Here is a 50024-nt window from a genome sequence, read left to right on the forward strand (position 1 = left end):
GCCATCCCCGGCGGTCCGTCAGGCAGGCGAATGAAGTGAAGGAACCGCGCAGCGGCGCGAGGACCGCCAGCCCCTGCGCGGCACCAGACTGCGTTATCACCTGTCGCTTAACTGACTGGCATCAGAGCCGGGGCTCCGCTTTTTATCAGGCAGACTTAACGAGTCAGATCATCAAAGAATTTTTTCACGCCGTCGAAAAAACTCTTGGAGCGTGGGCTGTTATGCTCACCGCTCGGGCCGCCAAAACTCTCTTCCAGTTCACGCAACAGCGCTTTCTGTTTCTCATTCAGGCTGACCGGTGTTTCCACCACGACACGACACAGCAGATCGCCGACCGCGCCGCCACGCACAGATTTCACGCCACGTCCGCGCATGCGGAACAGCTTGCCGGTCTGAGTTTCTGACGGCACTTTCAGCTTCACGCGACCATCCAGGGTCGGTACTTCAATCTCACCGCCCAGCGCTGCCATCGCAAAGTTGATCGGCACTTCACAGTAAAGATTGTTCTCTTCACGCTCGAAGATCGGGTGTTTCTTCACCGAGACCTGAACGTAGAGATCGCCTGCAGGTGCGCCCTGCTCGCCCGCTTCGCCTTCGCCGCTCAGACGAATGCGATCGCCGGTGTCGACCCCTGCCGGGATTTTCACTGACAGCGTTTTCGACTTCTCAACGCGGCCATGACCATGACAGGCGTTGCACGGATCTTTAATCACCGAGCCGCGACCATGACAGGTCGGACAGGCCTGCTGAACGGTGAAGAAGCCCTGACGCATCTGCACCTGGCCTGCACCGTGACAGGTTGAACAGGTTTGTGGCTGCGTTCCCGCTTTCGCGCCGCTGCCGTGGCAGACGTCACACTCTTCCAGCGTTGGAATGCGGATCTCTTTGGTCACGCCGCGTACCGCTTCTTCCAGCGACAGCTCCATGTTGTAGCGTAAATCGGCGCCACGGGATGCGCGCTGACGGCGTCCACCACCAAAGATGTCACCGAACACGTCGCCAAAGATATCGCTGAAGTCTGCGCCGCCGCCACCAAAGCCGCTGCCGCCGTATCCACCGCCACCCATACCGCCCTGTTCAAAGGCTGCATGACCATATTGATCGTAGGCCGCACGCTTCTGCGCATCGGTCAGGATTTCGTACGCTTCCTTGACCTCTTTGAATTTGGCTTCGGCTTCTTTGTCACCGGGATTACGGTCCGGGTGAAATTTCATTGCCAGGCGTTTGTAAGCCTTTTTGATTTCACGCTCGTCCGCGGATTTGGCGACGCCTAAAATCTCGTAGTAATCACTCTTCGCCATGTTTATTTAGCCCTTAACATGATCGCACGGGCGTGGAGAGATCTCCTACGCCCGTGCTGGTTTCAACGGCTGTCAGGCCAACCGTCGCGCCCGGTCAGGGGCAATTATTTCTTGTTGTCTTTCACTTCTTCGAATTCAGCATCGACAACGTCGTCATCTTTCTTCGCTGACGCGTCACCGGCATCCGCTGCACCCGCCTGAGACTGCTGTGCTGCTTCCATCAGTTTGCCGGACACTTCCATCAGCGCCTGCATTTTGGCGTCGATTTCCGCTTTGTCTTCGCCTCTCAGCGCAGTTTCCAGCGCGGCCAGAGCGGCTTCGATTGGCGCTTTGTCATCAGCTGACAGTTTGTCGCCGGCTTCTTCCAGCTGCTTACGCGTGCTGTGGGCAATCTGATCGCCCTGGTTACGCGTCTGTACCAGCTCTTCGAACTTGCGGTCAGATTCAGCGTTCGCTTCCGCATCACGCACCATTTTCTGGATCTCTTCATCGCTCAGACCTGAAGAGGCTTTGATGGTGATTTTCTGCTCTTTACCGCTGTTCTTATCTTTCGCCGACACGTGCAGGATACCATCCGCATCGATGTCGAAGGTCACTTCGATCTGCGGCAGACCGCGTGGCGCGTTCTGGATACCGTCGAGGTTGAACTGGCCCAGTGACTTGTTGTCATTGGCGCGCTTACGCTCACCCTGCAGCACGTGAATGGTCACGGCTGACTGGTTATCTTCAGCAGTCGAGAAGACCTGGCTGTGCTTGGTTGGGATGGTGGTGTTTTTGCTGATCAGCGAAGTCATCACGCCACCCATGGTTTCGATACCCAGTGACAGCGGGGTAACGTCCAGCAGCAGCACGTCTTTCACGTCGCCACCCAGTACACCACCCTGAACCGCAGCACCGACCGCGACCGCTTCGTCCGGGTTCACGTCTTTACGTGGCTCTTTACCGAAGAACTCAGTCACTTTGGCCTGAACCAGTGGCATACGAGTCTGACCACCCACCAGGATAACGTCGTTGATGTCTGAAACAGACAGACCCGCATCCTGCAGCGCAACTTTCAGTGGCGCGATTGAGCGAGCAACCAGATCTTCAACCAGTGACTCCAGTTTAGAGCGGGTCACTTTGATGTTCAGGTGTTTAGGACCGGTCGCATCTGCCGTGATGTATGGCAGGTTAACGTCGGTCTGCTGTGCAGAAGAAAGTTCGATTTTCGCTTTCTCTGCCGCTTCTTTCAGACGCTGCATCGCCAGTGGATCGTTGTGCAGATCGATGCCCTGGTCTTTCTTGAATTCAGCAACCAGATAGTTAATCAGGCGGCTATCGAAGTCTTCACCACCCAGGTGGGTATCACCGTTGGTCGCCAGAACTTCAAAGGTTTTTTCGCCGTCAACTTCGTCAATCTCAATGATTGAGATATCGAAGGTACCGCCACCCAGGTCATAAACCGCGATGGTGCGGTTACCCTGGCCTTTATCCAGACCGTATGCCAGTGCAGCAGCAGTCGGTTCGTTAATGATACGTTTGACTTCCAGACCCGCGATACGGCCGGCGTCTTTGGTCGCCTGACGCTGCGCATCGTTGAAGTAAGCCGGTACGGTGATCACGGCTTCAGTCACTGGCTCACCGAGGTAATCTTCGGCGGTCTTTTTCATTTTCTTCAGCACTTCAGCAGAGATCTGCGGCGGTGCCATTCTCTGACCTTTCACTTCCAGCCATGCGTCGCCGTTGTCAGCGCCAGTGATTTTGTACGGCATGATTTTAATATCACGCTGTACTTCTTCGTCCTGGAAGCGACGACCGATCAGACGCTTAATTGCGAACAGGGTATTCTGCGGGTTGGTCACTGCCTGACGTTTAGCCGGTTGACCGACCAGAATTTCGCCATCCTGTGTATACGCAATAATTGAAGGCGTGGTGCGATCGCCCTCGGCATTTTCCAGCACGCGTGCTTTAGTGCCATCCATGATCGCAACACAAGAGTTGGTTGTACCCAGGTCAATACCAATAATCTTACCCATCTAAACATCTCCCACTTAAATTCGTTGCCAATTTGGGTTGTGAACCTTTTATGTGGGCGGGTTGTTTGCATTCAACTGCCAGCACATGCTTTTTTTCCAACGTTCACAACGCTCGATGACAAGTAAATGGGGCCGCTTCGATGCGCATCAAGGGCTAAACCAAAAAAAAATTTTTACCTTTGGCCCTGTCGGGATCAAAGAACGCTGCCACAACGCTGAATATGATGCGTCGCCTTGTTCCCCTCAGGGAGCAGGACGGAATCCGTTTATTACATCAACGATCATTTTACTGCCGAGGAACTATGGCAAATTCAACGCTGGCTAACCCTGCCCCGCTGGGATTAATGGGATTTGGCATGACGACCATTTTGCTGAACCTGCACAACACGGGCCTGTTTGCCATGGACGTGGCGATTTTAGCCATGGGCATTTTTTATGGCGGGATTGCACAGGTGCTGGCCGGTCTGCTGGAGTTTAAAAAGAACAACACTTTCGGGCTGACCGCCTTTACCTCTTACGGCATGTTCTGGTTAAGCTTTGTGGCGATTCTGCTGTTACCTGAAATGGGTCTGGCAAAAGCGCCAGACGAACGTTTCCTGGGAGCCTGGCTGGCACTGTGGGGCATTTTCACGCTGTTTATGTTCGTCGGTACGCTGAGAGGTGCGCGGATGCTGCAGTTTGTTTTCGGCTCGCTCTCGCTGCTGTTTCTGCTGCTGGCCGTGGCCCATCTTATGCACCTGCCGGCGCTGGTGGTCTCCGCGGGCTGGGTCGGGATACTCTGTGGAGCCAGCGCCTGCTATCTGGCGATGGGTGAAGTGCTGAACGAAACCTTTGGCCGCCCCATTCTGCCGATTGGCGCGAAATCACTCTAAGCCTGCCTTTACGCATAAAAAAAGACGCGGAGCCTGGCTCCGCGTCCCCGCATTACAAAGAGTTAATCCCCTGCTGCAGGCCAGGCTCGTGGCTGACATCACGCCGCAGCCAGATCCCCGTCAGCAATCCTACCAGCGCCAGCGCCATCACATACCAGCAGGGTGCCATCACTGAGACGTTCATCAGCAGCGACACAAAGATCGGTGTCAGCCCGCCGAAGATCGCATAGGAGAGATTGTAGGAAAATGAGAGTCCGGTAAAACGCACTTCTGCCGGAAAGGCGCGCACCATCACAAAGGGCACCACGCCGACGATACCGACGCTGAGACCCGCCACGCCATAAAGCAGGAAGAGCTGCTGTGGATAGAGGGCGGTCAGGTGATAAAACTGCCAGCTACAGATCGCCAGCAGCAGGCTGCCGACACACAGCGTACGACTGGCACCAAAGCGATCGGCCGCGAGTCCGGCAATAATGCAGCCAATGCAGAGCATCACGGTGGCGATGCTGTTGGCCTGCAGGGTCAGCGCGGGAGCGATGCCCTGCTGTTTTTGCAGCCAGACCGGCGACATCAGGATCACCACCACGATGCAGGCGGAGAGCAGCCAGGTCAGCAGCATAGAGATGACAATCGACTTTTTATGCTCTGCCAGCACGGTCTTCAGCGGCAGGGTTTCAGCCAGCGCTTTACGCTGCTGCATCTCGATAAACACCGGCGTCTCATGCAGCCAGCGACGCAGGTACATCGCGACCAGCCCGAACACGCCGCCGAGGAAGAACGGGATGCGCCAGCCGCCATCATGGATCGCCTGCTGCGACATTGAGGTATTGATCAGCGTGGCCACCAGCGAACCCAGTAAAATGCCGATAGTCAGCCCGGCCGTCAGCGTGCCGCAGGCGATGCCGATACGTTTATAGGGCACGTGTTCCGCGACAAATACCCAGGCGCCCGGCACTTCACCGCCAATCGCCGCGCCCTGTAACATCCGCATCAGCAGCATCAGCAGTGGCGCAGCAATGCCAATCGTCTGCCAGGTGGGTAAAGCGCCCATCATCAGGGTCGGCAGCGCCATCAGCAGAATGCTCAGGCTGAACATCTTTTTGCGCCCGAGCTTATCGCCAAAATGCGCCATCACGATGCCGCCCAGCGGACGAGCCAGATAGCCTGCGGCAAAAATGGCAAACGTCTGCAGCTGACGCAGCCATTCTGGGATATCCGAGGGGAAAAAGAGTTCGCCAATCACGGTGGCGAAGAAGACGAAGATAATGAAGTCGTAGAATTCCAGCGCGCCGCCCAGCGCGGCCAGCGCCAGGGTCTTGTAATCCTTACCGGTCAGACGCTGAGTGTGAGTCGGATTCATAATATTCCAGAGGCAAAAGAGATAAAGTTGTAAAGATCTTATTACTATACCGTCAATCTTTTGCCACACCAGCAAGGATATAGCTTATGCCTGAAATGGGGAATATTTAGTTATTTATCTCACGTATAGCGCTTTTAGGCCGAAATGCTGCTACTACGCTGGAATGCGTTTCGACGTAAGGCCCTTCCAGCAACTGTAAACAATAAGGTACAGATGCAAAGATGCCGTGAACTTTTACGTTGCCCTGCTCATCCTTCAGCCCTTCCAGCGTCTCTTTGATCGACTTCGGCTGACCAGGCAGATTGAGGATCAGCGACTGCTTGCGGATCACCCCGACCTGACGCGACAGAATCGCGGTCGGTACGAACTGCAGGCTGATCTGGCGCATCTGCTCACCAAAACCAGGCATTTCACGATCGGCAACGGCTAAGGTGGCATCGGGCGTGACATCGCGTCGGGCCGGACCGGTGCCGCCGGTGGTTAACACCAGATGGCAAAAACGTTCATCGACCAGTTCGCAAATCGCCTGCTCAATCATCGGCTGCTCGTCGGGCACCAGTCGGGACTCAATCTCAAACGGGCTGCTGATTGCGCTGCCGAGCCAGCTCTCCAGCGCGGGAATACCCTGATCCTGATAAATGCCGTTCGCGGCGCGATCGGAGACCGAGATCAGGCCAATGCGTAATGTATTCATGATTAGCTTCGCTGTGATTTACCGCGGTGCGGTTGGAGTAAAAGGGGAATAGCCGAGAGGATAATATAAAGTGAAAGGGTCGGAAAAGGGAAAACCGTGGCAGCCTGCGCCGCCACGGTCAACAGATTACAGCAGTTCTGCCAGCATCTTCTCAAGTTTGCCCTGATCAACGGCAAAATTGCGGATACCTTCTGCCAGCTTCGCAACCGCCATCGGATCCTGGTTGTGCTGCCACAGGAACTCAGACTCGGTCATGCGCGCCGGACGCGCTTTCACTTCGCCGCTGTAGCTCAGTTTACGCTCCAGGGTGCCTTCGCTCTCCGCCAGCTCTTTCAGCAGGGCAGGAGAAATGGTCAGACGGTCACAGCCAGCCAGCTCGATGATTTCGCCGACGTTACGGAAGCTGGCGCCCATCACCACGGTTTCATAGCCGTGCTGCTTGTAGTAGTTGTAGATTTCAGAAACTGAAACCACGCCTGGATCTTCGTGCGCGGCATACTCTTTCTTGTCGGTGTTGGCTTTGTACCAGTCGAGGATACGGCCAACAAACGGAGAGATCAGGAACACGCCCGCTTCAGCACAGGCACGCGCCTGAGCAAAGGAGAACAGCAGCGTCAGGTTACAGTTGATACCCTCTTTTTCCAGCTGCTCTGCAGCACGGATGCCCTGCCAGGTAGAGGCCAGTTTGATCAGGATGCGGTCGTTGCTGATACCGGCATCATTGTAGAGTTTGATCAGGCTGCGGGCTTTGGCGATGCTGCCTTCAGTGTCGTAAGAGAGACGCGCATCCACTTCCGTCGAGATGCGGCCTGGGATCAGTTTGAGAATTTCCAGACCAATGTTCACGGCCAGCTTGTCAGAAACCAGCTGCAGCTGCTCTTCTTTGTTGCTGCTCTGCTCACGCGCCCAGCCGATCGCTTCATCGATCAGTTTACGGTATTCAGGAATTTGCGCGGCGTTGAGAATCAGAGAAGGGTTGGTGGTGGCGTCTTGTGGCTGATACAGCTTCATGGCTGCAATATCACCGGTGTCGGCGACGACGGTGGTGAGCTGACGCAGGGAGGTAAGTTTGTCCGTCATGTTCTTTTCTCTTAGTTAACTGTCAGTGTGAAAAAAGGCTGTTGCGATAATATCACGCGGCAACGGTGGCGCAAGGTCAGGGAATGCCGTTTACGATAGCGCGAACAAATAGGTGTGATTCGTCATTCTTTGCGGCTTTTTTGGTACACTGCGAAGCCTGATAAGCAGCCAATGCCCTGTTAAACCAGGCATTAACCGAGGAAGCAACTATGTTGATGGTGATCTCTCCCGCCAAGACGCTGGATTATGAAAGCCCGCTGGCGACAACGCGTTTCACCCAGCCTGCGCTGTTAGAAAAGTCACAACAGCTGATTGAAATTGCGCGCGAGCTGTCACCCGCCAGCATCGCCTCGTTAATGGGCATCAGCGATAAACTGGCGCACCTCAATGCCGAGCGCTTCAACAGCTGGCAGCCCGATTTTTCCCCTAAGAATGCCCGTCAGGCGATCCTGGCATTCAAAGGTGATGTCTACACCGGTTTACAGGCAAAGACCTTCAGCGATCAGGATTTCGATTTTGCTCAGCAGCACCTGCGTATGTTGTCAGGCCTGTATGGCGTGCTGCGTCCACTCGATTTAATGCAGCCTTACCGTCTGGAGATGGGCATTCGCCTGGCGAATCCGGCGGGCAAAGATCTCTACACCTTCTGGGGCGATCTCATCACTGAAACGCTGAATGCTGCGCTGGCGGAACAGGGTGATGAGGTGCTGATCAACCTCGCCTCGGACGAATATTTCCGGGCGGTTAAGCCGAAGACGCTGCGGGCACAGATGATTAAGCCGGTGTTCCTCGACGAAAAGAATGGCAGTTACAAAGTGATTAGCTTCTATGCCAAAAAGGCGCGTGGATTAATGAGTCGCTATGTGATTCAGCAGCGCCTGACGAAGCCGGAACAGCTTAAGGCGTTTGATCTGGATGGCTATCGTTTTGATGCAGCCAGCAGCAGCGAGAGCGAGCTGGTCTTTAAGCGCGCAGAGCAGTAACACCCCGCGCCCTCTGCTTTCCACAAACAGGCTTCCCGCAACCGGGAAGCCTTTCACAGGTTTACTTCAGCAGAAACGCCCGCAGCGAGGCGAAATCACCCTTCATCTGATGCGACAGCAGCGGCAGGTCGGCGCGCTCCGCTAACTCCGGCGGCAGCGTCAGGGTCTGTTCAAGGATCGCTTCCACACTTTCGCGGAATTTCGCCGGATGCGCGGTTCCCAGGAACACACCATACTCCCCTTCCTGCAGCTGATCGCGCAGCAGACGCCAGGCGATGGCGGCATGCGGCTCGGAAATGTAGCCCATCTCAGCCAGTTCACGCATGGCGGCGCGCGTGGTCTCATCCGAGACCGCACCACAGGCCAGATCGGTTAAGCGCCAGGTTTTACGGCGGAACAGCTCTTCCACACGCGGCCAGTTATTAGGCTGGCTGACATCCATGGCATTCGACAGCGTAGAGACCGTCTGGTTTGGCTGCCACTCGCCGTTGCCCAGGAAGCGCGGCACCGTGTCGTTGGCGTTGGTGGCGGCGATAAAGCGTTTGATCGGCAGGCCCAGCGATTTCGCCAGCAGACCGGCGGTCAAATCACCAAAGTTGCCGCTCGGCACTGACACCACCAGCTGATTACGTTTTTCCTGTGGCAGCTGCGCGACCGCTTCAAAGTAGTAGCAGATCTGCGCCAGCAGGCGGCTGATGTTGATGGAGTTAGCCGAGTTCAGGCCAATCGCGCGCTTCAGCTCTTCATCATCAAACGCCTGTTTCACCAGCGACTGGCAGGCATCAAAATCGCCGTCGATAGAGATGGTTTCGATGTTGCCGCCCAGGGTACAGAAGAGTTTCTCCTGCAGCGGACTGATTTTGCCCTGCGGATAGAGGATCACCACGCGCACGTTCTTCATGCCGTAAAAGGCGTGCGCCACGGCCGCGCCGGTATCACCGGAGGTGGCGGTGAGAATGGTGATCTGCTCATCTGAGCCTGAAAAATACGACAGCATCTGCGCCATAAAACGGCCGCCGAAATCTTTAAACGCCAGCGTCGGGCCGTGGAACAGCTCCAGACAGGCGATATCTTCGCTGACGGCTTTCACCGGGGCCGGAAAAGCAAAAGCGGCTTTAACACGCTCATGCAGCTGCTGGGCCGGAATCTCGTCACCAATGAAAGCCGAGAGAATTTTGCTGCTGCGGCTGACAAAATCCATCTCCAGCATCGCGTCGATGTCGGTCAGTTCAAACTCCGGCAGTTCCAGCGGAAAGAACAGACCCTGCTGCGAACCCAGACCCTGTTTCACCGCCTGGGCGAAGCTGACCTGCTCGTTGTGATCCTTAAGATTGTAGAGTTTCATGCGTTATCCCAATTGTCGTGCGCCAGCCGTGTCGAGACGGCAGATATGGACGAAGCCTTCATCATTCTGCAGATAGTGCTGGCTCAGCCAGTCAGCCATCCGCTGTGCCGTTTCCATCTGATTGCAAACGGCGAAAAGTGTCGGACCAGAGCCTGAGATACCGCACGCCAGTGCGCCAATATCTTTCGCGGCCTGCCGCGCCTCGGTGAAGCCTGGCAGCAGCCGGGTCCGGTAAGGTTCGGCAATCACATCCTGCATAAGTTTAGCTGCCAGCTGCGGCTGACGCGTATGGCAGGCGTGAATGAAGCCAGCCAGCAAGCGGCCATGCCTGATGCAGTCCTCTTTGCGGTACTGCGCCGGTAAAATGGCGCGCGCTTCTGCGGTTGAGACTTTAATGCCCGGATAGGCCATCACCCACAGCCAGTCATCAAAGCCCGGCACCGCCTGGCTGATAATGTCATTTTCCTGCAGCATCAGCTGAATGCCGCCGAGGAAGCAAGGGGCGACATTATCATAGTGCACGCTGCCGGAGATTCGCCCTTCCAGCTCGCCCATCAGGGTCAGTAACGTGCTGTCGCTGAGAGGCTTGCCGCAAAACTCGTTCATCGCCATTAAACCGGCCACCACCGAGCAGGCGCTGGAACCCAGCCCGGAGCCGATGGGCATGTTCTTCTCCAGCGTCATCGCCACCGGGATCGCTTTGCCGATTTCCTGGCAGAAACGCTGCCAGCACTGGTAAACAATATTCTCTTTCGGATCGGCGGGCAGCTTACTGACAAAACGTCCGGCGTTGGTCAGTGAAAACTGCTCTGCCGCTTCTACGGAGACGCAGTCACCCAGCAGGGAGCCATCTACCGGCGAAACCGCCGCGCCCAGCACATCGAAGCCGACGCTGACGTTACCAATCGAGGCCGGTGCGTAAATTTTTACCATGATTAAACTCCCAACTTCCATGACAGTGTCCGCAGCAGGTCGGCAAAGACACCGGCCGCTGTGACATCATTTCCTGCACCGTATCCGCGCAGCACCAGCGGAATCGGTTGATAGTAGCGGCTGTAAAACGCCAGCGCATTCTCGCCGTTTTTCACCTTATAGAGTGGATCGTTGCCGTCAACGGCGTCGATCTTCACTTTGCAGATGCCGCCCTCTTCAATCACGCCAACATAGCGCAATACTTTGCCCTCATCCTGCGCCTGCGCAACCCGGGCGGCAAAGGCGTTATCCAGCTCAGGCAGACGCTGCATAAACTGCTCAATGTCCTGGATTTCGGTCAGGCTGGCGGGCAGCAGCGGCTCAATCTCAATGTCGCTCAGCTCCAGCTGATGACCCGCTTCACGGGCCAGGATCAGCAGCTTACGCGCCACATCGGTGCCGGAGAGGTCGTCACGCGGATCGGGCTCGGTAAAGCCCATCTCACGCGCCATCGTTGTCGCCTGCGACAGTGACATTCCGTCATCCAGCTGGCCGAAGATATAGGACAGCGAGCCAGAGAGGATACCGGAGAAGCGCAGCAGCTCATCACCGGCGTTCATCAGGTTCTGCAGGTTTTCGATCACCGGCAGTCCGGCGCCGACGTTGGTATCATAGAGGAATTTACGCCGCGATTTGGCAGCGGCGGCGCGCATCTGCTGATAGTAATTCCAGGAGGAGGTGTTGGCCTTTTTGTTTGGCGTCACCACATGGAAACCTTCGCTGAGAAAGTCAGCATACTGATCGGCGACCGCCTGGCTGGAAGTACAATCCACAATCACCGGATTGAGCAGGTGATACTCTTTAACCAGACGGGTAAGACGACCGAGATTGAACGGCTCTTTCGCTTCGCCTAATGCCGCCTGCCAGTTGCTTAAATCAATGCCGTGGACGTGGGTTAACAGCGCACGGGAGTTAGCGATGCCGCAGACGCGCAGGTCGATATGCTTTTTCTTCAGCCACGCCTGCTGGCGATGTAACTGATCCAGCAGCGCGCCGCCGACGCCGCCGACGCCGACCACAAACACTTCGATTACCTGATCGGTGGCGAACAGCATCTGATGCACCACGCGAACCCCGGTGATCACTTCATCATTGTTCACCACCACCGAGATTGAACGCTCGGAGGAGCCCTGAGCAATCGCCACGATATTGATATTGGCGCGCGCCAGCGCCGAGAAGAATTTGGCTGAAATGCCGCGCAGCGTGCGCATGCCATCGCCCACCACCGAAATCACCGCCAGGTTTTCAATGATATCCAGCGGATCCAGCAGGCCATCTTTCAGCTCCAGGTAGAACTCCTCCTCCAGCACCTGACGCGCCCGCGCCAGCTCGCTCTGCGGCACGCAGAAACTGATGCTGTATTCGGAAGAGGATTGGGTGATCAGCACTACAGAGATGCCGGTGCGCGACATCGCCGCAAAGACTCTGGCCGCCATCCCGACCATCCCTTTCATGCCAGGACCGGAGACGTTGACCATCGCCATATTATTCAGGTTGGTGATGCCTTTTACCGGGTTCTCATCCTGTTCGCCTTCTGCTCCAATCAGGGTGCCGGGTGCCTGCGGATTGGCCGTGTTTTTGATCAGGCAGGGGATCTGGAACTGAGCAATGGGCGCGATGGTGCGAGGATGCAGCACTTTGGCGCCGAAATAGGAGAGCTCCATCGCCTCCTGATAGGACATCGACTTCAGCAGGCGCGCATCCGGCACCTGACGCGGATCGCAGGTATAGACGCCATCCACATCAGTCCAGATTTCACAGCAGTCGGCGCGCAGACAGGCGGCCAGCACAGCGGCTGAATAGTCTGAACCGTTACGGCCCAGTACGACCAGCTCGCCTCGCTCGTTACCAGCCGTGAAGCCTGCCATCAGGATCATGTTCTGCGGCGGAATCTGACTCGCTTCAATGCGACGGGTTGATTCGGCGATATCAACAGTGGATTCAAGGTAGTGGCCGACCGCCAGCAATTTCTCCACCGGATCGACCACGCTGACCTCATGGCCACGCGCCTGCAGCAGCGCTTCCATGATCGCAATCGAGAGTTTTTCACCGCGGCAGATAATCGCCGCGTTGACGCTGTCCGGGCACTGTCCCAGCAGGCTGATACCGTGCAGAACCTGCTTCAGCTGCGCAAACTCCAGGTCAACGCGGGTTTTCAGTCGATCGTACTCAAAGCCCGGCTGCGCGTCAGCCAGTCCCTGCAACAGCTCGCTGAAGATGCGTTCGGCGTCGCTGATATTCGGCAAAGCATCCTGACCACTGATGGTTTTTTCAATCATCGCCACCAGATGGTTAGTGATCTTTGCTGGCGCAGAGAGCACGGTTGCAACCTGTCCTTGTTGCGCATTACTTTCCAGAATGTCAGCGACGCGAAGAAACCGCTCCGCATTCGCTACCGAGGTCCCGCCGAATTTCAGCACTCGCATAATATAAACTCTCCTGAATTTAAGCCGAAAAAAAAGCCCGCACTGTTTAGGTGCGGGCTTATTTTCTGTTTTTCCTGTATGCGTCAGCCCGCACCGTTACCTGTGGTAATGGTGGTGGTAATAATTGTGGTGTTCAGGCTGATTTTACGCATTTAGATTTATTTTCTGTCTGTTTTTGTCTGTCCGTCTTGCTTCCAGAAGTAAAGCAAAGCGCACATTAAGTCAACCCGATTTGTCCGGCGGACAGATTTCCACCACTGCGCACAGCCACCGGTGAAAGCGTAAAACGCTGTTCGATCGGTTGCGATGCAGAAATTCCCTGCGATCTGTTGCTGTAAAATCAGCTTTTTGCCGAGGATTTATCTGTGAGTTTTTTTTCAATATCGTGCAGCAGACGATGCAGCATCGCACTGTCGCGCTGTTCCAGCAGCCCCACCCGCTGATCAATCCAGTCTGATAGCTTCTCATCATCACTGACCTCCAGTTGCGCCAGCAGCTGATGGAAACGCTGACGCAGCGCCTGCAACTGCTGCCCATCCGCCGCAGAGGCTTTTGATGCCTCAACCTGATTCAGCTTCGACAGCTGATAGCAGTAGACCATCACCGCCTGTCCGAGATTGAGTGAAGGATAGTCATTCGCCATCGGGATGCCGGTCAGCAGGTCTACAAGCTCCAGCTCCTCGTTGGTCAGCCCGCTATCTTCGCGGCCAAACACCAGCGCCATACTGTTTACCCACTGGCGTTTCTCCAGCAGTTGCGTTTCAACCTGCTCCGGTGTGGCGTAATAACGAAACTTTGCCCGGCTGCGCGCGGTGGTCGCGACCGAAAAATCGATGTCCGCTAACGCGTCGGCCAGGGTTGCAAAAGTCTGAACGTTGTCGAGAATTTCGCCGGCACCATGTGCCACCCGGCGTGCGGCGGGATCCTGCCAGGCGTCACTGGCAACGATGCGCAGCTGACTGAATCCCATGGTTTTCATGGCACGCGCCGCAGCGCCGATATTTTCTGGCCGCGCGGGCGAGACGAGAATCAGGGGAAAAAGCATATTTATTCCATTGGTCCATTAACATAACGCCATATTAACATGGCTGTTAATGATTCAGTCGCCAGAAAGTAATAAGAAAATCGTGTGTTAACCATGTTAAAACTGGTTAAAAGTGATGGCCTGAATCTTTTTATCCCTGAAACGAGCTTTATTAAAGAAATCATTATTAAACCATTTAACTTCAACGAGATAGAATGTGATTTCCGGCGGGTTTTATTTTGGCCCGACTGCATAAAAAATGTAACGAAAATGATGCTTTTTGTGAGCTAAACAGGCAATCTGCGAGAAGTTTTTCACAAAAGTGTTAACGTGCTACAATTGCATTTGATATAAGTCAACGAAGCGTTGTTTTTATGCTTATCGGTTGTAGTTGGTGCTGTTAGGTTGCTGTTAATACAGTTAGGATATGCGCCATTATCATTAACGCCCGGGGCATGCAATTTTCATCCTGACTGGCTGAGCTAATACTGTTGTTGACGTTGATAGATGGCTTATCAAAAATGTGATTTCGTACAACGGTTCAGCGCGGCCCGCCGCTCTCGATGATGGAGAACGCCATACCGCTGTACGCCCTGTTTTCAATTTGTTGGCAAATTTTAGGTAGCTAAACATGCAGACCCCGCACATTCTTATCGTTGAAGACGAACTGGTCACGCGTAATACCCTCAAGAGTATTTTTGAGGCGGAAGGTTATGTGGTGTATGAGGCGACTGATGGTGCTGAAATGCATCAGGTGCTGACCGACAATGACGTTAACCTGGTCATCATGGACATCAACCTGCCCGGTAAAAACGGCCTGTTGCTGGCCCGTGAACTGCGTGAGCAGGCCAATGTCGCCCTGATGTTTCTGACTGGCCGTGACAACGAAGTCGATAAAATTCTTGGTCTGGAAATTGGCGCTGACGACTACATCACCAAACCGTTTAATCCGCGTGAGCTGACTATTCGTGCCCGCAACCTGCTGTCGCGCACCATGAATCTGGCCATGCCAGGCGAAGAGCGTCGTCAGGTAGAGAGCTACAAGTTCAACGGTTGGGAGCTGGATATCAACAGCCGCTCACTGATCAACCCGAACGGCGAGCACTACAAACTGCCACGCAGTGAGTTCCGCGCCATGCTGCACTTCTGCGAAAACCCGGGTAAAATTCAGACCCGTGCCGATCTGCTGAAAAAAATGACCGGCCGCGACCTCAAGCCACACGATCGCACTGTCGATGTCACCATCCGTCGTATTCGTAAGCATTTCGAATCAACGCCGGACACGCCAGAGATCATCGCCACCATTCATGGTGAAGGTTATCGCTTCTGCGGTGACCTGCAGGATTAAACCCCTGTCAGACGCGGCAAATAAAAAACGCCCCTGCGGGCGTTTTTTTTGTCCTTAGTGTGACGGCATGATCAGTGCCACGGCATAATTGGCACAGCGCTGATCGCATTTTTCGGTGAGCCATCAACCACTTTATCGGAATAGGTCAGATAGACCAGGGCGTTGCGCTTTTTGTCGAAGAAGCGTACAACCTGCAGCTTCTTGAAGATCAATGAGGTGCGCTGGCGGAATACCACTTCACCTTCTGCTTTACCCTGCGCGATTTTATCACTCAGTTCGACCGGACCCACCTGCTGACAGGAAATCGCGGCATCAGAGGTATCTTCTGCCAGACCCAGTCCGCCTTTAATACCCCCGGTTTTCGCCCGGCTGATATAACAGGTTACATTTTTAACGTCCGGATCATCGAAAGCCTCAACGACAATCTTGTGGTCAGGCCCGAATATCTTGAATACCGTATCAACAGAGCCAATCTGTTCGGCAAACAGCGGGCTGGAAAAGGTCAGCGTGGTCAGCGCAGCGATCATAAGTCGGAATATTGTCATGGAGTTACCATTGCAAATGGAATAGATGAGAATGTAATGTACTGTTAATCGAGTTAATGACCAAACCAAAACGGGTTGAAGCCCGTACTGATTTAGCACAACCTTCCCCGGAAAACGGCCCACGTCTTTTGAGCAATGAGTGCTAATATTCTTCGAATGCGTTTAGCTGCACCACCAGAGTATGAGGATGTTTTATGGACCAAGCCGGTATCATTCGCGATTTGCTTGTCTGGCTGGAGAGCCATCTGGATCAACCCCTTTCACTGGACAATGTTGCCCAGAAAGCCGGTTACTCTAAATGGCATTTACAGAGGATGTTTAAAGACGTAACCGGACACGCAATAGGTGCCTATATTCGTGCGCGTCGTCTGTCTAAAGCCGCCGTGGCGCTGCGCCTGACCAGCCGCCCGATTCTGGACATCGCACTGCAGTATCGTTTTGATTCACAACAGACTTTTACTCGCGCATTCAAGAAGCAGTTTGCTCAGACACCGGCGTGGTATCGCCGCTCTTCCGACTGGAACTCATTCGGTATTCGTCCCCCTATTCGGCTGGATGATGAGACGCAGCCGGAACCGGCTTTCGTCACCTTACCGGAGACGGTGCTGGTAGGACAAACCCAGAACTACACCTGTATTCTGGAGCAGATTTCCAGCTACCGCGACGAAATGCGTATTCATTTCTGGAAGCAGTTCCTGCTGGAAACCGACACGGTGCCGCCGGTACTGTATGGCCTGCATCAGGTGCGCGCCAGCCAGGACAAAGATGATGAGCAGGAGATTCTCTACACCACGGCGGTGCCTGCTGACAGCGCGGTTAACCTGCACTCCGGGCAGAACGTGATTCTGGAAGCGGGCGACTACGTGCAGTTCACCTATACCGGCCCGCGCGTCAATCTGCAGGAGTTTATCCTGCTGCTCTATGGTACCTGCATGCCGACGCTGGGGCTGACCCGCCGTCAGGGACAGGACATCGAACGCTTTTACACCGATGGCGGTAAAAAACGCGCTGAGCCACCGACCGAGATCCGTTGCGAATATCTGATTCCCATTCGCCGCCAGACCGTAGCCAGCTGACGTTAAGGCTGCCGTCATCGCGACGGCAGCCTCAGGTAAATCAGCGTTGAAGCTCGTCGAGTGCAGGCGCATCCAGATGGGAAATATCCCCCGCCGTCTCGACAATCCAGCCTTCTGCCAGCCAGGCGCTCTGCTGATAATCAACACGTGAGAGTGAGCAGTTACGCAGACGCAGACGACGTTCCGCATAGGCGGGCAGACCGAGGATCGTGCTAACCAGCGCCCCCAGCGCCATACCGTGACTGACGAGCAGTGGACGGCTTCCGGCAGGAAGATCAAGACAGGCATTCAGCGCGGCGTGCATGCGCGTCGCCATCTCAGTCATCGACTCCCCTTCAGGAATACGGCCCCCTTCGGTACCGTTGACCAGCGTGGCGCGCCACTGCTCTTCTTCCGCGGTTAAGCCATCCAGCGGACGCTTCTCCAGCACCCCCATATTCAGCTCACGCAACCGCGGATCAAGCGTGACTGAGCAACCGCAGGCATCCGCAATAATCTCCGCGGTGCGGCGCGTACGCCCCAGATCGCTGGCAATAATGTGCGTAATGCCCAGATGTTTCACGCGCTCACCCACCTGCCAGGCTTGCTGCTCACCTTTTTCCGTCAGCGGACTGTCGGACTGACCCTGAATGCGACGCTCCGCATTCCATACCGTTTCACCGTGACGAACAAGATAGACCTGTAGCATGTTAGTTTCCGTTATACTGCGACAAAAATCGCTTTAGAGCTTACCCCATCAGGCGTCATTGTTGCAGTCAGTCTGCACACGGAGAGCGCGAAACAACCGGCGCGTACAGAAAGTACGTGAGGATTGTGAGCACTGCCCGGGTTCAGAATGACAAATCAAACAGCCCGATGGACCAGGCGCTTAATCACCTGAGGGTTCAACCAATTATGTACCATGTTGTCGCAGCCACCACCAATCCAGCGAAAATTCATGCGATTGCTCAGGCATTCAACGACGTTTTCGGCGAGGGATCCTGCCATATTGAAGGGGTCGAGGTCGATAGCGGCGTAGCAGCACAACCGTTAACCCATCTCGAAACGCGAACTGGCGCACGTCAGCGCGTGATGAATGCCCGGCAGGTCCGGCCAGAAGCGGCGTTCTGGGTAGCGATTGAGGCGGGCATCGAAGATGACAGCGCGTTTGCCTGGATGGTGGTAGAAAATCAGAAGCAGCGCGGCGAATCGCGCTCGGCCAGTTTCACCCTGCCGCCGGTGGTGCTGGCGGGTCTGCGTGAAGGGCGGGAGCTGGGCGACGAGATGGCGCGGTTAACCGGCATCGAAAATATTAAACACCAGGGTGGCGCTATCGGGGCGTTCACAAACGGTCTGCTCAGCCGCTCCAGTGTCTATCATCAGGCACTGATTCTGGCGCTCTGCCCGTTCATCCATCCGCTTTACCAGCAGTGATCAGGCGCGTCCCAGACGCGCCTCCAGCCAGCGTTTCAGCTCCGGCGGCGCCTCTTTCAGGCTGTTCGAGCCTCGTGTAATGGTCGCAATGCCAACGCCGAGCTCATTTTTCAGTTCGCGCTGGCTCATCTCGCCGTTCATTAACTCTTCGATAATCCGCAGACGGGTGCCGAACGCTTCCCGCTCGTCGGGCGTCATCATCAGTTGCATCAGTGGCAGCGCATGACCATCAGCAAAGGCCTGCTGCATCAGCACGACAAAGCGTTGCCAGCTATCTTGTGCCGGATGCGCATCGGTGGGGGAATCAGAATGGGTCATGAAGAGGCTTCCGTACTCGCTAAAGAGTACGGAAGCTTAGCACAGCTAGTAACGGCGATTCCACTCAGCATCTGACAGGATCTTGTCAGGCTTGCCCATGAAGTGACGATAGTAGGCGTCGTACGCCAGCACATTCTTCACATAGCCACGCGTTTCAGAGAACGGGATGGTCTCGATAAACGCGACGGCATCAAGATTGCCCGCACTGGTTTTCTGCCAGCTTCGCACCCGGCCCGGCCCCGCATTGTAGGCCGCCGAGGCGAAAATCCGGTTCTGATTGAACTGCTGATAGACATATTCCAGATACTGGGTGCCGATCTGAATATTGGTTTCCGGATCGAGCAGCTGGCTGGTGTTGCTGTAGCCAGGGATGTTGTACATCTTCACAGTATGCGCCGCCGTGGCAGGCATAATCTGCATCAGACCGCTGGCACCAACCGGTGAACGCGCTTTCGGATTCCAGGCGCTCTCCTGACGCGAAATCGCCATCGCATAGCTCGGTGGGATCTGCTTCACCGCGGTGTTGCGCTCATAGACGCTCTGCCACGCCAGCGGGAAACGCTCTTTCAGGCTGTCCCACATTTTGGCAGTGATGGTCGCCTGCACGCTGAGATCCCACCAGTCCTGCTCATTGGCGTAGCGCGCCAGCATCTGCTGCTGCGTGTGCGTGCGGCTGCCGATGAGATTGCTCCACTCGCTGCGCGCCAGGTTATCCAGACCCCAGTACATCAGCTCGCGAACGCGGGCCAGCTCCGGTCCCTGCACCGTGGCACTGTCAGGCTTCGGCGCTTCATCCACCTGCAACGGGTAGTCAACGCCCAGCCGCTGCGCGGCCACCATTGGATAGAAGCCACGCGCCTGCATCAGTTTGCGCAGGATCTCTTCCGCTTCCTCTTTACGATCTTTCTCAAACAGCAGATCGGCCTGCCAGTACTGCCACTCATCTTTCTCTTTGGCTTCCAGCGGCAGACGGGCGATCCAGGTGTTGAGGCCGCGTCGGTCATGCTGAGAGAGTGCCAGTCGTACCCGGCGTTCTACCAGCGCGGTAGACTCGCTGTTCATCACCACCGCATCGCGCCAGCGTGCCTGCTCAGAGGTGAGATCGCTGCCCATCATGCGCCAGACCACAATCTCCTTCAGCGCCTGCTCATCCTCCGGCCCCATCTTCTGCGCCCGGACCAGGATCGGAATCAGGCTGCGGGCATTTTCCATGTCCTGCCGCGCCACACGCGTAAAGGCGTAAATCGTCGCCTGGCGGGTAAAGTCGGTTGGCCCGACGGCGCTGGCGAAGGTGCTGACCGTTAACGGGTCCTGCTGCAGGGCCTGTATCGCGTCAGACATGGTCTGATAGTCAGTTGGCAACGTTTTCGCCAGATAGCTCACCAGGCTGTCGTTGCCTGCTTTCATCGCCAGCCGGATACGCTCCAGGATCGTAATTGGCGAAATCTGACCGGACGCCTGCCAGACCGAAAAGAGCTTATCGCAGTCCGCGGGCAGCGCCGTGCCGCGCAGCCAGATCTGCTTCGCGCCGTCAAACGCGGCCTGCTGCTGACCGGTGGCCCATTTGGCGTAATACCAGTTACAGCGTGCCTGCACCGGCTTAGGTTCAGTCGGACTGAAGTTCAGCACACCCTGCCAGTCCTGTCGGTAAGCCAGCACATTAATAAAGCGGGTGCTGAGCGAACGCGCGGGTGGCAACGTAGGATACTGGCGAATAAAGTTCTGTACCGCCAGGGTGGTCTCCTGATCGAGATCCTGTGCCAGCAGGCGATATTGCAGATAAGGATAGAGCGGATAATCCTGTAGCGTGGGCAACAGCTGATCCACGGTGGCCATCTGATTGCTGTCCCAGGCCTGTTTAATTTGTTGATAACGTTGCCGTTGTTGATCAAGCGAATCGGCCCATGCGCTGCTGGCCGTGCCGGCCATGCAGATCCCTATTATCCAGTTACGCCACTTCACCACGTAAATCTCCTCTGTTGCTGGGGCCGGCGAGTTGCCAGACAGTCTTCATGCTAACCAGGCCACCGGACTCTTGCCATGTTCTTCACAAAATTTACGCACACGAAAGGTAAACGCACCGTCATCGCTCAGCGTGCGCGCCGTAATTGTGCAAATTATCATCAGAAAATCTTATCACTGCACGCATTAAACTGTTGAATCATTGCGTTAAAAAAGTGGCACAGCCTTTGCTCTGTTGAATTCCATCTTGTATACCAGCTGGAATTCTTCGTATGACTTCAACCTTTGGCCTGACGCTTCACGCCTGGCAGCAGCGCTATCAGCAGGCGCCGCAACAGATTACTTCGCTGCTGAGCGCCCACCTGGCGGCTCTCGACACGCACGATAATGCCTGGATCTATCTGGCGACACCGGAGCAGTTAGCGGCTCAGATTGAGCCACTGCTGGCGCACTATCAGCGCGATCCCGGATCGCTGCCGCTGTTTGGTGTTCCCTTCGCCGTCAAAGACAACATTGATGTGGCGGGCTGGCCGACCAGCGCCGCCTGCCCCGCCTTTACCTATACCGCCAGCGAAGACGCGGTCGCCGTCGCCCGCCTGAAAGCCGCCGGCGCGATAGTCATCGGCAAAACCAACCTCGATCAGTTCGCTACCGGCCTGGTGGGCACCCGCTCCCCGTTTGGCGCGGTCAGTAACACCTTTGATGCCGATTACGTCAGTGGCGGCTCCAGCTCCGGCTCCGCGTCGGTGCTGGCGCGCGGGCTGGTCGCCTTTTCACTGGGCACCGATACTGCGGGATCGGGCCGCGTTCCGGCGGGCTTTAACAATATTGTCGGACTGAAGCCGACCAAGGGCTGGTTCTCTGCACGCGGCGTGGTGCCCGCCTGCCGCCTCAACGACACGATTTCCGTGTTTGCGTTGACGGCAGAAGATGCCTTTAGCGTCGCCAGCGTCATGGGTGGCTATGATGCCGGTGACGCCTATTCGCGCATTAATCCGCGCACCGCCCCGGCCAGCCTGCCCGTCCATCCCCATTTTGCGGTACCTTTGAACCCGGAGTTTTTTGATGATGCCGCCGCCGAAGCCGCCTGGGACCAGGCGCTGGAGGCATTGCAGGCGGGTGGCGTGACGCTGCACCCTATCGACTTCACCCCGTTCCGGAAGCTGGCTGAACAGCTCTACTACGGTGCCTGGGTCGCCGAACGCACGGCGGCGGTGGGCGGGATGCTCGATCGCCCGGCGGAGATGGATCCGGTGGTACACGAGATTATCGCCAGTGGCCTGAAATACAGCGCAGTCGATGCCTATAAGGCGGAGTATCTGCGGGCCGAACTGACGCGCCAGATTCAGCAGACGCTGGCACAGTTTGACGCGCTGGTGGTGCCGACCTCGCCCACGATTCATACCCTGGAGGAGATGAAGCAGGAGCCGATTCACTACAACTCGCAGTTTGGCACCTATACCAACTTTACCAACCTTGCCGACCTCGCCGCGCTGGCGCTGCCCGCACCGTTTCGCAATGACGATCTCCCGGCAGGCATCACGCTGATTGCGCCCGCCTGGCACGATCGGGCGCTGGCTGAGTTTGGCATTCGCTGGCAGCAGCAGCTTGCTCTGCCGCTGGGCGCGACCGGCCAGCCCTGCCCTGCCTGGCGCACCAGCCTGCCCGCCTCCGCCGACCATGTCCGGCTGGCGGTAGTGGGCGCGCATCTCACCGGAATGCCGCTTAATTTCCAGCTCACCGATCGCCATGCCGTCTGGGTGGAAGAGACGAAGACCGCGCCACACTATCGCCTGTTTGCCCTGCTGGAGGGCGCGATCAAAAAACCCGGCCTGATGCGTGACGAACAGGGCGCCGCTATCACCGTGGAGCTGTGGGATATCCCGCTGGCGCGCTTTGGTGAGTTTGTGGCCGAGATTCCCGCACCGCTGGGCATCGGCAACCTGACGCTGGCGGATGGGCGGGTGGTGAAAGGCTTTATCTGCGAAGGCGCGGCGCTGAACAACGCGCTGGAGATTACTGAGACGGGCGGCTGGCGCAACTGGCTGGCATCACAGGGGAGTCACTGATCATGTTCACCACCGTACTGATTGCCAACCGCGGCGAAATCGCCTGCCGCGCCATTCGGACGCTGAAGCGCCTGGGCGTCAAAAGTGTCGCGGTCTATTCAGATGCTGACCGCAACGCGCAGCACGTTAAGCAGGCGGATATCGCTATCGCGCTGGGCGGCGATAAAGCCAGCGACAGCTATCTGCGCATCGACAAAATTCTGGCGGCGGCTCAGCAGAGCGGCGCCCAGGCTATCTGGCCAGGCTACGGTTTTCTTTCAGAAAGCCAGCCGTTTGCCGAAGCCTGTGAAGCGGCAGGGATCGCCTTTGTCGGCCCCACCGCGCAGCAGATTGGTGAGTTCGGCCTTAAGCACCGTGCCCGTGAGCTGGCAGCCAGTGCAGGTGTACCAATGACGCCCGGCACACCGCTGCTTGCGTCGCTGGAGGAGGCGATGCAGGCGGCCGATAAGATCGGCTATCCGGTGATGCTGAAAAGCACGGCGGGCGGCGGCGGCATTGGCCTGACGCGCTGCGCCGACGCCGGTGCGCTCGCCAGCGCCTGGGAGAGCGTACGCCGTCTTGGCGAGCAGTTCTTCAGTGATGCGGGCGTGTTTCTGGAGCGCTGCATCGATCGCGCCCGCCACGTAGAAGTGCAGATTTTTGGTGACGGTAACGGCACTGTGGTCGCGCTGGGTGAACGCGACTGCTCACTGCAGCGCCGCAATCAAAAGGTGGTGGAAGAGACGCCCGCGCCCGGCCTGTCTCCGGCGACGCGTGACGCCCTGCTCGCCTCGGCGGTGCGGCTCGGCGAGCGGGTAAACTACCGCAGCGCAGGCACCGTGGAGTATATCTACGACGTCGACCAGCAGGCCTTTTACTTTCTGGAAGTGAACACCCGCCTGCAGGTGGAGCATCCGGTCACTGAGTGCGTCACCGGACTCGATCTGGTGGAGTGCATGTTGCTGGTGGCGGCGGGCGATGCGGTTGACTGGTCACGTCTGCAGCAGGCGCCGCAGGGCGCCGCCATTGAAGTGCGGCTCTATGCGGAAGATCCACTCAAGAACTTTCAGCCCAGCCCCGGCCTGCTAACCGGCGTAACTTTCCCTGACGGCGTGCGGGTCGACAGCGGCATCGAAACCGGCAGCGAGGTCTCCAGCTTCTACGATCCGATGATCGCCAAACTGATCGTGCATGCCGACACCCGCGATGCGGCGCTGGAAAAACTTCACCATGCGCTGGATGCCACTCAGCTGCACGGCATCGCCACCAACCTCGACTATCTGCGCCAGATTACCGCCAGCGACGCGTTTCGCAGCGGCAACGTCTGGACGCGCTACCTCGACAGCGTGGTGCCTGCCTCCTCCGTGGTGGAAGTGCTGCAACCCGGCACCTTCAGTTCGGTTCAGGACTATCCAGGCCGCCTCGGCTACTGGGATATCGGCGTGCCGCCTTCCGGCCCGATGGATGACTTCGCTTTCCGGCTGGCTAACCGCATCGTCGGTAATCATGACGCGGCGGCGGGGCTGGAATTTACCCTGCAGGGGCCGACGCTGCGTTTTCACTGTGATGCCATCGTGGCGCTGACCGGTGCTGACTGCGACGCCACGCTGGAGGGCGAACCGGTCAGCACCTGGCAGCCGCTGGCGGTGAAAGCGGGAGAGACTCTGGTGCTGGGACGCGCCCGGACGGGCTGCCGCAGCTATCTGGCCGTACGTAACGGCTTCGACGTGCCGGCGTATCTGGGCAGCCGCAGCACCTTTTCGCTGGGCCAGTTTGGCGGTCACGCCGGACGCACCCTGCGGGTTGCCGATATGCTGGCGATCTCCCAGCCTGATCGGGCAGCCTGCACCACGCCTGCCCCGGTCAGCGATCCGCAGCCGCTCGATGCGGCGCTGATTCCGCACTACGGCAGCGAGTGGCGCATCGGCGTGCTCTACGGCCCGCACGGCGCACCGGACTTCTTCACCCAGGCCGCCATCGATGCGTTCTTCGCCAGTGACTGGCAGGTGCACTACAACTCCAACCGCCTCGGCGTGCGGCTGGTCGGCCCGAAACCGACCTGGACCCGCGCCAACGGCGGCGAAGCGGGCCTGCATCCCTCCAACGTTCACGACTGTGAATATGCCATTGGCGCGGTCAATTTTACCGGCGACTTCCCGGTGATCCTGACGCACGACGGCCCGAGCCTCGGCGGCTTTGTCTGTCCGGTGACCATCGCCAAAGCCGAGCTGTGGAAAGTGGGCCAGGTTAAACCTGGCGACACCATCCGCTTCCACCCCATCACCGCAGACGATGCGCTGGCGCGGGAAAAAGCGCAGATGCATCTGATTGAGACATTGCGGCCTGAGCATCCGCCCACGTTTGCCGTGCCGTCACTGGCCGAAACTGCCCACGGTTCCGCCACGATTCTGGCCGCTCTGGAGGCCACCACCAGCACACCGAAAGTGGTCTATCGCCAGGCGGGCGACAAATATGTGCTGATTGAGTATGGCGACAATGTACTGGATCTGGCGCTGCGTCTGCGTGTCCATCTGCTGATGAATGCGCTGACGGCGCAGGCGGAGCCTGGCGTAGAGGAGCTGTCGCCTGGCGTGCGTTCGCTGCAGGTGCGCTACGACAGCCGCATCATTAACCAGTCCCGGCTGATGTCACTGCTGCTGGCGCTGGAAGCGACGCTGGGCGACGTCAGCACGCTGAAAGTGCCCTCCCGCGTGGTGTGGATGCCGATGGCATTTGAAGACAGCGCCACGCTGGGCGCCGTCAGCCGCTATCAGGAGACGGTGCGCGCCAGCGCCCCCTGGCTGCCCAACAACGTGGACTTTATCCAGCGGATTAACGGCTTAAGCAGCCGCGATGAGGTGCGCGATACCCTGTTCAACGCCAGCTATCTGGTGCTGGGGCTGGGCGACGTCTACCTTGGCGCGCCCTGTGCCGTTCCGATCGATCCACGCCATCGCCTGCTGAGTTCCAAATACAGTCCGGCGCGCACCTTCACCGCCGAAGGTACCGTAGGGATCGGCGGCATGTACATGTGCATCTACGGCATGGATTCGCCCGGCGGCTATCAGCTGGTGGGCCGCACGCTGCCCATCTGGAACACCTTCCTGAAAAATCCGCAGTTCGCTACCGATGCGCCGTGGCTGCTGCGCTTCTTCGATCAGGTGCGCTTCTATCCGGTGAGTGAAACCGAACTGACCCAGCTGCGCGAAGATTTCCGCGAAGGCCGTGCCAGCCTGCGTATTGAAGAGACGCAGTTTGATTTTGCCGCCCATCAGCAGTTCCTCGCCGACCACGCCGCTGAAATTGCAGCGTTCCGCCAGCGCCAGGCCGCCGCCTTTGAACAGGAAGTGCAGCTATGGGCGCAGGAGGAGCAGAACGCGCCGCCGGAGGATGAAACGCGCGCCAGCGTCAGCGAAGAGGAGGAGAACGGGCTGCCGGTGCAGGCGGATCTCAATGGCAACATCTGGAAAGTGCTGGTGCAGCCGGGCGACGAGGTCAGCGCCGGGCAGACGCTGATTATCGTGGAGGCGATGAAGATGGAGCTGGCGATTGTCGCCCCGCAGGCCGGTCGTGTGACGCGGATTGCCTGCCAGGCGGGCCGTCCGGTCAGTCCTGGCGATAACCTGCTGTGGCTGGAATAAGGAGCGGTAATGACAACGCAACCCCACTCCCCTAAAGCCCGCCCGGAAGCGCTGGCGGAACGGGTTTATCAGGCGCTGAAGGACGATATCTTCGCCTTTCGCCTGATGCCCGGCGATCGCTTCAGTGAAAGCGAAATCGCCGGACGGATGGCGGTCAGCCGCACCCCGGTCCGTCAGGCGCTGTTCCGGCTGGAACGCGAAGGCTTTGTCGACGTCTGGTTTCGCAGCGGCTGGCAGATTAAGAACTTCGATTTCGCCTGGTTCGAATCGCTGTATGACCTGCGCACCGTGCTGGAGTGCGAGGCGGTAAAACGCCTCTGCGCCCTGCCCGCGCCGCAGTGTGCCGCGCTGTTAAACGAACTGAACCAGTTCTGGTGCGAGGCGGAGCCGCTTACAGAGGGCCTGGTGGTATCGCAGCATGACGAGGCATTTCACATGACGCTGGTGGCGGCAGCGGGTAACCCGGAGATGGCACGCATTCACGCCGAACTCACCGAGAAGATCCGCATTATCCGTCGGCTCGACTTCACTCGCGACGATCGCATCTGTGCCACTTATCAGGAACATGCACAGATTTTACAGGCAATTTTTCAGCAGCAGACCGCCGGGGCGCAACGCATCCTGACCGATCACATCGCCGTGAGTAAGGCGGAGGTCAGAAAGATCACGCTGCACCGCCTTCAGCAGGCCCGGCTCCAGCTCACCGAATAACACAACAACTACTCAGGGGTTTCAGATGATGAAAAGACGTTCGTTGATCAAGGCTTTCGCCCTCTCCGCCACCGTTGTCAGCATGGGGTTCGCCTGGAGTGTGCAGGCGGCTGACACCATCAAAGTGGGGATCATGCATTCGCTCTCCGGCACCATGGCGATTTCGGAAACGCCGCTGAAAGATGTGGCGCTGATGACCATTGATGAGATCAACGCCAAAGGAGGCGTGCTGGGGAAAAAGCTGGAGCCGGTGGTGGTCGATCCCGCCTCTAACTGGCCGCTGTTTGCCGAGAAGGCGCGGCAGCTGCTGACTCAGGATAAGGCGGCGGTGGTGTTTGGCTGCTGGACCTCGGTGTCGCGCAAATCGGTGCTGCCGGTGTTTGAAGAGCTGAACGGCCTGCTGTTCTATCCGGTGCAGTATGAAGGGGAAGAGATGTCACCCAACGTCTTCTACACCGGCGCTGCGCCTAACCAGCAGGCGATTCCGGCGGTGGAATACCTGATGAGCGAAGATGGCGGCAGCGCGAAACGCTTCTTCCTGCTTGGTACCGACTATGTCTATCCGCGTACTACCAACAAGATCCTGCGCGCCTTCCTGCACAGCAAAGGCGTGGCGGATAAAGATATCGAAGAGGTCTACACGCCGTTTGGTTACAGCGACTACCAGACCATTGTCTCCAACATCAAAAAGTTTGCGGCTGGCGGCAAAACGGCGGTGGTTTCCACGATCAACGGCGACTCCAACGTGCCGTTCTACAAAGAGCTGGCGAACCAGGGGATCAAAGCCACTGACATTCCGGTGGTCGCCTTCTCGGTGGGCGAAGAGGAGCTGCGCGGCATCGATACCAAACCGCTGGTGGGTCAGTTAGCCGCCTGGAACTATTTCGAGTCGATCGATAATCCGACCAACGCGAAGTTTGTCGCCGACTACCGCGCATATGCCAAAGCACATAACCTGCCGAACGCCGCCACCGTCGTCACCAACGACCCGATGGAAGCGACCTATGTTGGCATTCATATGTGGGCGCAGGCGGTGGAAAAAGCGGGCACCACGGATGTGGACAAAGTGCGGGCGGCGATGGCCGGTCAGACCTTTAAAGCGCCGGATGGCTTTACCCTGACCATGGATCAGACCAACCATCATCTGCATAAGCCGGTCATGATTGGCGAAGTGGAAGAGAACGGCCAGTTCAGCGTGGTGTGGCAGACCGATCAGCCGGTACGTGCGCAGCCGTGGAGCCCGTACATTGCCGGTAACGACAAAAAACCCGATCACCCGGTGAAGACCGCGCAGTAATCGCGGGTTGCTGATAGATACGCAGCGTCACCCGCTGTGAAGCGGCAGCACGGCACCCCGCCGTGCTGCCCTCCCCTGACGAGGCTCCTTTTATGAATCTATGTCGCTGCTTTTTCAGCCTGCTGCTGCTGATGCCGCTGTTGGCCAGTGCCGGACCGGCGGCTGACTTTGCCGCCGCCAGCCGCAGTCAGCAGGCCACGCTGCTGCAGCAGTGGGCCGCCGCACCGGACAGCCATCGTCTGCCGCTGCTGGAAGCGCTGCATGCCGAAACGGTGGTCATCGACCAGAATAAACAGCCGTTCAGCCAGCAGGGATCCACGCTGCAGCCGCTGGATGCGATGGCGCAGCCCACGGGAAACCTGAAAAAGCTGTTTATGAACAATCGCCTGCGCGTGCTGGTTAACAACGCGCTGGCCGCCCACCAGCTTGTCAGCACTGATACGGCCCTGCGTCTGCGCGCAGCGCAGCAGCTGCAAAGTGAGGGCGTTGCTGACCAGCTGCCGCTGCTGGAGCAGCGTTTTGCCGCCGAGCAGGACAGCCGGGTTCATGCCGCACTCGCGCTGGCGCTGGCGAACCTGCAACTGGCAGATGGCGAGCCGATGGTGCGCCTGCGGGCGGTAAAACTGCTGGGTGAGTCCAGCGATCCCAATACGCAGGCCAGCCTGCAACGCCTGACCCAGACCGCGAATGAGCCGGATACCACGGTGCGGGCCGCCGCGGCGGAAAGTCTGCAACAGATTCAGAAACGGCTGATGTGGGGCGATCTGCTGGGGCAGGCCTTCAGCGGCCTGTCGCTGGGTTCCATCCTGCTACTGGCCGCGCTGGGTCTGGCGATCACCTATGGCCTGCTCGGGGTGATCAACATGGCGCACGGTGAAATGCTGATGCTCGGCGCTTACGCCACCTGGTGGGTACAGAGCCTGTTTCAGCAGTTTGCGCCGCACTATTTAGCCTGGTATCCGCTGCTGGCGCTGCCGGTTGCCTTTCTGGTTACCGCCGCCATCGGCATGACGCTGGAACGCACGGTGATCCGCCATCTCTATGGCCGTCCGCTGGAGACGCTGCTCGCCACCTGGGGGATCAGCCTGATGCTGATCCAGCTGGTACGGGTGCTGTTCGGGGCGCAAAACCTGGAGGTGGCGAATCCGGCGTGGCTCTCCGGCGGCTTGCAGTTGCTGCCCAATCTGGTGCTGCCGTGGAACCGCATCGCGGTGATCCTGTTTGTGGTGTTTGTGCTGGCACTCACCTGGCTGCTGCTGAACCGGACCCGCCTTGGCATGAACGTGCGCGCCGTGACCCAGAACCGCGCCATGGCGGATTGCTGCGGCGTGCCGACCGGCCGCGTCGATATGCTGGCGTTTGGACTCGGCTCGGGCATTGCCGGGCTGGGTGGCGTGGCGCTGTCGCAGCTCGGTAACGTCGGACCGGAGCTGGGCCAGGGCTACATTATCGACTCGTTCCTGGTGGTGGTGCTGGGTGGCGTCGGTCAGCTGGCGGGCACCGTGGTTGCCGCGTTCAGCCTGGGCATTCTCAACAAAGTGCTGGAGCCGCAGATTGGCGCCGTGCTGGGCAAGATCCTGATTCTGGTGATTATCGTGCTGTTTATTCAGAAACGTCCGCAGGGGCTGTTTGCGGTAAAAGGAAGGGTGACTGACTGATGACGCAACCCATCACGCTTCGCGTGGCGCGCACCGCGCCGCGCCTGACCATCAGCATTGGCCTGGCGATTACCGTAGCGCTCCTGGTGATGCCGTTTCTGGCGCTGCTGCCCGCCACGCATCCGCTGGCGATCTCCACCTATACCCTGACGCTGGTCGGCAAAATCCTCTGCTACGCGGTGGTCGCGGTGGCGCTGGATCTGGTGTGGGGCTACGCCGGACTGCTGTCGCTGGGCCACGGCCTCTTTTTCGCCCTGGGTGGATATGCCATGGGCATGTACCTGATGCGCCAGGCCGCAGGCGAGGGTTTACCCGCCTTTATGTCCTTTCTCTCCTGGCGGGAACTGCCCTGGTTCTGGACCGGCACCGACTATTTCGCCTGGGCGCTCTGCCTGAGCATGCTGGTGCCGGGCCTGCTGGCGCTGATTTTTGGCTTCTTCGCCTTTCGCTCGAAGATTAAAGGCGTCTACTTCTCCATCATGACCCAGGCGCTGACCTACGCCGGGATGCTGCTGTTCTTCCGCAACGAAACCGGTTTTGGCGGCAACAATGGCTTTACCGGCTTTACCACCCTGCTCGGCTTTTCGGTAACGGCAACCCCCACCCGTATCGGGCTGTTTATCGCCACGGTGCTGCTGCTGCTGCTGAGCCTGGCGATCGGCTTCGCCCTGGCGCGCAGCAAATTTGGCCGGGTGCTGACTGCGGTGCGGGATGCGGAGAACCGCCTGATGTTCTGTGGTTACGACCCGCGCGGTTTCAAGCTGTTTGTCTGGACGCTCTCCGCCGTGCTGTGCGGCCTGGCCGGGGCGCTCTATGTGCCGCAGGTCGGCATTATCAATCCGGGTGAGATGTCACCGGCCAATTCGATTGAAGCGGCGATCTGGGTGGCGCTGGGCGGACGCGGCACGCTGATAGGCCCGCTGCTGGGTGCCGCGATTGTTAACGGCGCACGCAGCTTCTTCACCGTCGCCTTCCCCGAATACTGGCTCTTTTTCCTGGGGCTGATGTTTATCCTGGTCACGCTGTTTCTGCCGCACGGCGTGATTGGCCTGCTGCGCCGGAGGAAAAAATGAGTGATGCCCTGTTTACCCAAACTCAACTGGCGGATCGCCATCGGGTGCAGCGCGATCCGGTGCTACAACTGGAGAAGATCAGCGTGTCGTTTGAAGGCTTCCGGGCGCTGACCGATCTTTCGCTGCAGATCGGCGTCGGGGAACTGCGCTGCGTGATCGGCCCCAACGGCGCGGGCAAAACCACGCTGATGGATGTGATCACCGGCAAAACCCGGCCCGACGCCGGCCGGGTGATCTACGACCAGGACAGCGATCTGACCCGTCTCTCGCCGGTGGAGATCGCCCGCGCCGGGATCGGCCGCAAGTTCCAGAAGCCCACGGTGTTTGAGGCGTTAACCGTGTTCGAAAATCTGGAGATCGCGCTTAAAGCCGATAAATCGGTCTGGGCCAGCCTGCGCGCCCGCCTCAGCGGCGAACAGCGTGACCGCATTGATGAGGTGCTGAAACTGCTGCGGCTGGGCGGCGAACGCCAGCGTCGCGCGGGCCTGCTGTCGCATGGCCAGAAGCAGTTTCTGGAGATCGGCATGCTGCTGGTGCAGGAGCCGCATCTGCTGCTGCTGGATGAACCGGCCGCGGGCATGACCGATGCCGAAACGGACTACACCGCCGAGCTGTTCCGCAGCCTGGCGGGCAAGCATTCGCTGATGGTGGTGGAGCATGACATGGGCTTTGTCGAAACCATTGCCGACCACGTGACGGTGCTGCATCAGGGTCAGGTGCTGGCCGAGGGTTCGCTGCGCGACGTGCAGGCCAACGAGAAGGTTATCGACGTTTATCTGGGGCGCTGAAATGTTACAGGTTACTGAACTGAATCAATATTATGGCGGCAGTCATATTCTGCGCGGCCTGTCGTTTGAGGTAAAGATTGGCGAAATCACCTGTCTGCTGGGGCGCAATGGCGTTGGGAAGACCACGCTGCTGAAATGCCTGATGGGGCTGATCCCGGCGAAGTCGGGCGAGATTCACTGGCAGCAGCAGCGCATGAATGGCCGCAAGCCGCACCAGCGGGTGCAGGCTGGCATCGCCTGGGTGCCCCAGGGGCGGGAAATCTTTCCGCGTCTGACAGTGGAAGAGAATCTGCTGATGGGGCTGTCACGCTTTCCGGCTGCGCAGGCGCGTGAAGTGCCGGAGGAGATCTACCAGCTCTTTCCGGTGCTGCTGGCGATGAAGTCACGCCGGGGCGGCGACCTCTCTGGCGGTCAGCAGCAGCAGCTGGCGATTGGCCGGGCGCTGGCCTGTCGGCCTCAGCTGCTGATCCTTGATGAGCCGACCGAAGGGATCCAGCCTTCGGTGATCAAAGAGATCGGCGCAGTGATCCGCCAGCTGGCGCAGCGGGGAGATATGGCGATCCTGCTGGTGGAGCAGTTTTATGACTTCGCGGCGGAGCTGGCGGACAGCTATCTGGTGATGTCGCGCGGAGAAATTGTGCAGCGTGGCCGCGGCGACACCATGGAAGCAGAGGGTGTGCGCGGCCTGGTGGCAATTTAAACCCGGCTCAGAGTAAGCCGGTCTCGACAGAAAAGTGGCGCTGTTCACCGTGCGCCATGGTGATCAGCGTGCCAGCCTGCTGCGCGGCAAGAAAGCCCTCTGGCCGGCAGGTGGCGGGCAGAATATAGGCCGCCACCTGCTGATCGTGGTTGTGCAGCAGCCAGCGAGTGGCGTGCGGGAACTGTGCGGTAGAGAAGCGCGTCATCAGCGCATAGCCCTGCGGCGAATGCAGCTCAAACTGCACCTCATCGCCATACTGCGGCAGATCGTCCGCGAAGAAGACGATCTCCGGATCGCAAAGTTGCGGCTGATCGAGCTGCTGTAACGCCTGCGGATCGCGCGCCAGCCGATCGGTGTAATCCCCCCAGGCGGGCGTCGGTCGCAGATGCGCCGGGATCGAGCGACGCAGCTGGAATGCCTGTTCGGGGATCGACTGCCGGAAGCGGCCCTGATCGATCCACGCGCTGTTAAGGTGACACATATACTGCAGCGGCATCGGCGCGCCAGCCAGATTAGTGACGGTCATTTCAATCGTCAGCCGGGGCTGATCGGCCGGAATGCGGACAGCGGGTGCGGCCAGGTAGTGATGGCCGAAGCCTTTGACATATTCACACTCCCCTTCCAGCGACAGCGTCTGATCCTCCAGCACCAGCCAGGCGCTGTCCATGCGGGCGCAGGCCATCTCACCGTGCAGCGGATGATCGTCCTCTGGTGCGGGACAGCCGTTGGCCAGCAGTCCCGAATGAAACGCAAAACAGCCATAGGTGTCGATGATCGAATTTGCGGGCAGCGGCTGCTTAAAACTGTGGCCCATGGTCAGGTTATGATCGTCGAACTCTGCGTCCCAGATCATCTGCCCGAGAAACGGCAGCACGGTCACGCTGCCGCGTAGGTTATGAATGCGCACCGCCTCAATGCCCGCCGGATAGCGAAACAGCTCAACCCGGAAATTATCGCTTTCTAAAAGCACCCAGGGTGTGGTGTGAAACTGTTCACGCGCTAAGGGTAAACGGGTTTTCATGGTAACTCCTCCGCCAGACGACCGGTCGCAACCGGCTGTTTTTTATGGCGCAGTTCGCCATAGAAGTAGAATCCGACCCAGGCGAAACAGAGCAGCGAGACGCCAAATGCCAGCTGCATAGAACCCAGTGAGTCCGAAACCAGGCCCTGCAGCGCCGGGACAAAGGCCGCACCGACAATCGCCATCACGATAAACGCGCCCGCGACTTCGGTGTATTTGTTATCGACCGTCGCCAGCGTTCCCGCGTAGATCGTCGCCCAGCAGGGACCAAACAGCACGCTGACAAAGACGGCAGCGTAGACGGCGGTAAAGTTCGGCACCAGCATCACATAAGCCAGCGTCAGCACGCCCAGCACCGAATAGGCAATCAGCACCTTCTCTGCGCGGAAACGGGTCATCAGGAAGTTCGCCACGAACTTGCCGATAAAGAAGCAGATGAAGCTGTAGATCATAAAGTTCGAGGCGTGACGTTCATTAGTCGCCCCCAGCGTCAGCGCCAGACGAATGGTAAACGACCAGACGGCCACCTGCATGCCGACATAGAGGAACTGGGTCACAATTCCGCGTTTAAAGTGTCGGTTGCCAGCCAGATAGCGGAAAGTCTCGCCCAGCGAGGGGCGCGACATCTCGCTGCTTTCGGGTTTACAGCGCGGATAGCGGGTGAACATAAACAGCAGCATCACCACCACCAGCACCATCACCAGATATTTGTAGGGCTCCAGCGTGTGTTCCAGCATCGTCAGGCGGAACGCATGTGCCTGCTCTGCCGTCATGGTCGCCATCTGACTCTCCAGGCTGTCGCCATCCTGGAATACCAGATATTTACCCAGCACGATCCCCATCAGCGCACCGATCGGATAGAAGGTCTGGCTGACGTTGAGGCGCAGCGTGGCGTGATCACGATGGCCAATCATCGAGCTGTAGGTGTTGGCGGCGGTTTCCAGGAAACTCAGGCCGATGGCGATGGCAAATATCGCTGCCAGGAACATGGTGTAGGTCGCCATGTGCGAGGCGGGATAGAAGGCGATACAGCCGGCGATGTAGAGCGCCAGGCCGATCATGATCGCCATCTTGTAACTGGTCTTGCGGATCACCAGCGACGCGGGGATCGCAATCAGAAAATAGCCGCCATAAAAGGCACTCTGCACCAGCGCACTGGCAAAGTCGCTCAGGGCAAATACGCTTTTAAACTGGGTGATCAGGATATCGTTAAGACTCGCCGCACAGCCCCAGAGCGGAAAGAGGCACGACAGCAGAATGAACTGGAACAGCGGCGTTTTATTCAGATAGCCATCAGATTGCTGAACAATTTTCTGTTGCATGGCAGAACCTCAGTTACGGTTGAGAAAACGCTGGAAACTCTCTGCGTCGGGATAGGCGCGCTGGGTGCCGCGCCCGGTGACGCTGCAGGCGGCATAGGCAGACGCCTGGGTCATGGCGGCGGCCACATCGCCGGTTTTCACCAGCAGATACGCAAAACAGCCGATGAAGGCATCGCCCGCGCCGCTGGTGTCGACCGCCTGAACCGGTGTGGCGTCCACGCGATGGATCTCGTCGCCGCTCATCCAGACCGATCCCCGACTGCCCAGGGTGATGATCAGATTTTTAAGGCCGCGCTTCAGCAACGACTGTCCGGCGAGGATCACCTCTTCATCACTGCTGACCGGCAGGCCGGTAAGGATCTCCAGCTCGGTTTCGTTGGGCATAAAGAAGTCGCATTTGCAGGCGTAATCAATATCAAGCGTGGCGACGGCCGGCGCCGGATTAAGGATCACTGTGATCTGATGCTGGCGGGCAAAATCGATGGCGTAATAGACCGTCTCCAGTGGGATCTCCAGCTGCAGAATGATCAGCTGGCAGGCTTTCAGCGCCTCAGCCGCGTCGTCGATATCGGCCGGTTTCAGCTGCTGGTTAGCACCTTTGATAATCATAATGCGGTTCTGCGACTGGTCATCGACAAAAATCGGTGCCACGCCGCTGGAGGTGCCTGGTGCGGTGGTGACGAAGCGCGTGTCCACGCCCTGCTGCTGAAGATTTGCAACGGTGTTCGGAGCAAAGAGATCGTCACCGACCTTGCTGACCATCATCACGTTGCCGCCCATTTTTGCCGCCGCAACCGCCTGGTTGGCCCCTTTACCGCCGCAGCCAATGGCAAAGTCGGGCGCTTCAAGGGTTTCGCCCGCTTTTGGCAGGCTGTTGGTATAGGTAATCAGATCGACCATGTTTGAGCCGATGACCGCAATTGTCATGAACTTTTCTCCCGGATGTTTTTTAAACTTAAAATGTTATTAAAGTAACAATAACAATTCTTAAAGGTTAAATATGTGACAAAAACCACATCCTGATGCGGTGAGAATAGGCAAATGACGCCATAAAAGGGGATTTTCAGTGTTATTATTGTAACAAGCTAACATCACTGAACGCGGTGGATGAAAGCCACAACCGCCCGCGGTGACGTGCCGATATCACCACGCGCTGACAGCACGGCGGAGGTTTGCGGCCCTCACGGAATGCGGGTAAGATTGACTGCCAGCCTGGCGGATGAGACGCAACTCATTCAAATCTGTGAGGTTTGTAGCGTATTGACGTCGATCCCGGCGTCTTTCCTCCGCACTGCAGGATAGGGAACAGAGAGATGACCATGGAAACCCGGCGCGACGAACGCATTCACAAGCTGACGCAGGCGCTGAAACGCACCGACAAACTGCATCTGAAAGATGCGGCCCAGCTGCTCGGCGTCTCAGAGATGACCGTTCGCCGCGATTTAACCGAGCCGGGCTCCAGCGTGGTCCTGCTGGGCGGCTATATCGTCAGCGATCCGAAAAGTCATGCCAGCCACTATTTTGTCAGCGATCAGCATGGCCAGAATGCCGCCAGAAAGCAGCGACTGGCACAGGCGGCCGCCAGCCTGATCAACGAGAACGATACGGTCTTTTTTGACTGCGGCACCACCCTGCCCTATATCGTGGATGCGATTCCCGACACCCTGTCGTTTACCGCCATCTGCTGCGCCATGAATACCTTTCTGACCCTGAAAGAGAAACCGGCCTGTAACGTGATTCTCAGCGGCGGTGAATTTCATGCCGACAACGCGCTGTTTACGCCGATTGGCGTGCATACCATCCTTGACGATCTCTGCCCGACGCTGGCCTTTATCTCTGCGGCGGGCATCGACAAAGATCAGGGCGCAACCTGCTACAACACCAATGAGCTGATGATGAAACATCACGCCATGCTGCGCGCCCGAAAGTCGGTGCTGGTGGCTGACAGCAGTAAATATGGCAAGGTGCTGCCTGCCCGCATCGCCGAGCTGCAGCGCTTTGATCTGCTGGTGAGTGACAGCGCGCCCGATCAGGCGTTGCAAAACTGGCTGGCCCAGCAGGCGATCCCGCTGCGTCTGCCCTGATGCCTCTTTCTGACATCCTCTCCTGACTCTGTCAGCGATTGAGTGTGGAAATCAGTCAGTTATGCCTGGATCGCCCGGCATCGGCTCCGCCACGCTAATATTCGCCGCCCCCCGGCTGGGATTAAACGGTGAAAAAGGCTAAACTTCGACATCATTCAAACGACCAACAGACCCAGAGGCTCAAACCAACGTGGCTCAATTCGTCTATAGCATGCATCGCGTCGGCAAAGTGGTTCCGCCGAAGCGACATATCCTGAAAAACATCTCGCTCAGCTTCTTCCCTGGCGCAAAAATTGGCGTACTCGGCCTGAACGGCGCGGGTAAATCTACCCTGCTGCGCATCATGGCCGGCATCGATAAAGATATCGAAGGGGAAGCGCGTCCGCAGCCAGGCCTCAAGATTGGCTACCTGCCGCAGGAACCGCAGCTTAACCTTGAACACACCGTGCGTGAGTCGGTAGAAGAAGCGCTGTCAGAAGTCGTTGGCGCACTGAAGCGTCTCGACGAAGTCTATGCGCTCTATGCTGAAGAAGATGCAGACTTCGACAAACTGGCCGCGGAACAGGGCCGTCTGGAAGAGATCATCCAGGCTCACGATGGCCACAACCTGAATACCCAGCTGGAACGTGCTGCCGATGCGCTGCGCCTGCCTGACTGGGACGCGAAAATCGCCACCCTTTCCGGTGGTGAACGTCGTCGCGTCGCCCTCTGCCGCCTGCTGCTGGAAAAACCAGACATGCTGCTGCTGGACGAACCGACGAACCACCTGGACGCCGAATCTGTCGCCTGGCTGGAGCGCTTCCTGCACGACTTCGAAGGCACCGTCGTCGCGATTACGCATGACCGTTACTTCCTGGATAACGTTGCAGGCTGGATTCTGGAACTTGACCGCGGCGAAGGGATTCCGTGGGAAGGTAACTACTCCTCCTGGCTGGAGCAGAAAGATGCGCGTCTGGCGCAGGAAGCCTCCTCTGAAGCCGCTCGTCGCAAGTCGATTGAGAAAGAGCTGGAGTGGGTGCGCAAAGGGCCAAAAGGCCAGCAGTCTAAAGGCAAAGCCCGTCTGGCACGCTTTGAAGAGCTGAACAACACCGACTACCAGAAACGTAACGAAACCAACGAACTGTTCATTCCGCCAGGTGCCCGTCTGGGTGACAAAGTGCTGGAAGTCAGCAATCTGCGTAAGTCTTATGGCGACCGTGTGCTGATTGACGATCTCTCGTTCTCGGTACCGAAAGGTGCGATTGTCGGGATTATCGGTCCGAACGGCGCGGGTAAATCAACGCTGTTCCGCATGATGTCTGGTCAGGAACAACCTGATTCCGGTGAGATTGTACTGGGTGAAACCGTCAAGCTGGCCTCTGTGGATCAGTTCCGCGACAGCATGGATAACGCCAAAACCGTGTGGGAAGAGGTTTCCGGCGGTCAGGACATCATGCGCATCGGTAACACCGAGATGCCAAGCCGCGCCTATGTCGGCCGCTTTAACTTTAAAGGCGTCGATCAGGGCAAACGCGTAGGCGAACTGTCGGGTGGTGAGCGTGGTCGTCTGCACCTCGCGAAGCTGCTGCAGGTTGGCGGCAACATGCTGTTGCTCGATGAACCAACCAACGACCTGGACATTGAAACCCTGCGCGCGCTGGAAAACGCCCTGCTGGAGTTCCCGGGTTGTGCCATGGTGATCTCGCATGACCGCTGGTTCCTGGACCGTATCGCCACGCACATCCTGGATTATCAGGATGAGGGCAACATCGAATTCTTCGAAGGTAACTTTACCGAATATGAAGAGTACAAGAAGCGTACTCTCGGCGCCGAAGCGCTGGAGCCGAAGCGCATCAAGTATAAGCGTATGACGAAGTAACGATGTCAGGGGGAGGCTCAGGCCTCCTCCTGCTTCACCAGTGACGTTTTAAGGGCTGAACGCAATGAAGAAAAAAGCTGAGCGGCCAGTGGCTAAAAAAGCTGAAGCGATTTATGAAGCCACTAAAGTCGCAAACTTTGCCGCAAGTTCCCTGCTGGAGGGGATACGTATTTCAGCAGATGCTGAGTTATCGACCCTGGAACAGGTTCGACGTCGCTATAAGCAGTAACAGGAAGCCAACGTGAATCGTTATCTTGTCTGGCGAGATCACTACTGTTATCCCGATTCCGATGTGCTGATCAATCGCTATGATATCCGCGAACAAACCCTGCTGGATCAGGCTGAGCGTGCTGTTACCGCGCTGACCATTCACACCATTAAGCTCTCTCATCCTCCTTTTACCCTTCAGTCACTGTGTCACATTCATTACTGCCTGTTTAACGAGCTTTATAGCTGGGCGGGGCAGATACGTGATATCTCTATCAGCAAAGGAGAGACCCGCTTTTGCCAGCCCGCTTTTATTCTGCGTGAAGCGGAGAAATTATTTGCAAAACTGGCGTGCGAAAGATGGCTGGAGCAGGCTGACCATGAAGCTTTTTGTCATCAGGTTGCCTGGTATTACTGCGAGTTCAATATTCTGCACCCCTTTCGGGAAGGAAACGGCCGGGCATTACGCATTCTGTTCGAACATATCATTCTTCACGCAGGCTATCAGGTGAACTGGGAAGGCGTGAGCCCCAGCGACTGGTTAGCGGCAAATATCGCGGGTTACCAGAGTGGCCCGGAAAAAATGGCGGCACTCTTCCTGCGCCACATTGTACCGGTCAGCGATAAAACTCCCTGAACACCGGTGACTGCAGCGCGAACTCAATAAACCGCGCCAGCGCAGGTGAATTCAGTTTACGGCCCGGATAGACCAGCCAGAGCTCATTCCCCTCGATTTCCCATTCCGGCAATACCGGCACCAGCCGGGGATCCGCCATCGCCCCGTCGGTCAGAAAGTGCGGCAGCAGCGTAATGCCCGCATCGCCCAGCGCAGATTCGCGCGCATAGAGCAAATTGTCCGTGAGATGGCCTGGCGGCAGCAGCCAGCGATAGAATTCGTCATCGCGCTGCAACACCCATTCATTCCAGGCACGATGCGCTATACAGCGGTGGGCCGACAGCTGCTGTGGATGAACCAGCGGCGGATGCTGATCAAGATAGCGCTGTGAAGCGACCAGCAGTCGCGGGCAGTTGCCTATCCGGCGGCCAATCAGCGAGGACTCCTGCGGCTGACCGGTGCGCAGCGCCACATCAAAGCCCTCCTGCACCAGATCACGCATCTCATCGGAGATCGAGACATCCAGCGTCACATCGGGATAGAGACGTAAAAACGCCGCGTTACAGCGCGCCAGCAGCGTGGCACCAATCCCCGCCGGGCTGGTGATACGCAGACGCCCGCTGGGATTTTCACGCAGGCTGGCGATCGCCTGATCGGCGCGTTCACTGGCCTGCATCATCTCCTGGCAATGCAGCAGATAGCGCTCACCGGCAAAGGTCAGATTGAGCTGGCGGGTGGTGCGGTTCAGCAACCGAATTCCCAGCCGCTGCTCCAGCTGGCTGATGCGCTGACTGACGCTCGATTTTGGCAGCCCTGCACGTTCTGCCGCGCCGGTAAAGCTGCCGCACTCCGCCACCAGCGCAAACAGTGCCATATCCTGCCACTGGCGAAATGCCATTGTTCACCTCAGACGAACACTCTATGAAAGATTGTCCATCTTATCACTGCTAAAATCAGGTTCTACACTTAAAGCCTGTTCCGAATCATCAGCCAGTCAGCCACGGACAGCGTGGCACAGCCCCTGCGGAGTGTGAGCACTCTTCAGGGCCAGAATGGCAACCACCAGATCCAGGCTTCCAGCCTGACTAAACAGGAAAAATGTATGTCTATTCGCGCTATCGCAATTAATCCGGAAAGTCCTGAAAACTTCACTGAAATTTTCCCTGAAACCCCAGCGCCAGGGGAGTATGACCTGCGGGTCGAAGTCAAAGCCGCATCGGTAAATCCGGTCGATACCAAGGTTCACAAAGGGGCGAAGAAGAACGGATTAGAGCAGCCACGCATCCTCGGCTGGGATGCCAGCGGTGTGGTGCTGGAAGTGGGCAGCAAAGTCAGCAACTTTAAGCCAGGCGATAAAGTTTTTTATGCGGGTGACCTGACCCGTCCTGGCAGTAACAGCACCGAGCAGCTGGTTGACTCACGCATTACCGGTCACAAGCCAGAGAGCCTGGACTGGGCGCAGTCCGCCGCGATCCCGCTGACGGCCCTGACCGCCTGGGAAGGACTGTTTGAGCGACTGAACCTGGAGTCAGCAACGGAAGATCAGACGCTGCTGATCGTGGGCGGCGCAGGCGGCGTCGGATCGCTGGCGATCCCGCTGGCAAAACTGCGCAGCAAGGTGAAGATCATTGCCACCGCTTCGCGTGAAGATTCCGCGCAGTGGTGCCGCGATCGCGGCGCCGATCTGGTGATCAACTACAAAGATATGATTGGAGAGCTGGAAAAACAGAGCATTAAGCAGGTCGATTATATCTTCTGCCTGAATGATACCGACGGTCACTGGGAAACCATGGCAAAGCTTATTGCCCCGCAGGGTCATATCTGCACCATCGTGGAAAACGAACATCCGCTGTCGATGGATCAGCTGAAGCTGAAGAGTGCCGCACTGCACTTCGAGCTGATGTACACCCGCAGCATGTTTAATACCCCGGATATGGCGCGTCAGGGTGAGATTCTGGATGCCGTCTCGGCGTTGCTGGATGAAGGTAAGCTGCAAACCACACTGAGCGAGACGCTGCACGGCTTAAGCGTTGAGACCTTAACTGCCGCCCATCAGCGCGTGCTGGAAGGCCACATGCGCGGCAAAGTAGTGATGGTGTATTAATGCGCTGACCCGGCTGCTCTGCGGCAGACCGGGTCACAGCATGCGTTACGGCTGGGCGTTTTTCTCGCCCAGCATCGCTTTCACCAGTTCAATGCAGCGCAGGAACCGGGTGTCATAATCATCTTCCTGCACGTGCAGGAACTCGATGTTGTTTTCCCGCAGCATCGTCACCAGCATCGACTGAAATTCCCGGCGATCCACGGAACTGCCCAGGCTGCGCAAGCCATCGGCAACCCACGGCACGTTGTTCTCCAGCAGAATCACCAGATCAAAGCGATATTCATCGATCAGTGCCTGCACAAACGGATGTTCACGCCCTTCATACTTCAGACAAAACGCCTGCGTGGTCACAAAGTCGGTGTCGATAAAGGCCACTTTATTGGCGTATTTAACCGCGAAATCGATGTACTGCGCCTGGCCCAGCGCGATCTTGTCGTAATCTGAATATTGCAGCGCCATTTCATCACCGCCCAGGTGGGAGAAGACATAGTCGCGGCCATATTCCCAGGCACTGGTGGTATTGAAGATGTTGGCGAGTTTATTCACCAGCGTCGATTTACCGCTCGACTCCCCGCCGAGGATGGCCACGGTGCGCACAAAGAAAGGTTTCACTTCGGTCGGGATATAATCCCAGAAGCGGAACGGATCCTGACGGATCTGCGCGCCGCTGATGCTCATAAAGGATCGGCTGGGATCGACCAGTACGGTCTGAATGCCAAGATGCTGCTGATACATCTCCGCATCGGGCGCTTCGCTGGTGTAGATGCAGTCCGGCGCAATACCATGCTCGCTGAGAAACGCGCTGACGCCCTTACTCCAGACATCCCAGCCGTGCGGATAGGGCTCAATCCCCTCCTCATCAAAGGCGTGAATGCGGATATTTTTCTGATACTTAAAGGTCTGCAGCAGCCAGCGCAGGCGATCGCTGACCGTGGGCTGTTGTGACATCGCGCTGTTCTCAAACAGTTCGCGGTCACGTGGCTCGTCGTAGCCCATAATGATATGCAGCTCATCGACCTGGCTACAGGCGCGCTGAATCAGATAGATATGGCCGGTGTGCAGCGGATAGAATTTACCAAACACCACGCCGACCGTTTTATCGCGGCGCGGAAACTCCAGACCCAGAAAACGGTGCAGCGCCTCCAGCTTTTGCGCGCTGGGGCTTTTGATTTTGGCATTGAGCAACTGGCTCAGATAGCCTTTGGTCATGCCGCTGGCATCAGCGACCTGTTGCAGCGTGTGACCCTGCTGGCGAATGGCCGTTTTCAGATAATCAAACGACGACATGTCGTGCCTCCTGCATCAATGCGGTTAAGGTGGGAGCGGCCTGCCAGCGGCTTTTCGCTGGCGGCCGCAGGCGCGTTACAGATCGTCCAGAATCGCCAGCGCATCGGCCAGCTTCTTCGCGCTGAAAACCTGCATCCCGGCAATCGGTTTTTTCGGTGCATTCCCTGCCGGCACAATGGCGCGTTTGAAGCCATGCTTCGCCGCTTCAGCGATGCGCTCCTGACCGCTGGGCACCGGACGGATTTCGCCCGCCAGTCCCACTTCGCCGAAGATTACCAGATCCTGCGGCAACGGACGATCGCGCAGGCTCGACACCATCGACAGCATCAGCGCCAGGTCAGCACTGGTTTCAGTGACTTTGACGCCGCCGACCACGTTAACGAACACATCCTGATCCGCCATCTGCAATCCGCCGTGACGGTGCAATACTGCCAGCAGAATCGCCAGGCGGTTCTGCTCCAGACCCACTGCCACGCGGCGTGGATTGCCCATCATGGAGTGATCGACCAGCGCCTGAATCTCCACCAGCAGCGGTCGCGTTCCCTCCCACAGCACCATCACCGAACTGCCCGAGGTGATCTCTTCGCCGCGCGACAGGAAAATAGCTGACGGGTTGCTGACTTCACGCATGCCCTGCTCGGTCATGGCAAACACACCCAGTTCATTAACCGCGCCGAAGCGGTTTTTATGACTGCGCAGGGTGCGGAAGCGGGAATCGGCATCGCCATCCAGCAGCACCGAACAGTCGATACAGTGTTCCAGCACTTTCGGTCCGGCCAGGGAACCATCTTTGGTGACGTGACCAACCATGATGATCGCCACACCGCGCGTCTTGGCGAAGCGCGTCAGGTAAGCGGCGGTTTCACGCACCTGGGCGACGCTGCCGGGCGAGGACTGGATCTCCGCCATGTGCATCACCTGGATCGAGTCGATCACCATCAGTTGCGGCTGCTCCTGTTCGGCGATCAGGCAGATCTGCTCAATGCTGGTTTCCGACAGCATATTCACATTTTCGGTGGGTAATCCCAGACGATGGGCGCGCATCGCCACCTGCTGCAGTGACTCTTCACCGGTGACATACAGGGTTTTCATCCCCTCTGACAACCGGCACATCACCTGCAGCAGCAGCGTGGATTTGCCTGCGCCGGGGCTGCCGCCAATCAGAATGGCGCTGCCCGGCACCACCCCGCCGCCCAGCACCCGGTCAAACTCTTTGAAGCTGGTCGAGAAGCGCGGTAACGCCTCCAGGCTGATTTCAGAGAGCTTCTGCACCCGGCTGGTTCCGGCGCTGCCGGCATAGCCACTCAGGCGCTCGTTACGCGCAGCCGCGGGCGAGGCGGCAATGCGCACCTCGGTGATGGTGTTCCAGGCGTGACAGGCGCTGCACTGCCCCTGCCAGCGTGGGTAATCTGCGCCACATTCGTTACAGACAAATGCGCGTTTTGCCGCTTTGGCCAAATCAATACCTCAGTTAACGCTCTTCGTGGATCAGGCTGCCGGTGAGGATGCAGAACACCCCCATTAAATCGGCATGGCGAATGGTGACCGCAGTCTGCTCATTCACCTTAGGTTTAGCATGGAACGCAATGCCCAGTGCTGAGGCTTTGATCATCAGCAGGTCATTGGCACCATCGCCGATCGCCACCGTCTGTTCCGGCGCGATGTCAAAACGCTGCGCCAGCTTCTTCAGGGTATCGGCTTTGTATTGTGCATCGACAATTGGTCCCAGCACGTTGCCGGTCAGTTTGCCGTCGCGAATTTCGAGTTCATTAGCCACCACCGCCGACAGATGCAGCTTGTCGCGCAGGTATTCGGCGTAGTAGGTAAAGCCGCCAGACGCGATGGCAACCTGCCAGCCCAGCGCCTGCAGCTTCTGCGTCAGCGTCGTTAAGCCCGGCATCAGCGGCAGAACATCACGTACCTGTTTCAGAATATTGGCGTCTGCCCCCTGCAGCGTAGCCACGCGCTGACGCAGGCTGGCGGTGAAGTCGAGTTCGCCGCGCATCGCACGTTCCGTGACTTCCGCCACCTGCTCGCCACAGCCCGCCAGTTTTGCAATCTCATCGATGCACTCGATCTGAATCGCGGTGGAGTCCATATCCATCACCAGCAGGCCTGGCGTTTTGAGATGCGGGATTCTGCCCAGCGGCGCGACATCCAGGCCAGCGTCGTGCGCCAGCTTGCTGGCAAACGGCGTCAGCGATCCCGCCAGGCGAATCACCTGATACTCATCGACGTTCCAGGCGCTGACGATCACCATGGCGGCACCCAGCTGGTGCTGGTAATCGGTCAGCCGCTGCTTATCCAGCCCGCGGCCATACAGCAGCCAGCCGGTACGGCCAGCGCGATAATCCAGCGGCATCACTTCATCACCGCTAAGAGAAAGGGGCAAACCCGGCCAGAGGGAGACATCGGCGGGAAGATCGCACCAGGTTAAACGATTTGGCATCAGAGCTCCTGTAGGGACAACAAAACCACGCAAGAGGCTACCTTGTCTGCGCCGCTTCTGGCAACATAATCTCCAGGCTTTCTGTTGTGATATGACCCGGATGATTAATGGCTAAAACCGCACTGAAATTTCGCTTACATCGTACCGTGATCGTTCTCATCTCGATGGCGCTGCTGGTCGTGCTGATGCAGGGCGCATCCTGGTTCAGCCTCGGCCATCAGGCGGCACGTTCTGAACAGGTCGAGGAGCTGGCACATACGCTGACCAGCCAGGTGGCGTTCAGCCTTAAGCCGTTGATGGACAACAGTGAAAATAACCGGACTCAGATAGAAGCCATTCTTAATCAGATGACGGCTAACAGCCGTATTCTGGATGCATCGGTCTATGACGGCGACGGCAGCCTGGTGGCGCACAGCGGTGAAAACATCAATGTACGCGATCGGCTGGCGCTCGACGGCCAGCGCGCAGGCAGCTATTTCAACCATCAGATTGTGCAGCCGCTGGCCGGAAACGAGGGTCCGTTGGGCTTTTTGCGCGTGACGCTGGATACCCACGTGCTCGTCACCGACTCACATCAGGTCGATAACACCACCAATATTCTGCGTCTGATGATGCTGCTGGCGCTGGCTATCGGCATTATTCTCTCACGCACCCTGCTGCGCCACCGCCGCACCCGCTGGCAGCAGTCACCGTTCCTGCTCACCGCCAGCACCCCGGTGAAAGAGGATCGGGATGAGGACGACGAGAAGAAAGAGTAACGCTCCGGCTGCGGTAAAGATAAAACAAGAAAGGCCCGCACAGCGGTAATGCTGGTCAGTTAAGATTAGATTTGTAAAGGCTGTCACGGTCAGACGTGGCAGCTTTTTTTATGGGCGAGCGAGCCTCAGTGCGGGCCAGCGCACCTCTGCTGCTGCCGGGCCGTCCTCGCGCCGCTCACGCGGTACCTTCGGCTTTGACGTCGTGCCGACGAACCGTTCGGGGATCGGCCCTCCCTGGCCGGCCCCGACCTGTCCACGCTTCCCGGCGTGGACTTCTGGCCCGCCGTCACGCCTCAGCGCTGCGGATAGCCCTTTCAGCAGCAGAGGCGCTCAGGCCTCCACTCTCGTGCCCTTTTTAACAATTCACACTGAAGTTTCAGAGCAGGCCGGGGCCGGGCAGGGGCAGGCAATCCGCAGCGCTGAACAGAATGAGTCTGCCAGGAGAGCCCGCAGGACGCGGGCGAAAGGCGGGGCGGCACAGGATGTGCCATCCCCGGCGGTCCGTCAGGCAGAGGAATGAAGTGAAGGAACCGCGCAGCGGCGCGAGGACCGCCAGCCCCTGCCCGGCACCAGACTGCGTTATCACCTGTCGCTTAACTGACTGACATTACCGCTGTGCGGGCCTTTTTTATGGGAAAGATGCTGATTTGCGAGGCGTCTTGCGTTAGCCGATGAGCAGCGCTTCCAGCTCGCCCAGTGATTTGACCTGCCAGGTGGGCTTAATATGTTCCGGCAATGGCCGGGTGCCATGATCGAGCCAGCAGGTTTTAATACCGGCATTCATGCCGCCCAGAATGTCTGACTCTGGCGTATCACCCACCATCAGCACCCGCTCACGATCCGGGTTGCCCATCAGATTCAGTGCGTAATCAAAAATCTCTGGCGCCGGTTTTGGCTGGCCGACCTGCTCGGAGATTACCAGCGCCGAGAAGTAATCACGGAAACCGGTGCGCTCCAGACGCGTCTGCTGCAGCGCAGTAAAACCGTTGGTGATGATGCCCATTTTCACCCGGCCATGCAGCTGATTCATCAGGCTGACCGCGCCCGGCAGCGGCGTGCAGATCTCTCCCATTGCGCTGAGGAAGCCGCTGTTGAGGATCTCCGGCGCAACGCTGAGCTTTTCGCTCCAGTGGTTGAAACGCTGAGTCTGCAGCTGTAACGCGGAGATAGCACCGTTCTGATAATCGACCCACAGCGGCTTGTTTATCGCCTGATAATCGCTGTAATCCTGGTCGGTGAACTGCACGTCATAACCGGCGAACAGGCGCTGCAAACCGGCATAGGCGTCGAAATGAAAAAGGGTATCGTCGGCATCAAACAGGATGCAATCCCAGTTATCAATCATTAAAGCTCCTTAACACCGCTACGGCGTCAGTGCCATGAGAATGGCATCTTCACGGCCGCTGGCGGTGGGATAATAGTTGGGGCGACGACTGACCTGATTGAATCCAAGCTGCTCATAGAGCGCGATGGCGGGCAGGTTCGAGGCGCGCACTTCCAGCCACAGCGTCAGTACGTCGCGTTTGATCAACTCATCGATCAGATGCTGCAACAGCTGGCGGCCCAATCCCCGGCGCTGAAAAGCGGGATCGACCGCGATGTTAAACAGCGAGGCTTCGTCCAGTACCACCTGCGTAATCGCAAAGGCGGCCATTTGGCCGTCAACGTCGAGACGTAAATTGATAAAGCGCTCGCCCTGATTGCTGGCAAACGTCTTTTCACTCCAGGGAAACGCGTGGCTACGACACTCAATGGCGAAGGCCTGCGCCAGATCGTCAGGGGTGAGTAAAGAGATGGCTGTCATGGTTACACATCTGTTGCCAGAGCGCGCGTTTGGCGACGCCGCTGCTGATCAGTTCATTGAAAGAGGCGCTGGTTAATGCCACGCCATTGAAAGTCTGTTCGCTCTCTACGCCGAGCAGCCAGCCCGCGCAGTTCAGCGTCTCCGGCAGCATTTGCAGCTGATCCGGTGTCACGGTCATTACCTGAGCGGGTTGCAGATTGAGGGCATGCAGCACATCGCGCATCAGCGGTTCATGCAGGCCGGGTGGTGCGTCAGCGACAATAATCAACTGCGTGTCCGGTGCCAGCGTGACGGCAATTTCGCCCTGAAGCACGCGCGGGCGGCGCAGTTGGTACTGCGTAATTCCCATTTGCTGTAAAAGCCAGTCGCGCCTGGACGTCATGGTGTTACCTGTTCTGCTGCCTGAATGCGACGCTATGCTAGCAAACCCATCGAACATGCGCCAACAAACCACTATAATCCCCGCTCAGATCTTACAGGAGCCCTACATGTCTGCTTTTACCCCGGCCAGCGAAGTCATTCTGCGCCACAGTGATGAATTTACCGCCCGCCATGTTTTATTTGCTGGCGATCTGCAGGATGACCTGCCCGCTCAGCTGGAAACCGCCTCATCGCGCGTTCACACCCAGCAATATCATCACTGGCAAAACCTGAGCCGCCGTATGGGCGAGCAGGCGCGTTACGGAATGGTTGCTCAGGCCGAAGATGTGCAGGGCTGCGATACCCTGGTCTACTTCTGGACCAAGAATAAGCCGGAAGTGCAGTTCCAGCTGCAGAACCTGCTGTCGCTGCTGCCGGTGGGCTGCGACGTGTTCGTGGTCGGTGAAAACCGCAGCGGCGTGCGCAGCGCCGAAGGCATGATGGAGTCATGGGTGAAGCTGGAGAAGATCGACAGCGCGCGTCGCTGTGGTCTCTACCACGGTCGCCTCGACAAACAGCCTGAATTCGATGCCAGCACCTTTGGTCACCAGTATCAGCTCGATGGTCTGACGATTCATACCCTGCCTGGCGTCTTCAGCCGTGACGGTCTGGATAGCGGCAGCGCCCTGCTGCTGTCGACCTTTACCCCACACACCAAAGGTAAAGTGCTGGATATGGGCTGTGGCGCGGGCGTGATTGCCGCCTCGCTGCCTGCCCGTTCGCCTAAAGTGCGTCTGTGGCTGTGTGACGTGCATGCAGCGGCGATTGAAGCAAGTAAAGCGACGCTGGCCGCCAATGGCATCGAGGGCGAAGTCTTCGCCAGCAACGTCTTCTCTGACGTGACCGGTCGTTTCGACATGATTATCTCTAATCCGCCCTTCCATGAAGGCACTCAGACCAGCCTCGACGCCGCACAGGCGCTGATTCGTGGTGCGGTGAAGCACCTGAATACCGGCGGCGAGCTGCGTATCGTTGCTAACACCTTCCTGCCCTATCCGCAGGCGCTGGATGAAGCCTTCGGCAGTCACGAAGTCATCGCGCAAACCGGGCGCTTTAAAGTTTACCGTGCCGTCTATGGTCGCGGTGCCAAAACGCGCTAAGGGTTTTTCCTGCTGTTAACTGCTTTGCCGGGCTGAAAACGTTGCTTTTTACAGCGATCGTTTCAGCCCGACGAAATAGTTGTTGACGCAAAGAGTAAAATCTCTAGAATGCGCCTCCGTGGTTGTAACATTCTCAAGGTGTTACGGGTATGCGAAGGTGGCGGAATTGGTAGACGCGCTAGCTTCAGGTGTTAGTGTCCTAACGGACGTGAGGGTTCAAGTCCCTCTCTTCGCACCAAAATCACAAGTTTCATATCGCGAGCACTGCGCGAAGGTGGCGGAATTGGTAGACGCGCTAGCTTCAGGTGTTAGTGTCTTAACGGACGTGAGGGTTCAAGTCCCTC

The 50024-nt window shown here is 57.8% G+C and carries 44 protein-coding genes, 1 tRNA gene and 1 other annotated feature; of the genes, 21 read left to right on the forward strand and 24 right to left on the reverse strand.

The window, feature by feature from the left end; genetic code table 11:
- Nucleotides 1-155: 155 nt before the first annotated feature.
- A complete protein-coding gene (gene dnaJ, locus NR195_RS21840) occupies nucleotides 156-1301 on the reverse strand; it encodes a molecular chaperone DnaJ (protein ID WP_256844909.1) in 1146 nt (381 codons plus the stop codon).
- A gap of 104 nt (nucleotides 1302-1405) precedes the next feature.
- On the reverse strand, nucleotides 1406-3316 hold the full coding sequence (gene dnaK, locus NR195_RS21845) for a molecular chaperone DnaK (RefSeq protein ID WP_010253698.1): 1911 nt from the start codon (nucleotides 3314-3316) through the stop codon (nucleotides 1406-1408).
- Between the two features lie 302 nt (nucleotides 3317-3618).
- Between dnaK and satP the strand changes: the two genes are divergently transcribed.
- The gene (gene satP, locus NR195_RS21850) at nucleotides 3619-4188 is read left to right on the forward strand and encodes an acetate uptake transporter (protein ID WP_256844910.1); all 570 of its coding nucleotides are present in this window, start codon (nucleotides 3619-3621) and stop codon (nucleotides 4186-4188) included.
- A gap of 52 nt (nucleotides 4189-4240) precedes the next feature.
- Here satP and NR195_RS21855 read toward each other — a convergent pair whose 3' ends face one another.
- The 3 genes from NR195_RS21855 to tal form a co-directional block, all read right to left on the reverse strand.
- Nucleotides 4241-5548, reverse strand: coding sequence for an MFS transporter (locus NR195_RS21855; RefSeq protein ID WP_045140784.1), 1308 nt, complete (start codon nucleotides 5546-5548; stop codon nucleotides 4241-4243).
- Between the two features lie 106 nt (nucleotides 5549-5654).
- Nucleotides 5655-6242, reverse strand: coding sequence for a molybdopterin adenylyltransferase (mog, locus tag NR195_RS21860; protein ID WP_010253692.1), 588 nt, complete (start codon nucleotides 6240-6242; stop codon nucleotides 5655-5657).
- A gap of 126 nt (nucleotides 6243-6368) precedes the next feature.
- Nucleotides 6369-7322, reverse strand: a complete 954-nt coding sequence (gene tal, locus NR195_RS21865; RefSeq protein WP_013356716.1) for a transaldolase — start codon at nucleotides 7320-7322, stop codon at nucleotides 6369-6371.
- 209 nt (nucleotides 7323-7531) lie between these two features.
- Between tal and yaaA the strand changes: the two genes are divergently transcribed.
- Nucleotides 7532-8305, forward strand: a complete 774-nt coding sequence (yaaA, locus tag NR195_RS21870) for a peroxide stress protein YaaA (RefSeq protein ID WP_256844911.1) — start codon at nucleotides 7532-7534, stop codon at nucleotides 8303-8305.
- 61 nt (nucleotides 8306-8366) lie between these two features.
- Here the strand turns inward: yaaA and thrC are convergent, their stop codons facing one another.
- The 5 genes from thrC to NR195_RS21895 all read right to left on the reverse strand — a co-directional run bounded on the left by thrC (nucleotide 8367) and on the right by NR195_RS21895 (nucleotide 14093).
- On the reverse strand, nucleotides 8367-9650 hold the full coding sequence (thrC, locus tag NR195_RS21875) for a threonine synthase (protein WP_033756508.1): 1284 nt from the start codon (nucleotides 9648-9650) through the stop codon (nucleotides 8367-8369).
- A 3-nt stretch (nucleotides 9651-9653) separates the two neighbouring features.
- Entirely contained in the window at nucleotides 9654-10583 is a 930-nt protein-coding gene (gene thrB, locus NR195_RS21880) for a homoserine kinase (RefSeq protein WP_010671694.1), read from the reverse strand.
- Nucleotides 10584-10585: 2 nt separating this feature from the next.
- Nucleotides 10586-13048: a bifunctional aspartate kinase/homoserine dehydrogenase I gene (gene thrA, locus NR195_RS21885; RefSeq protein WP_033770943.1), complete on the reverse strand. Its 2463-nt coding sequence runs from the start codon at nucleotides 13046-13048 to the stop codon at nucleotides 10586-10588.
- Between the two features lie 26 nt (nucleotides 13049-13074).
- Nucleotides 13075-13193, reverse strand: a sequence feature (Thr leader region).
- Complete coding sequence (gene thrL, locus NR195_RS21890) at nucleotides 13132-13200, reverse strand: thr operon leader peptide (protein ID WP_071591720.1); 69 nt, start codon at nucleotides 13198-13200, stop codon at nucleotides 13132-13134. (Overlaps the previous feature by 62 nt.)
- A gap of 188 nt (nucleotides 13201-13388) precedes the next feature.
- Nucleotides 13389-14093, reverse strand: coding sequence for a tRNA/rRNA methyltransferase (locus NR195_RS21895; RefSeq protein ID WP_010253680.1), 705 nt, complete (start codon nucleotides 14091-14093; stop codon nucleotides 13389-13391).
- 610 nt (nucleotides 14094-14703) lie between these two features.
- Between NR195_RS21895 and arcA the strand changes: the two genes are divergently transcribed.
- A complete protein-coding gene (arcA, locus tag NR195_RS21900) occupies nucleotides 14704-15420 on the forward strand; it encodes a two-component system response regulator ArcA (protein WP_010253677.1) in 717 nt (238 codons plus the stop codon).
- A 71-nt stretch (nucleotides 15421-15491) separates the two neighbouring features.
- Here the strand turns inward: arcA and creA are convergent, their stop codons facing one another.
- Nucleotides 15492-15965 (reverse strand): protein CreA, encoded by a 474-nt coding sequence (creA, locus tag NR195_RS21905; RefSeq protein WP_010253671.1) that lies wholly within the window; start codon nucleotides 15963-15965, stop codon nucleotides 15492-15494.
- A gap of 194 nt (nucleotides 15966-16159) precedes the next feature.
- Between creA and robA the strand changes: the two genes are divergently transcribed.
- Nucleotides 16160-17041: an MDR efflux pump AcrAB transcriptional activator RobA gene (gene robA, locus NR195_RS21910; RefSeq protein ID WP_033756504.1), complete on the forward strand. Its 882-nt coding sequence runs from the start codon at nucleotides 16160-16162 to the stop codon at nucleotides 17039-17041.
- A gap of 40 nt (nucleotides 17042-17081) precedes the next feature.
- Here the strand turns inward: robA and gpmB are convergent, their stop codons facing one another.
- Nucleotides 17082-17729 carry a 2,3-diphosphoglycerate-dependent phosphoglycerate mutase GpmB gene (gpmB, locus tag NR195_RS21915; protein ID WP_010253664.1) on the reverse strand — a complete coding sequence of 216 codons (648 nt, stop codon included), beginning with the start codon at nucleotides 17727-17729 and terminating at the stop codon, nucleotides 17082-17084.
- 206 nt (nucleotides 17730-17935) lie between these two features.
- Here gpmB and yjjX point away from each other — a divergent pair, with 206 nt between their 5' ends.
- The gene (gene yjjX, locus NR195_RS21920; protein WP_010671697.1) at nucleotides 17936-18454 is read left to right on the forward strand and encodes an inosine/xanthosine triphosphatase; all 519 of its coding nucleotides are present in this window, start codon (nucleotides 17936-17938) and stop codon (nucleotides 18452-18454) included.
- Here the strand turns inward: yjjX and trpR are convergent, their stop codons facing one another.
- Together trpR and sltY are read right to left on the reverse strand one after the other, a co-directional pair.
- Nucleotides 18455-18772, reverse strand: a complete 318-nt coding sequence (trpR, locus tag NR195_RS21925; protein WP_010671698.1) for a trp operon repressor — start codon at nucleotides 18770-18772, stop codon at nucleotides 18455-18457.
- A gap of 45 nt (nucleotides 18773-18817) precedes the next feature.
- Complete coding sequence (gene sltY / locus NR195_RS21930) at nucleotides 18818-20737, reverse strand: murein transglycosylase (RefSeq protein WP_033756501.1); 1920 nt, start codon at nucleotides 20735-20737, stop codon at nucleotides 18818-18820.
- A 269-nt stretch (nucleotides 20738-21006) separates the two neighbouring features.
- Here sltY and atzF point away from each other — a divergent pair, with 269 nt between their 5' ends.
- From atzF to urtE, 8 genes are all read left to right on the forward strand, one after another.
- Complete coding sequence (gene atzF, locus NR195_RS21935) at nucleotides 21007-22803, forward strand: allophanate hydrolase (RefSeq protein WP_163850556.1); 1797 nt, start codon at nucleotides 21007-21009, stop codon at nucleotides 22801-22803.
- 2 nt (nucleotides 22804-22805) lie between these two features.
- The gene (gene uca, locus NR195_RS21940) at nucleotides 22806-26423 is read left to right on the forward strand and encodes an urea carboxylase (protein WP_256844912.1); all 3618 of its coding nucleotides are present in this window, start codon (nucleotides 22806-22808) and stop codon (nucleotides 26421-26423) included.
- A gap of 9 nt (nucleotides 26424-26432) precedes the next feature.
- Nucleotides 26433-27134 carry a GntR family transcriptional regulator gene (locus tag NR195_RS21945; protein ID WP_010671701.1) on the forward strand — a complete coding sequence of 234 codons (702 nt, stop codon included), beginning with the start codon at nucleotides 26433-26435 and terminating at the stop codon, nucleotides 27132-27134.
- A gap of 28 nt (nucleotides 27135-27162) precedes the next feature.
- The gene (gene urtA, locus NR195_RS21950) at nucleotides 27163-28431 is read left to right on the forward strand and encodes an urea ABC transporter substrate-binding protein (RefSeq protein WP_033756912.1); all 1269 of its coding nucleotides are present in this window, start codon (nucleotides 27163-27165) and stop codon (nucleotides 28429-28431) included.
- A gap of 92 nt (nucleotides 28432-28523) precedes the next feature.
- Nucleotides 28524-30089 carry an urea ABC transporter permease subunit UrtB gene (urtB, locus tag NR195_RS21955; RefSeq protein ID WP_010671703.1) on the forward strand — a complete coding sequence of 522 codons (1566 nt, stop codon included), beginning with the start codon at nucleotides 28524-28526 and terminating at the stop codon, nucleotides 30087-30089.
- Nucleotides 30089-31162 (forward strand): urea ABC transporter permease subunit UrtC, encoded by a 1074-nt coding sequence (gene urtC, locus NR195_RS21960; RefSeq protein WP_010671704.1) that lies wholly within the window; start codon nucleotides 30089-30091, stop codon nucleotides 31160-31162. The genes urtB and urtC overlap by 1 nt, the downstream gene beginning before the upstream one ends.
- Entirely contained in the window at nucleotides 31159-31950 is a 792-nt protein-coding gene (gene urtD / locus NR195_RS21965) for an urea ABC transporter ATP-binding protein UrtD (protein WP_256844913.1), read from the forward strand. The genes urtC and urtD overlap by 4 nt, the downstream gene beginning before the upstream one ends.
- Nucleotide 31951: 1 nt before the next feature.
- Nucleotides 31952-32650, forward strand: a complete 699-nt coding sequence (gene urtE / locus NR195_RS21970) for an urea ABC transporter ATP-binding subunit UrtE (RefSeq protein WP_010253632.1) — start codon at nucleotides 31952-31954, stop codon at nucleotides 32648-32650.
- A 7-nt stretch (nucleotides 32651-32657) separates the two neighbouring features.
- Here the strand turns inward: urtE and NR195_RS21975 are convergent, their stop codons facing one another.
- From NR195_RS21975 to rbsK, 3 genes are read right to left on the reverse strand one after another with little or no spacing between them, the layout of a single operon-like run.
- On the reverse strand, nucleotides 32658-33671 hold the full coding sequence (locus NR195_RS21975) for an aldose 1-epimerase family protein (protein ID WP_256844914.1): 1014 nt from the start codon (nucleotides 33669-33671) through the stop codon (nucleotides 32658-32660).
- The gene (gene fucP / locus NR195_RS21980) at nucleotides 33668-34993 is read right to left on the reverse strand and encodes an L-fucose:H+ symporter permease (protein ID WP_022625375.1); all 1326 of its coding nucleotides are present in this window, start codon (nucleotides 34991-34993) and stop codon (nucleotides 33668-33670) included. Before fucP ends, NR195_RS21975 begins: the two co-directional genes overlap by 4 nt.
- 9 nt (nucleotides 34994-35002) lie before the next feature.
- A complete protein-coding gene (gene rbsK, locus NR195_RS21985) occupies nucleotides 35003-35920 on the reverse strand; it encodes a ribokinase (protein ID WP_256844915.1) in 918 nt (305 codons plus the stop codon).
- Between the two features lie 392 nt (nucleotides 35921-36312).
- Here rbsK and deoR point away from each other — a divergent pair, with 392 nt between their 5' ends.
- The 4 genes from deoR to NR195_RS22005 all read left to right on the forward strand — a co-directional run bounded on the left by deoR (nucleotide 36313) and on the right by NR195_RS22005 (nucleotide 39779).
- A complete protein-coding gene (gene deoR, locus NR195_RS21990; RefSeq protein WP_010253621.1) occupies nucleotides 36313-37077 on the forward strand; it encodes a DNA-binding transcriptional repressor DeoR in 765 nt (254 codons plus the stop codon).
- A gap of 190 nt (nucleotides 37078-37267) precedes the next feature.
- Nucleotides 37268-38935 carry an energy-dependent translational throttle protein EttA gene (ettA, locus tag NR195_RS21995; protein WP_031593292.1) on the forward strand — a complete coding sequence of 556 codons (1668 nt, stop codon included), beginning with the start codon at nucleotides 37268-37270 and terminating at the stop codon, nucleotides 38933-38935.
- 64 nt (nucleotides 38936-38999) lie between these two features.
- Entirely contained in the window at nucleotides 39000-39164 is a 165-nt protein-coding gene (locus tag NR195_RS22000) for a YhfG family protein (RefSeq protein WP_109652447.1), read from the forward strand.
- A 12-nt stretch (nucleotides 39165-39176) separates the two neighbouring features.
- On the forward strand, nucleotides 39177-39779 hold the full coding sequence (locus tag NR195_RS22005; RefSeq protein ID WP_033770937.1) for a putative adenosine monophosphate-protein transferase Fic: 603 nt from the start codon (nucleotides 39177-39179) through the stop codon (nucleotides 39777-39779).
- Here NR195_RS22005 and NR195_RS22010 read toward each other — a convergent pair.
- A complete protein-coding gene (locus NR195_RS22010) occupies nucleotides 39760-40656 on the reverse strand; it encodes a LysR family transcriptional regulator (RefSeq protein ID WP_010253616.1) in 897 nt (298 codons plus the stop codon). The genes NR195_RS22005 and NR195_RS22010 overlap by 20 nt on opposite strands.
- Nucleotides 40657-40860: 204 nt before the next feature.
- Between NR195_RS22010 and NR195_RS22015 the strand changes: the two genes are divergently transcribed.
- The gene (locus NR195_RS22015) at nucleotides 40861-41862 is read left to right on the forward strand and encodes a zinc-binding alcohol dehydrogenase family protein (RefSeq protein ID WP_187492009.1); all 1002 of its coding nucleotides are present in this window, start codon (nucleotides 40861-40863) and stop codon (nucleotides 41860-41862) included.
- 45 nt (nucleotides 41863-41907) lie between these two features.
- Here NR195_RS22015 and nadR read toward each other — a convergent pair whose 3' ends face one another.
- The 3 genes from nadR to serB all read right to left on the reverse strand — a co-directional run bounded on the left by nadR (nucleotide 41908) and on the right by serB (nucleotide 45598).
- On the reverse strand, nucleotides 41908-43149 hold the full coding sequence (nadR, locus tag NR195_RS22020) for a multifunctional transcriptional regulator/nicotinamide-nucleotide adenylyltransferase/ribosylnicotinamide kinase NadR (protein WP_010253612.1): 1242 nt from the start codon (nucleotides 43147-43149) through the stop codon (nucleotides 41908-41910).
- A 75-nt stretch (nucleotides 43150-43224) separates the two neighbouring features.
- The gene (radA, locus tag NR195_RS22025; protein ID WP_010253610.1) at nucleotides 43225-44607 is read right to left on the reverse strand and encodes a DNA repair protein RadA; all 1383 of its coding nucleotides are present in this window, start codon (nucleotides 44605-44607) and stop codon (nucleotides 43225-43227) included.
- A gap of 13 nt (nucleotides 44608-44620) precedes the next feature.
- Complete coding sequence (gene serB, locus NR195_RS22030; RefSeq protein ID WP_256844916.1) at nucleotides 44621-45598, reverse strand: phosphoserine phosphatase; 978 nt, start codon at nucleotides 45596-45598, stop codon at nucleotides 44621-44623.
- Nucleotides 45599-45705: 107 nt separating this feature from the next.
- Here serB and NR195_RS22035 point away from each other — a divergent pair, with 107 nt between their 5' ends.
- Nucleotides 45706-46356 (forward strand): YtjB family periplasmic protein, encoded by a 651-nt coding sequence (locus NR195_RS22035; protein ID WP_010253606.1) that lies wholly within the window; start codon nucleotides 45706-45708, stop codon nucleotides 46354-46356.
- Between the two features lie 664 nt (nucleotides 46357-47020).
- Here NR195_RS22035 and yjjG read toward each other — a convergent pair.
- The 3 genes from yjjG to NR195_RS22050 are packed head-to-tail and all read right to left on the reverse strand — an operon-like array spanning nucleotide 47021 to nucleotide 48542.
- Entirely contained in the window at nucleotides 47021-47701 is a 681-nt protein-coding gene (yjjG, locus tag NR195_RS22040) for a pyrimidine 5'-nucleotidase (protein ID WP_010671712.1), read from the reverse strand.
- 18 nt (nucleotides 47702-47719) lie between these two features.
- On the reverse strand, nucleotides 47720-48160 hold the full coding sequence (rimI, locus tag NR195_RS22045; protein ID WP_010671713.1) for a ribosomal protein S18-alanine N-acetyltransferase: 441 nt from the start codon (nucleotides 48158-48160) through the stop codon (nucleotides 47720-47722).
- The gene (locus NR195_RS22050) at nucleotides 48132-48542 is read right to left on the reverse strand and encodes a DNA polymerase III subunit psi (protein WP_022625367.1); all 411 of its coding nucleotides are present in this window, start codon (nucleotides 48540-48542) and stop codon (nucleotides 48132-48134) included. The genes rimI and NR195_RS22050 overlap by 29 nt, the downstream gene beginning before the upstream one ends.
- 106 nt (nucleotides 48543-48648) lie before the next feature.
- On the opposite strand from NR195_RS22050, the gene rsmC reads away from it, so the two are divergent.
- Together rsmC and NR195_RS22060 are read left to right on the forward strand one after the other, a co-directional pair.
- Nucleotides 48649-49680 (forward strand): 16S rRNA (guanine(1207)-N(2))-methyltransferase RsmC, encoded by a 1032-nt coding sequence (rsmC, locus tag NR195_RS22055; protein WP_010253598.1) that lies wholly within the window; start codon nucleotides 48649-48651, stop codon nucleotides 49678-49680.
- A 151-nt stretch (nucleotides 49681-49831) separates the two neighbouring features.
- Nucleotides 49832-49918: transfer RNA gene (locus tag NR195_RS22060), tRNA-Leu, on the forward strand.
- The last annotated feature ends 106 nt before the right edge of the window (nucleotides 49919-50024 follow it).

This window comes from Pantoea sp. Ft-CA_14 (assembly GCF_024520875.1).
Classification (GTDB): domain Bacteria; phylum Pseudomonadota; class Gammaproteobacteria; order Enterobacterales; family Enterobacteriaceae; genus Pantoea; species Pantoea agglomerans.

What these genes read in the sequence shown, in the direction of transcription:
- NR195_RS22050 (WP_022625367.1), bottom strand. Translation starts at nt 48,542, where the DNA reads ATGACGTCCAGGCGCGACTGGCTTTTACAGCAAATGGGAATTACGCAG.
- thrB (WP_010671694.1), bottom strand. Translation starts at nt 10,583, where the DNA reads ATGGTAAAAATTTACGCACCGGCCTCGATTGGTAACGTCAGCGTCGGC.
- thrA (WP_033770943.1), bottom strand. Translation starts at nt 13,048, where the DNA reads ATGCGAGTGCTGAAATTCGGCGGGACCTCGGTAGCGAATGCGGAGCGG.
- NR195_RS22000 (WP_109652447.1), top strand. Translation starts at nt 39,000, where the DNA reads ATGAAGAAAAAAGCTGAGCGGCCAGTGGCTAAAAAAGCTGAAGCGATT.
- thrC (WP_033756508.1), bottom strand. Translation starts at nt 9,650, where the DNA reads ATGAAACTCTACAATCTTAAGGATCACAACGAGCAGGTCAGCTTCGCC.
- urtD (WP_256844913.1), top strand. Translation starts at nt 31,159, where the DNA reads ATGAGTGATGCCCTGTTTACCCAAACTCAACTGGCGGATCGCCATCGG.
- rimI (WP_010671713.1), bottom strand. Translation starts at nt 48,160, where the DNA reads ATGACAGCCATCTCTTTACTCACCCCTGACGATCTGGCGCAGGCCTTC.
- yaaA (WP_256844911.1), top strand. Translation starts at nt 7,532, where the DNA reads ATGTTGATGGTGATCTCTCCCGCCAAGACGCTGGATTATGAAAGCCCG.
- uca (WP_256844912.1), top strand. Translation starts at nt 22,806, where the DNA reads ATGTTCACCACCGTACTGATTGCCAACCGCGGCGAAATCGCCTGCCGC.
- NR195_RS22015 (WP_187492009.1), top strand. Translation starts at nt 40,861, where the DNA reads ATGTCTATTCGCGCTATCGCAATTAATCCGGAAAGTCCTGAAAACTTC.
- arcA (WP_010253677.1), top strand. Translation starts at nt 14,704, where the DNA reads ATGCAGACCCCGCACATTCTTATCGTTGAAGACGAACTGGTCACGCGT.
- creA (WP_010253671.1), bottom strand. Translation starts at nt 15,965, where the DNA reads ATGACAATATTCCGACTTATGATCGCTGCGCTGACCACGCTGACCTTT.
- satP (WP_256844910.1), top strand. Translation starts at nt 3,619, where the DNA reads ATGGCAAATTCAACGCTGGCTAACCCTGCCCCGCTGGGATTAATGGGA.
- trpR (WP_010671698.1), bottom strand. Translation starts at nt 18,772, where the DNA reads ATGACCCATTCTGATTCCCCCACCGATGCGCATCCGGCACAAGATAGC.
- mog (WP_010253692.1), bottom strand. Translation starts at nt 6,242, where the DNA reads ATGAATACATTACGCATTGGCCTGATCTCGGTCTCCGATCGCGCCGCG.
- atzF (WP_163850556.1), top strand. Translation starts at nt 21,007, where the DNA reads ATGACTTCAACCTTTGGCCTGACGCTTCACGCCTGGCAGCAGCGCTAT.
- NR195_RS21975 (WP_256844914.1), bottom strand. Translation starts at nt 33,671, where the DNA reads ATGAAAACCCGTTTACCCTTAGCGCGTGAACAGTTTCACACCACACCC.
- gpmB (WP_010253664.1), bottom strand. Translation starts at nt 17,729, where the DNA reads ATGCTACAGGTCTATCTTGTTCGTCACGGTGAAACGGTATGGAATGCG.
- urtC (WP_010671704.1), top strand. Translation starts at nt 30,089, where the DNA reads ATGACGCAACCCATCACGCTTCGCGTGGCGCGCACCGCGCCGCGCCTG.
- deoR (WP_010253621.1), top strand. Translation starts at nt 36,313, where the DNA reads ATGGAAACCCGGCGCGACGAACGCATTCACAAGCTGACGCAGGCGCTG.
- yjjG (WP_010671712.1), bottom strand. Translation starts at nt 47,701, where the DNA reads ATGATTGATAACTGGGATTGCATCCTGTTTGATGCCGACGATACCCTT.
- urtE (WP_010253632.1), top strand. Translation starts at nt 31,952, where the DNA reads ATGTTACAGGTTACTGAACTGAATCAATATTATGGCGGCAGTCATATT.
- NR195_RS22010 (WP_010253616.1), bottom strand. Translation starts at nt 40,656, where the DNA reads ATGGCATTTCGCCAGTGGCAGGATATGGCACTGTTTGCGCTGGTGGCG.
- NR195_RS21945 (WP_010671701.1), top strand. Translation starts at nt 26,433, where the DNA reads ATGACAACGCAACCCCACTCCCCTAAAGCCCGCCCGGAAGCGCTGGCG.
- yjjX (WP_010671697.1), top strand. Translation starts at nt 17,936, where the DNA reads ATGTACCATGTTGTCGCAGCCACCACCAATCCAGCGAAAATTCATGCG.
- rsmC (WP_010253598.1), top strand. Translation starts at nt 48,649, where the DNA reads ATGTCTGCTTTTACCCCGGCCAGCGAAGTCATTCTGCGCCACAGTGAT.
- urtB (WP_010671703.1), top strand. Translation starts at nt 28,524, where the DNA reads ATGAATCTATGTCGCTGCTTTTTCAGCCTGCTGCTGCTGATGCCGCTG.
- fucP (WP_022625375.1), bottom strand. Translation starts at nt 34,993, where the DNA reads ATGCAACAGAAAATTGTTCAGCAATCTGATGGCTATCTGAATAAAACG.
- rbsK (WP_256844915.1), bottom strand. Translation starts at nt 35,920, where the DNA reads ATGACAATTGCGGTCATCGGCTCAAACATGGTCGATCTGATTACCTAT.
- robA (WP_033756504.1), top strand. Translation starts at nt 16,160, where the DNA reads ATGGACCAAGCCGGTATCATTCGCGATTTGCTTGTCTGGCTGGAGAGC.
- dnaJ (WP_256844909.1), bottom strand. Translation starts at nt 1,301, where the DNA reads ATGGCGAAGAGTGATTACTACGAGATTTTAGGCGTCGCCAAATCCGCG.
- NR195_RS21895 (WP_010253680.1), bottom strand. Translation starts at nt 14,093, where the DNA reads ATGCTTTTTCCCCTGATTCTCGTCTCGCCCGCGCGGCCAGAAAATATC.
- serB (WP_256844916.1), bottom strand. Translation starts at nt 45,598, where the DNA reads ATGCCAAATCGTTTAACCTGGTGCGATCTTCCCGCCGATGTCTCCCTC.
- NR195_RS21855 (WP_045140784.1), bottom strand. Translation starts at nt 5,548, where the DNA reads ATGAATCCGACTCACACTCAGCGTCTGACCGGTAAGGATTACAAGACC.
- tal (WP_013356716.1), bottom strand. Translation starts at nt 7,322, where the DNA reads ATGACGGACAAACTTACCTCCCTGCGTCAGCTCACCACCGTCGTCGCC.
- dnaK (WP_010253698.1), bottom strand. Translation starts at nt 3,316, where the DNA reads ATGGGTAAGATTATTGGTATTGACCTGGGTACAACCAACTCTTGTGTT.
- urtA (WP_033756912.1), top strand. Translation starts at nt 27,163, where the DNA reads ATGAAAAGACGTTCGTTGATCAAGGCTTTCGCCCTCTCCGCCACCGTT.
- NR195_RS22035 (WP_010253606.1), top strand. Translation starts at nt 45,706, where the DNA reads ATGGCTAAAACCGCACTGAAATTTCGCTTACATCGTACCGTGATCGTT.
- nadR (WP_010253612.1), bottom strand. Translation starts at nt 43,149, where the DNA reads ATGTCGTCGTTTGATTATCTGAAAACGGCCATTCGCCAGCAGGGTCAC.